At 70.7% G+C, this 57,671-nt stretch carries 35 protein-coding genes and 2 pseudogenes (1 of these 37 running past the window's edge); 14 read left to right on the forward strand and 23 right to left on the reverse strand.

Annotated features, from left to right (window positions below):
* Positions 1-104, forward strand: a pseudogene (locus ACWEEU_RS20820) (IS5/IS1182 family transposase); the annotation flags it as partial.
* Between the two features lie 334 nt (positions 105-438).
* Here ACWEEU_RS20820 and ACWEEU_RS20825 read toward each other — a convergent pair.
* Together ACWEEU_RS20825 and ACWEEU_RS20830 are read right to left on the reverse strand one after the other, a co-directional pair.
* Entirely contained in the window at positions 439-1,422 is a 984-nt protein-coding gene (locus ACWEEU_RS20825; protein WP_451734115.1) for an IS481 family transposase, read from the reverse strand.
* A 102-nt stretch (positions 1,423-1,524) separates the two neighbouring features.
* A complete protein-coding gene (locus ACWEEU_RS20830) occupies positions 1,525-3,306 on the reverse strand; it encodes a hypothetical protein (protein WP_451734117.1) in 1,782 nt (593 codons plus the stop codon).
* A 298-nt stretch (positions 3,307-3,604) separates the two neighbouring features.
* Between ACWEEU_RS20830 and ACWEEU_RS20835 the strand changes: the two genes are divergently transcribed.
* The 3 genes from ACWEEU_RS20835 to ACWEEU_RS20845 all read left to right on the forward strand — a co-directional run bounded on the left by ACWEEU_RS20835 (position 3,605) and on the right by ACWEEU_RS20845 (position 5,921).
* The gene (locus ACWEEU_RS20835; RefSeq protein ID WP_451734119.1) at positions 3,605-3,913 is read left to right on the forward strand and encodes a hypothetical protein; all 309 of its coding nucleotides are present in this window, start codon (positions 3,605-3,607) and stop codon (positions 3,911-3,913) included.
* A gap of 154 nt (positions 3,914-4,067) precedes the next feature.
* Positions 4,068-4,361 (forward strand): hypothetical protein, encoded by a 294-nt coding sequence (locus ACWEEU_RS20840; protein ID WP_451734121.1) that lies wholly within the window; start codon positions 4,068-4,070, stop codon positions 4,359-4,361.
* A gap of 120 nt (positions 4,362-4,481) precedes the next feature.
* On the forward strand, positions 4,482-5,921 hold the full coding sequence (locus ACWEEU_RS20845; RefSeq protein WP_451734123.1) for a hypothetical protein: 1,440 nt from the start codon (positions 4,482-4,484) through the stop codon (positions 5,919-5,921).
* Between the two features lie 85 nt (positions 5,922-6,006).
* Here the strand turns inward: ACWEEU_RS20845 and ACWEEU_RS20850 are convergent.
* A protein-coding gene (locus ACWEEU_RS20850) for an IS5 family transposase (protein ID WP_451734125.1) occupies positions 6,007-6,821 on the reverse strand; the annotation gives its coding sequence in 2 pieces (ribosomal slippage) (positions 6,007-6,492 and positions 6,495-6,821; 813 coding nt in all).
* A gap of 49 nt (positions 6,822-6,870) precedes the next feature.
* On the reverse strand, positions 6,871-7,431 hold the full coding sequence (locus ACWEEU_RS20855) for an SLOG family protein (protein WP_451734127.1): 561 nt from the start codon (positions 7,429-7,431) through the stop codon (positions 6,871-6,873).
* Between the two features lie 65 nt (positions 7,432-7,496).
* Between ACWEEU_RS20855 and ACWEEU_RS20860 the strand changes: the two genes are divergently transcribed.
* Both ACWEEU_RS20860 and ACWEEU_RS20865 read left to right on the forward strand, forming a co-directional pair.
* Positions 7,497-8,279: a hypothetical protein gene (locus tag ACWEEU_RS20860; protein WP_451734128.1), complete on the forward strand. Its 783-nt coding sequence runs from the start codon at positions 7,497-7,499 to the stop codon at positions 8,277-8,279.
* 119 nt (positions 8,280-8,398) lie between these two features.
* Positions 8,399-8,692 carry a hypothetical protein gene (locus ACWEEU_RS20865; RefSeq protein WP_451734295.1) on the forward strand — a complete coding sequence of 98 codons (294 nt, stop codon included), beginning with the start codon at positions 8,399-8,401 and terminating at the stop codon, positions 8,690-8,692.
* Here the strand turns inward: ACWEEU_RS20865 and ACWEEU_RS20870 are convergent.
* From ACWEEU_RS20870 to ACWEEU_RS20895, 6 genes and pseudogenes are all read right to left on the reverse strand, one after another.
* A pseudogene (locus ACWEEU_RS20870) lies at positions 8,599-9,264 on the reverse strand (nitrilase-related carbon-nitrogen hydrolase); the annotation flags it as partial. The gene ACWEEU_RS20865 and the pseudogene ACWEEU_RS20870 overlap by 94 nt on opposite strands.
* Positions 9,265-9,270: 6 nt before the next feature.
* On the reverse strand, positions 9,271-9,828 hold the full coding sequence (locus tag ACWEEU_RS20875; protein ID WP_451734130.1) for a hypothetical protein: 558 nt from the start codon (positions 9,826-9,828) through the stop codon (positions 9,271-9,273).
* 64 nt (positions 9,829-9,892) lie between these two features.
* Complete coding sequence (locus tag ACWEEU_RS20880; protein WP_451734132.1) at positions 9,893-10,735, reverse strand: helix-turn-helix domain-containing protein; 843 nt, start codon at positions 10,733-10,735, stop codon at positions 9,893-9,895.
* A 79-nt stretch (positions 10,736-10,814) separates the two neighbouring features.
* Entirely contained in the window at positions 10,815-11,066 is a 252-nt protein-coding gene (locus ACWEEU_RS20885) for a hypothetical protein (protein WP_451734134.1), read from the reverse strand.
* A 959-nt stretch (positions 11,067-12,025) separates the two neighbouring features.
* Positions 12,026-12,388, reverse strand: coding sequence for a DoxX family protein (locus ACWEEU_RS20890; RefSeq protein WP_451734136.1), 363 nt, complete (start codon positions 12,386-12,388; stop codon positions 12,026-12,028).
* 41 nt (positions 12,389-12,429) lie between these two features.
* Positions 12,430-12,924, reverse strand: a complete 495-nt coding sequence (locus ACWEEU_RS20895; protein ID WP_451734138.1) for a cupin domain-containing protein — start codon at positions 12,922-12,924, stop codon at positions 12,430-12,432.
* Positions 12,925-13,004: 80 nt separating this feature from the next.
* On the opposite strand from ACWEEU_RS20895, the gene ACWEEU_RS20900 reads away from it, so the two are divergent.
* From ACWEEU_RS20900 to ACWEEU_RS20910, 3 genes are all read left to right on the forward strand, one after another.
* Positions 13,005-13,856 (forward strand): LysR family transcriptional regulator, encoded by an 852-nt coding sequence (locus ACWEEU_RS20900; RefSeq protein ID WP_451734140.1) that lies wholly within the window; start codon positions 13,005-13,007, stop codon positions 13,854-13,856.
* Between the two features lie 186 nt (positions 13,857-14,042).
* The gene (locus ACWEEU_RS20905; protein ID WP_451734142.1) at positions 14,043-14,588 is read left to right on the forward strand and encodes a hypothetical protein; all 546 of its coding nucleotides are present in this window, start codon (positions 14,043-14,045) and stop codon (positions 14,586-14,588) included.
* An 81-nt stretch (positions 14,589-14,669) separates the two neighbouring features.
* Positions 14,670-14,840: a hypothetical protein gene (locus tag ACWEEU_RS20910; protein ID WP_385743925.1), complete on the forward strand. Its 171-nt coding sequence runs from the start codon at positions 14,670-14,672 to the stop codon at positions 14,838-14,840.
* A 341-nt stretch (positions 14,841-15,181) separates the two neighbouring features.
* Here the strand turns inward: ACWEEU_RS20910 and ACWEEU_RS20915 are convergent, their stop codons facing one another.
* From ACWEEU_RS20915 to ACWEEU_RS20965, 11 genes are all read right to left on the reverse strand, one after another.
* Positions 15,182-17,548: an FdhF/YdeP family oxidoreductase gene (locus ACWEEU_RS20915; protein ID WP_451734144.1), complete on the reverse strand. Its 2,367-nt coding sequence runs from the start codon at positions 17,546-17,548 to the stop codon at positions 15,182-15,184.
* Positions 17,549-17,584: 36 nt separating this feature from the next.
* Positions 17,585-18,205: an SRPBCC family protein gene (locus ACWEEU_RS20920; RefSeq protein WP_451734146.1), complete on the reverse strand. Its 621-nt coding sequence runs from the start codon at positions 18,203-18,205 to the stop codon at positions 17,585-17,587.
* A gap of 307 nt (positions 18,206-18,512) precedes the next feature.
* Positions 18,513-19,886 carry a cation:proton antiporter gene (locus ACWEEU_RS20925; protein WP_451734148.1) on the reverse strand — a complete coding sequence of 458 codons (1,374 nt, stop codon included), beginning with the start codon at positions 19,884-19,886 and terminating at the stop codon, positions 18,513-18,515.
* Between the two features lie 97 nt (positions 19,887-19,983).
* Positions 19,984-21,282 (reverse strand): MFS transporter, encoded by a 1,299-nt coding sequence (locus ACWEEU_RS20930; protein ID WP_451734150.1) that lies wholly within the window; start codon positions 21,280-21,282, stop codon positions 19,984-19,986.
* 163 nt (positions 21,283-21,445) lie between these two features.
* The gene (locus ACWEEU_RS20935) at positions 21,446-22,714 is read right to left on the reverse strand and encodes an MFS transporter (RefSeq protein WP_385743915.1); all 1,269 of its coding nucleotides are present in this window, start codon (positions 22,712-22,714) and stop codon (positions 21,446-21,448) included.
* A complete protein-coding gene (locus ACWEEU_RS20940; protein ID WP_451734153.1) occupies positions 22,711-23,973 on the reverse strand; it encodes an ATP-grasp domain-containing protein in 1,263 nt (420 codons plus the stop codon). Before ACWEEU_RS20940 ends, ACWEEU_RS20935 begins: the two co-directional genes overlap by 4 nt.
* Positions 23,974-23,997: 24 nt before the next feature.
* Complete coding sequence (locus ACWEEU_RS20945) at positions 23,998-25,155, reverse strand: serine hydroxymethyltransferase (RefSeq protein WP_451734155.1); 1,158 nt, start codon at positions 25,153-25,155, stop codon at positions 23,998-24,000.
* Positions 25,156-25,310: 155 nt separating this feature from the next.
* Positions 25,311-26,642 carry a hypothetical protein gene (locus tag ACWEEU_RS20950; protein WP_451734157.1) on the reverse strand — a complete coding sequence of 444 codons (1,332 nt, stop codon included), beginning with the start codon at positions 26,640-26,642 and terminating at the stop codon, positions 25,311-25,313.
* The gene (locus ACWEEU_RS20955; protein WP_451734159.1) at positions 26,639-37,894 is read right to left on the reverse strand and encodes an amino acid adenylation domain-containing protein; all 11,256 of its coding nucleotides are present in this window, start codon (positions 37,892-37,894) and stop codon (positions 26,639-26,641) included. The genes ACWEEU_RS20950 and ACWEEU_RS20955 overlap by 4 nt, the downstream gene beginning before the upstream one ends.
* 379 nt (positions 37,895-38,273) lie before the next feature.
* A complete protein-coding gene (locus ACWEEU_RS20960) occupies positions 38,274-38,852 on the reverse strand; it encodes a dienelactone hydrolase family protein (protein ID WP_385743905.1) in 579 nt (192 codons plus the stop codon).
* A 115-nt stretch (positions 38,853-38,967) separates the two neighbouring features.
* Positions 38,968-39,675 (reverse strand): B3/B4 domain-containing protein, encoded by a 708-nt coding sequence (locus ACWEEU_RS20965; protein ID WP_451734161.1) that lies wholly within the window; start codon positions 39,673-39,675, stop codon positions 38,968-38,970.
* Between the two features lie 187 nt (positions 39,676-39,862).
* Between ACWEEU_RS20965 and ACWEEU_RS20970 the strand changes: the two genes are divergently transcribed.
* Complete coding sequence (locus tag ACWEEU_RS20970; protein ID WP_451734163.1) at positions 39,863-40,540, forward strand: VOC family protein; 678 nt, start codon at positions 39,863-39,865, stop codon at positions 40,538-40,540.
* Between the two features lie 310 nt (positions 40,541-40,850).
* Positions 40,851-41,837: a fatty acid desaturase family protein gene (locus ACWEEU_RS20975; RefSeq protein WP_451734165.1), complete on the forward strand. Its 987-nt coding sequence runs from the start codon at positions 40,851-40,853 to the stop codon at positions 41,835-41,837.
* On the opposite strand, the gene ACWEEU_RS20980 is transcribed toward ACWEEU_RS20975, so the two are convergent.
* Together ACWEEU_RS20980 and ACWEEU_RS20985 are read right to left on the reverse strand one after the other, a co-directional pair.
* Positions 41,821-50,862, reverse strand: coding sequence for an amino acid adenylation domain-containing protein (locus ACWEEU_RS20980; RefSeq protein WP_451734167.1), 9,042 nt, complete (start codon positions 50,860-50,862; stop codon positions 41,821-41,823). The genes ACWEEU_RS20975 and ACWEEU_RS20980 overlap by 17 nt on opposite strands.
* A complete protein-coding gene (locus tag ACWEEU_RS20985; RefSeq protein WP_451734169.1) occupies positions 50,862-52,781 on the reverse strand; it encodes an AMP-binding protein in 1,920 nt (639 codons plus the stop codon). The genes ACWEEU_RS20980 and ACWEEU_RS20985 overlap by 1 nt, the downstream gene beginning before the upstream one ends.
* A 407-nt stretch (positions 52,782-53,188) precedes the next feature.
* Between ACWEEU_RS20985 and ACWEEU_RS20990 the strand changes: the two genes are divergently transcribed.
* The 3 genes in view from ACWEEU_RS20990 to ACWEEU_RS21000 are tightly spaced (at most 44 nt apart) and all read left to right on the forward strand, a layout consistent with a single transcriptional unit that may run on beyond the window.
* Positions 53,189-54,565, forward strand: a complete 1,377-nt coding sequence (locus ACWEEU_RS20990; RefSeq protein ID WP_385743893.1) for an MFS transporter — start codon at positions 53,189-53,191, stop codon at positions 54,563-54,565.
* A 32-nt stretch (positions 54,566-54,597) separates the two neighbouring features.
* Positions 54,598-56,934, forward strand: coding sequence for a lantibiotic dehydratase (locus tag ACWEEU_RS20995; protein WP_451734171.1), 2,337 nt, complete (start codon positions 54,598-54,600; stop codon positions 56,932-56,934).
* A gap of 44 nt (positions 56,935-56,978) precedes the next feature.
* Positions 56,979-57,671 carry the 5' portion of a M20/M25/M40 family metallo-hydrolase gene (locus tag ACWEEU_RS21000; protein WP_451734173.1) on the forward strand. 1,605 nt of this gene lie beyond the right edge of the window, so 693 of the gene's 2,298 nt are visible here — the first part of the coding sequence; the start codon lies at positions 56,979-56,981; its stop codon lies off the right edge, out of view.

A 57,671-nucleotide genomic window follows, 5' to 3' on the forward strand; every position in this document is an offset into this window, starting at 1 on the left:
TGAAGAGCTGGAAGATCCTGCGCGACTGCCGCCTCAAGGGCGACGGCATCCACTACGCCATGCTCGGCATTGCTCGCCTGCACAACCTCAACCTCGCTGAATGACAGGTGAGTTCATGCAGCGGTCGCCCATGTCAAAACCGACCTCAATATCAGTTACGGGACAACCTTTAGGGGCTTGTTCTGCTTGGTCATTGCTCCACCTTCCAGGCATGACCGCTGGGTGCGGCCCTGGGCCGACGCCCAGGAGGAGGGAGCAAGGACCAGCACTGGATGCGATCCTAGACAAGTACGTGGCATCGGGGCGCTGTTGCCGGGGTTTCGCCCGACCTGACGGGACTCGATCTTTGGGCTCGCCCGTCAAGCGGGATGGCGGGGCCAAGGGGGTACTTGTGTGCCGTACAGGTTGAGAACTGTGAGGGTCGGTCGGCGGTGGGACCTAGTTGTATTGACCCGCAGCGTTGTTCACGCGGCTGATCGGTGGGTGGCCGCCGAGTGCGGTGTGGCAGCGGTGGTGGTTGTAGGTGTGGAGGAAGTCTGCCAGGGCGGCGGTGCGTTCGGTGTTCGAGGTGTAGGGCCGCAGGTAGGCCCATTCGTCGAGCAGGGTGCGGTTGAAGCGCTCGACCTTGCCGTTGGTCTGCGGCCGGTAGGGCCGGATCTTCTTGTGGGTGATGCCCGCGGTGGCCAGCGTCTGGGTGAACAGTTTGGACTTGTAGCAGGAGCCGTTGTCGGTCAGGACCCGTTCGACGGTGATGCCGTGGGCGGCGAAGAAGGCGTTCGCCCGCTGCCAGAAGCCGGCGGCGGTCGCCTTGCGCTCGTCGGTGAGGACTTCGCTGTAGGCCAGGCGGGAGTAGTCGTCGACGGCGGAGTGGATGAACGAGTAGCCGATCACCGGCTTGCAGCTGCGGCGTCGGTCGGTGGTGGCGAGTTTGTTGTCCATCGCCTGGCGGCGGTCCATGACCTTGTGACCGCCGCCGTCGGGGATGTTGCCGAGCTTTTTGATGTCGACGTGGACGAGTTCGCCCGGCCGGGCGCGTTCGTAACGGCGGACGATCGTGCCGGTGGGCCGGTCCAGCCAGGCCAGGCGGTTGAGGCCGTGGCGGGTCAGGATGCGGTGCACGGTCGAGGAGGGCAGGCCCAGAACCGGTCCGATGCGGGCCGGGCCGAGCTTGCGGTCGGTCCGCAGTCGGCAGACTTGGGCCTCGACCGCGGGCGGGGTGCGGTGGGGTGTGGTCCGGGGCTTGCTGGAACGGTCGTGCAGGCCGGCCTCGCCCTCGGCCCGCCAGCGGCGGATCCACTTGTGCGCGGTGGGCCGCGATATGCCCATCTCGGCCGCTACATGCGCGACGGGACGGCCGGACAGGACGCGTTCGACCAGGATCCGTCTGCCGTGAACGGTCAGCCGGGCATTACGGTGGGACACGAAGACCTCCGTGCGGTGCAGTCCTAGACAGCTCCACCACACCGGAGGTCTTCGCCATGATCAAGACCCCAGCCCTGTCAACAACGCTCGTGCTCAATACACCTAGGGCCACAGGCGCCGCGCGAGATCGGCGGCGGCCTTCATCATGCGGGGGTGCGCTGAAGGGTCCGTCTCCGGATCCAGGACGGTCGGAGGGTGTGTGCTGTGCTTCTTGCCGCGGACGATCAGGCCGTGATCCGGGAATCGCCCGAGAACTGGGGTGCCGTAGCGGGCGAGCTGCTCCTCCACCGCGTGATCGAACTCGTCGAGAGCCTCGTCTTGGTCTGCCGGGGGCAGGAGGAGCAGGCCGGTCACGGGGAGGCGCGCTGTCTCGTATGACCAATTTTTCTGGCGCCAGGCGATGGCGGACTCGGCCGGTGTGAGTGCCACGGCGCGGGGTGCGTCGCCGGAAGCGGGAGGAAGGGGGAGATGCCGTTGGTAGGGGGTGGCTCCCCGGACCAGGAGACGGATATCGGCGAGCGGGGTGTACGCGGCTTCGTCCAGGACGTAGTCCGAGTCGTGGGAGACCAGCAGAACCCGGTCGGCACGGTGACGTGCTTCTGCCACGGCGGAGGCGACCAGTGCAGTCGATCGTTCAGGTTCCCACAGCCACAGTTGCCCGGGAGGGGCAACAACGCGCAGACGTCGGCTCCCTCCCGTCTGTGCCCTGGGGCTCGACGCGGTAGCCCAGTTGGGTCGTCCGGGATCTCCGAAGGAGAACCCTTCGTCGGCCCGAGGTGCGACCACGGCAGTAGCCAGACCCTCAGCCGCCCAGGCGGCTGCGATCCGTTCAGCCGCCCACACCAGGCGGTCCCGGCCGTCGCCCATCAACTGCACGACCGCGCCGGAGCGGTCGTGCTCGACTGGCCCGGAATGCGGTACAGGGGTGCGACTGGCCCGGCGGCCATCACCCAGCACCGTGAGCGGCAGACCAGGGCGCGGCTGCCTTGTGACAAGGGGCGCGCGGCGGCTGCGTACGGTGAGCACTCCCCGGTTCCAGCGGGCCGGGTGGACCGCTCGGATCGTGCACTCCTCGATGCTGCACACGTGATCCAAGACCGCGAAGCCGTAGCCGGCAACCGGGTCGGTGAGCACGGCCAGAAGGCGCTCGTCGTCGAAGTGCGGCCCTGCGACCTGGCGTTCGAGGATCCAGTCGAGCCCGTAGTCGGTCAGACGAGTGCTCAGGTGCACCCCGGCGTAGCCGGCCAGCCGATCCCACAAGCGCGGACGCCGGAGCAGGCGGCTCCCCATGGAGGAGGACGCGCTGAGCTGCCGCACCAGGCTCCGTCCGACTGGTTCCTGCCGCGTGGGCCGGGGTTCGGTGGCTCGCGGGTTCCAGCGCACGGTGTGTCCTGCCGCCTCGGCCTGTTCCCGATGGGCGGCCAGCAGAGCCCCCAGATCCGCTCCGTGCGGCCCGGCCACTCGTACCTCAGGTGCCGGGCTACGGCCGTACCCTTCCGGGTTGTACGCCCATTCGCGGAGCCCGAACCGCAGTCGCGAGCGCACCGGCTGAGCGGTCAGTTCGCGCACACCCTGCCACGGCCCCCTCTTCGTGCGCAGCGGCAGAAGACCGAGCAGAGCTTGCACGTCTTCTGCCCGCTCAACACGCAGGTCCAGGCCGTGATCAGCGATTTTGGCTTCGCGGATGCCGAACGGGCGGTCGCCGCCGGTCGTCGCTCCGAGGGCGGACAGCAGCGTGGACTCCAGCAGTGCGTGGCCCGACCAGTCGGCGTCCGGGATCAGATGGTCGTATCGGCTGCGCTTGCCCAGCCGCCGACGCGCATCCTCCAGGGATTCTCCGGTGAGCTCCGCGGCCGCGTTGCTGAGCTGATCGATGTCGAACATGATGCGGTCCTCCGAGCCGCCCCCGACCTTGGCAGCGAAGCCGCATGACAACACAGAAACAGAACGCGACGAACGGGATTTGATCGACGGACGTGGGTTCTCTGCCGATGCTTGAAGGTCGGGTCAGCATCCAGAACTGGCCGCGTCAGAGGCCAGGCACGACGCAGTGTAGCTCACGTACGCCCGGCTGCGGCTGCCATAAGCGCGCATCACCCGCTTGAGTGACCGACCCTCCCTCCCCGGGCGCACCCGTTTCGCCGGCCGGGTCCTGACTACCCACAGGCAGGCCCACGACCTGTTGGCCAACACCGAGCTGCAGATCTATCCCGGCAGGGCGATGACCTGCGTCTTCGATGCCGCGAAGGCCCCCTGCCAGCTTCGCCGCAGTCGGGACGACACCACCCGGACCCCCGACCAGGACGACTGCCGTCCCAACTGTCAGAACATCGCCTACACCGACCGCGACATCGCCGACCTCGAAGCCCAGGCTGCCGAACTCCAAGACGTCGTTGACGACCCGCTCGCCCCGTCGATCCGCAAACGGCGCGACCGGCACGAACTCGCCCGTATCCGCAAGATCATCAACGACCACACTCGCGCGAAATGACACGTCACATGGGCACTGCGACCGATACCTGGCCCTGCGGGAGCCCGATCGGCAACGGCGGGCGATCCTCGCCGCAGCCGACCGGCTCCTGGCAGGCGCACCGCGCAAGTCCAGCGGCAACCTGTCCACCGTCCAACTCGCGGTCGAGGCCGGGGTGAAGTACTGGATCGTCGCGCAGAAGCACACCGATCTGCGCGATCACTTCCAGCAGCTGGCCCGCAAGGCCAAGAACACCCCCGCTGCCGTCCGCAAGACCCAGGATGCCCGCGAGAAACTCAAACAGGACCACGCGGAACTACGACGCCACTGCGCCGACCTCGAAGAACTTGTCCAGACCTATGCCCACGCGATCAACGAGCTCGCCCGCGAGAACCAGCAGCTCAAAGACGGACTCAGGGGCTCAACCGACAACGTCCGCCCACTGACGCGGAGCCGACGCCGCCCCTGAACGACGTCCGGCGCTTCCCGAGCCGGGGCGAAGGCCGTCGCCCACCTGGCTCAGGGCCCTTCCAGTCACCATCTGAATATGGTTCTTCCGTGTTGGGCCGACTGTTCTAACCTCATGGTCGTGAGTGGACAACTGGAACCCCGCGCGACCGTTGAGGTTGCGACCGAGGCAGAGACGGCCCTCCAAGGACTGCAGTCGTTCGAGGCGCTGGTCCTTGGCATCCTCGCGAAGTCGGGGCTCCCGACAGACGGCATTCTGGTCGGCCTCGACGAACGGCATGTCTTGATGGAGAGCACCGGCTTCGCGCTCGCCAAGCTGCCCGTCCACAAGCGGGGCCAGGCCAGCTACATCTCCAAGATGATCATCGCGGGGAGTGTCGGCCTTTTCGACGCGGCACTGAACTACCTCTGGGACGAGACCGTCCTCGAACTCCGCAAGCGTGTCGTGAACTTCGACCTCCAGTACTTCTACGAAGTTGCGGAGAAGTCCGACAAAAGGCGCCAGGACCTCAAGGACGAGAACGACCTTCCCAAGCTCGACGATCAGAAGCTACTCAACGGCTGCCGAGAGATCGGCCTGATCAGCGACATCGGCTTCCAGGAACTCGACCTCATTCGCTATATGCGGAACTGGGCGAGCGCGGCCCACCCCAACCAAGTCCAGCTGGACGGCCTTCAACTGGCCCACTGGCTGGGCGCCTGCATCAAGCACGCGATTACGCTGCCCTACGACCAGATCACCGCCCAGGTCCAGAAGCTCCTCGTGAAGGTCAAGGAGAAGCGGCTCGACGACGGCGCGGTCAAGGAGATCAGCTCCTTCTTCGTGAACCTCCCGCCGGTCCAGGCCGACCCTCTCGCCTCCGGATTCTTCGGCCGCTACACCGACCTCACCACCGGGCCGGAGACCCTGGACAACGTCCGCCGCCTCTGGCCCGACCTCTGGAAGCAGGTCTCCGACGAGGCCCGCTACAACTTCGGCATCCGCCTCGGTCGGTTCCGGGCCAACGGCGACCAGGAACAGGCAGACCTCGCGCGGCAACTCATCGACCTCGTCAATGGCGCGACCTATCTGCCCTCCGAGGAGCGGGCCTGGGAGATCGACACCGCCCTGGACGAGCTGATCGACGCACACAACAACTGGAACAATTTCTACACCGAGCCGCCGATCGCACGCCGACTCCAGGAACTCGTCGGTCAGCAGGGCGACGTCCCAGATGGGCTCAGTCGGAAGTATGTGCTCGCCGTCATTGAGGTCTTCCTGACCAACGGCAACGGCGTCGCCATCAACGCCGACCCGATCTATCAGGACCTGATCACCAGGTTCAATCCGAACCAGGCATCCCTCGCGCTGAGGTCCTTCACGGACACCGTGATCGCCAGCAAGCTGCAGTGGAAGCTGCCGCAGGCGAAGTGGGCCGAGCTTCTCCGACTGATCGGCAGTAAACTGACCGGCCGCAGCGATCGCGAGCTGTTCGACGCCGTTCAAGCCTTCGCCGGCCAGCCGCATGTCCTGTCGAAGGACCCCGGAATCAAGGTCCAGGTCCAGCGCTTCGAAGGCTGAGGGGAACGCAGATTGACCGGTCTTGTGTCACGGCGACGGCCGTGACACAAGACCGGTCAGAACCCTGTCGGCTCACTAAGAACTCCTATCGCAATGACTTCAGCCGTCGCCAGCAGATGAGTGCGCATCCGAGGGTGAGGAACGCTTCGTGGATGTCGTCGCGTATCTCCCAGCGGATTCGCAGCCGGCGAAACCAGTGCAGATGGGCGAACGCGCGCTCCACGACCCAGCGTTGGGTGCCCAGGCCGGAGCCGTGCTCGGTGCCGCGGCGGGCGATCAGCGGCTTCACGCCCAGGTCCCAGACCAGGCGGCGGTACTTGTCGTGGTCGTAACCGCGGTCGCCCAGTACCACGTCCGGGCGGCGGCGGGGCCGGCCGCGCTTGCCCCGCACGGGCGGCACGGCCTGGAGAAGCGGTATCAGCTGGGTGACGTCGTTGCGGTTGCCGCCGGTCAGGGTGGCGGCGAGCGGGATACCGGTGGCGTCGGTGATCAGGTGGTGCTTGCTGCCCGTCCTGCCTCGGTCTACGGGGCTTCGTCCGGTCTTGGATCCCCCTTTAACGCGCGGATATGGGAGCCATCGACCGCCGCACGGGAGAAGTCCAGGGCGTTCGCGCCGCGGAGTTTGGCCAGGAGGACCTCGTGCAGCCGGGGCCACACCCCGGCCTCGGTCCACTCGGCCAGGCGACGCCAGCAGGTCATGCCCGAGCCGAAGCCGAGTTCCTGCGGGAGGTGTTCCCAGGCAATCCCTGTGCGCAGGACGAACAGGATGCCCTGGAACACCAGCCGGTCTGGATGCCGCTTGCGTCCCGGATGCCGGGTCCGGCGCTCGACCCTGGGCAACAGCGGCTCGACCACCGTCCACAACGCGTCATCGACTTCCCACGGCTTCGGCCGAGCCACCCCGCACCCCCAGATCACCGGTCCCGGAGTGATTCAACCACCTCGAAGATCATTTCGTTAGGAGTTCTAAGTCTCGAACAGCCCCGGAGTGTTCGAACTGATCCCCAGCTCGCGCCGGACCCTGTCCGCCCGCCTTTCCGGAAAGGCGTTCAAACGCAACCAGGATCCTGTTCCGGGGTCCTCTCGGCGGACAAGCCACACGGGCACGTCCTTCAGTAGGCCCCGCAGACACATGTCGGACGTTCCGCCCGAGCCCGGATCGAACTGATCGTGGAAGGCGACGATGAGCTGAGGGTGTTTCCTCCAGCAGCATCCGGGTGTTGCGTTCAGGCCCGGCCGCACTCCAGTTTTTCGGGCGAGCCCGGCGCTCGGCCTGCCAGTCCACAGGGAAACAGCGGTGACGCTCGGCTCCCAGGCCACGGGCATTGCACCAGTCATGAGCTGCACGGTCAGCGCCTGAAGCAGCGCCCTCGATGACGACGAGACGATCACCATAACGAGTAGTCAGCCGATCAAGGGCGGACTCCACCGTCGCTGGCCAACGCCAGCGTCGGCTTCCGCAGACCAGTACGCGGGGTTCGCTCAGCTCGGCCTTCACGCGCACCATCATCGCCGACGGCCCGTCCTCGATTGGGCTCGCCCCGGTTTGTCAGACCCCGGTGTTAACGTCCCCGCATGGGTTCCAACGGCTGTGTGTTCTGCGGTGTGACCAGCGACTTCGTGAAGATCACAAACGAGCACCTCTTCCCGGACTGGGTCAACACGGTCCTGACACCCCAGGTCATTGGCCCGAGCGTGTCCAACACCCGGACCTGGGCCGGCAAGAACCAAGCGCCGCAGTCGAAGACGTGGCCCGTGAACGCGCCCGCCACGACCAAGGTCCGGATTGTCTGCGAACCCTGCAACAACGGCTGGATGAGCGACCTGGAAGGGTCCATGAAGCCGCTCCTGAAAGATCCCATCCTCGGGAGAGGAAGGGCTCGCTTCACACCGCAGCAACAGCTGGACCTGGCTGCGTGGGCCTGCATGAAGACGATGGTCTTCGAGTATTTCTGGCAGGACGACGACCCGGTCTTCACCTCGGCGGACCGAGTAATCGTCCGCACTCATGGCCGCCCGCCGGCGACTACACGCGTCGACATAGCTGCGGTCGAATCGCAAGGTCAACCGCTCCAAGCGTTCCGCGTCGCCTACTCATCGCCAGGCACTGGCTCGGATGGGGCGCAAGTCGATGGTCTTTCCCTCTGCATGACGATGGCCATTGGTTGCTTCGTCGTCCAGGTCCGCGGCGGTTCAGGAGCAGGGGAACATGGATTCGTCGACTACGGACGAGTGCGCGCAGACTCCGTCAGCATCTTCCCCCCAGCCCTTCCGCACGCCGATTGGCCACCTGCGAGCCCCCTGAACGACCAGACCATCCGAGCCTTCGCTCATCCCCGCACCCCCATCGACGACTGAGCTGGACAACAACAGGACCGCCATTCTCCCCAAACCAGTCAAGGGCTTAAAGTCCCAGGTCCCAGCCCTTCGGTCTGGGTTTCCATCAACCGTCCTAGGCCAGCGAGAGACCGGCCGGTATCGACGCAGCCGCCCACCAGGCCACGCTCACCGCGGGCGGCCGGACCTTCGCCGTCATGGGCACCGGCATCGCCGCCCCCGTCTACCCGGCCGGGAACAGGCTCCTGGCTGGCGCGATCATCGACGCGGGCGGCGCGCTCCGCTGGCGGCGCAGGGTGGCGAGGTCGATGGTGGCGGTGACGAAGGTGGCGACATCGCCGTGGTCGAAATGGCCGATGGTCCGGCCGGTGCAGTCGATGATGGTGGCGTGGCCGCCGAAGAAGTCGATGCGCTGTTTGTCGGCGCGGGTGTAGGCGGCGGGGTTCGGCGCGAGGACGTACATGGTGTTGTCGAGGGCCCGTGCCCGGTTCTGGATGTCGAAGGCGTCGGTGGTGACGCTGGGCAGTGGGTAGCTGGTGCGGTACGCGATCTCGCAGCCGACGAGGGCGAGGCCACGGGCGTTCTCCGGGTAGCTGGCCTCGTTGGCCATCATGACGCCGAGGCGGCCGATGGGGGTGTCTGCGATCGGCCAGAAGGCGTCCGGGCCGTACTCGCGCGCCCACCGCCCGATTTCTTCCGTCTTGGCTCCGGGCAGGCTGATGGCGCAGGTGCGGACGTAGGTGACGTGAAGACGGCGGTGTGGGTGAGCGCGTACAAGTGGTCGAGGTTGGTGGTGATGTCGTTGCGCTGCTGGATCTCGGTGATCTCCGGGATCAGGCCGACGGCTGAGTAGGTGGTCATGCAGCGGTGCCTCCTTTGGTCGACCGCCATCCTGGAGTGTCGGTCGGACAGCATCCGTGAGTTGGGTGGGCCGGAGGGCCGAGGGGCACTGAGTTCGGCTGCAGCAAGCGGGTGGGCGGCACCTTGGTTTGGCGTGCCGCCCGATTTCGAGTTAGACGTTAGGTTTTGCAGATGAAGGGCGAGTTAAGGCCCATGAGGCCCAGGTGTTAGTACCTTTCGGTGTGATGATAATTGCGCGCACGTTGGGTTCGTTGGTGATGAGCGTCAGTGCAGTTCCGCCGCAGGGGATGTCCGCGCGGGTCTTTTTCGTGCCGTCCGTAAGGATCTTGCTGACGCCGAGTGATTCGGTGCCGTAACAACGTAACGCCAGGACATCTTGCGGGTAGTCGATACGTTCTGGGATTCCGGGAGGAACGACTCCGGAGCGAATTGCACGGCTTGCGTGCGGAAGGTCGGCAAGGAACATCTTCTGAAGCTCCTTGTGAACGGCCGCCGTTACGTCTTTGTCGTTCGAGTGGGTCACGGTTTGGATGTCCGCCGCCTCGGTGAGACCGAACACGCTTACGCAGGCGGCGACGAGGGCTACGGCCACCCAGGCGGCCGAGCGGGGGCGTTGATGGTCGCGCCGGTCATCCAAGCCTGAGGGGCTGTAGGTGCGGGTTTCCGGGTAGTGCCATCGAGTGGGGCTATGGCGACGCGATTCTCTCACGGGAGGTCTCCGTTTCGATGAGGTGCGGCTGCTGCCGCCGACCTCTCGTCGGAGACAGGAGCGGTCAGCCGTAGGCGGTGATGGCTTTCGCCAGGAGGGGAACTGTCGATCCGTGTGCTGCGGCGAGTTCGCTTAGATGCTGGAAGTCGTCCAGGTATCGCTTCACCTCGTGCTGTTGCTTGAGGGTGAGGAAGGCAGAGACGATTTCCACCTGGACCGTTTTGTCGTCGAAGATCCAGAAGTCGTGAGCTTTGTGGGCGGCTCCTCTGTCGGCGTCGCGGGGGATGATGCCGAGGCTGACGCTGGAGTAATCGGCTACCTGGATGAGGCGAGTGAGCTGATTGAGCATCACGGAGCGTTCGGCGTATCTGGTGTAGAGAACGTCTTCCTCAAGGACGATCCGAAACTGGCCGCTGCGTAGGTACTTCTGCTTTGCTGCTCGAATTGCTACAGCGGTGTCGAAATCTTCGTCGCTGAGCCCGCGGCGTGTGCGGATACCGCTCAACACAGCGCGGGTGTAGTCCTCCGTTTGAAATGGGCCGGGGATATAGCTGAGGGCATACGCCTTGTATCGCTTCGTGTCTTCCCACAAGGGGATTACGTGTTCTTGGGCTTTGGCCAGGCCGTTCTTCTCCAGTTCGCGCCATTCCACATGCATGGTGGCGATGGTTTCGGCGGCGAGGATCAGCTCGGGGGCTTCTTCTGGCTGGCCGCAGGCTGCGGTCCAAGTCTTGATGTCGTCCGCACTGGCGGACATTTGTCCGTTTTCAATGCGGCTGACTTTGGAGGGGTGCCAGTCGCAGAACGCAGCCAGGGCCTTGCCGGTGAAGCCCCGGCTCGTTCGCAGGGCACGGAGCTTGTTGCCGAGGTCGCGGCGCGCACGCTGGACGCTTTCGGGTTGAGGCATGACGCACAGTGTGCCGTCAGGCTTCCGCTACGAACCAACCGGCGAGATCAGTAGGTTTGACGACGTATCAGTTGGCTTTCTAGTGTTCGTCCACCTGATTCGGTGCGCCGGCTTGCGGGGTGCTCTCGGCGGGCTGGAACAGCCGGAAGAGCCGCGGCGGGAACTCGACGATCGTCTCGTGGTCCGGGATCGTGATGCCTGCCAACCTGACGGCGGCGTTCGTCACGCGCCACCCCTGGAGCAGGTAACTGTGCGTCTCGTCGTCGTAATACAAGGTGGGCGACCCGTTGTTCGGGCTCTCCGGGTCCTTGCAGAGCAGATGCAGGGCCACTAGTCCTCCGTTGACCTCGTGGGGGAGTTGACACCACGAGCGTGATCGACAGCGGAGCGTGAGCGAAAGAGAATTGCGCAAGATTGCTTCATGATCAACTTTGAGAGGGGGAATTGTGTGCAATATTGCAGAGTGTGATGTTCGTCGCATCTCGGGGATATCTGTCCCAGCCGCAGGACGACGTCTGAGTGTGCGCCCGCATGTGTCTGCTTCGAGATCGAGGCGGTGTCCGTAGCGGTAGCTACACTGATCGACCGCGCGGGGGGCGCGCTCTGGAGGAGATGTATGGTCCGGCCCCTGCCACCTCGTCGTCCTGTTTGGCTTTCGCTGTGATGGACGGCCGATCTACCCCATTTTCGGTGCCTCGTCGGAGGGCGAGACGAACGACCGGCTCGGCAAGTCACCTTCACCCAGGACCGGTTGGGCAAGATGCTCACCCGCGAAAAGGCGCAGGGTGAGCGGGCCGCGATCAAGCGCCTGCTGAGCCAGCTCGGCTTGGTCGCCCAGGGACCGGCGCCAACTGCTCGGTGTAGGCGGCCCTTACTGGATCTTTGCTGCGTCCGCGTCGGCGGGCGAAGGCTGCTTCGTCCTGAGCGGATGGATTTTGCGCCGTGACGCTCATTTGACGCTCGTGGCGCCTCCATGGAGGGAGATAAGTCGAAAAAGTGTCTCTGACCTGGGGCTTTCCCTGGCCTGTTCAGGCCGACATCTTTCCTATGACGCATCATGTGGAATGCGTCGCGATCCTTGAGCCCGCCGAAAAGGGTCGCTGACCTGCGGCTTCAGCGGATGGTCGCCATGTGCGTTACGGGCGATGCCTTGACGCTGAAGTGACGCTCGCGGAGGTGTTTCGACGCTCCTTCTGATGGGGCGTCACGCCCTCAGCGGTGTTGCTCAGCGGGCTCGCGGATTCAGCGCTCGGACCGCAGCCGCGTCCACCGGGCGAGAGCGGTGCTCAATCACCACCAGGTGGGGGCCAGCCAGACGGTCACGCCCGCAGCGACGACGAGCCCGATGTTGAGGGTGATCTGGCGATCTTCGCCGGTCAGGTGGACGGCGCCTGCGCCCACCTGCAGGAGTACGAACCCGATGGCCGCGGCCAGTGCCAGCGGAGGTGCGATGCCGGTCAGTGGCGGCAGGATCAGACCGGCTGCGCCCAGTATTTCGACCGCGCCCAGCGCCCTGACGGCGGGCAGGGGTATGCGGTCGACCCAGCCCATCATCGGGCGGAGCTGATCGCGGCTGCGGATCACTTTCATTGCGCCTGCGTAGAGGTAGAAGAGGGCGAGCAGGCCGGCGATGATCCAGTAGGCGATGTTCATGATTCCTTGACGACGGTCAGGCGGGTGTCATCCCGCCGGCTTCAGGTGAGGTCGGTGGCGGGCTCGGTCGCGTAGCGGCTCATGATGTGGATGGCGGCCTGTGGCGTCAGCGGCCGGCCGTCGGCGATCAGGTTCTGGAGGTCTCGGAAGTACTGCACGTACAGGGCCGGGGTGAATGTGCTGAGCATGACCGCGGGCTCGTCGGTCGGATTGGCGAAGGTGTGCGGGACGTGGGGCGGAACCATCACGAGCGTGCCCGTGGTGGCGTCGTAGGTCTTGTCCCCGACGGAGAACCGCACCGTGCCGGAGACGATGTAGAAGCCCTCGTCGTGCTGGGCGTGGCGGTGCTGCGGCGGTCCGGGGGTGTGCGGGGCGAGGACGGACTCGGCGATTCCCAGGCGGTGCCCGGTATGACTGCCGTCTTCGAGGACGCGCATGTGCGTGGCGCCCAGGACGATCGTCTCGCCGTCTTCGGGACCGACCACCGATACGGCGGGGTCGGCGGGTGGTTCGCTGGTCTTCGCTTCGTCGATCACGCTACGAGTGGACCGCCGGAGACCTGCCGGTGTCCAGGACCCGTTCCGCAACGCCGATACCTGATGGGTATCGTTGCAGAGTGGAGCTGCATACCCTGCGCTACTTCGTAGCAGTCGCCGAGGAACTCCACTTCAGCCGGGCCGCCGCCCGGCTGCACATGAGCCAGCCCCCGCTGAGCCGGGCGATCAAGCAGCTGGAAACCGAGGTCGGTGCCCTGCTGTTCATCCGCTCGCCTGCCGGCGTCACGCTCACCCCGGTGGGCGCGGTGCTGCTCGACGAGGCACGGGCCCTGCTCGACCAGGCCGACCGCGTCCGCGTCCGCGTGAGCGCGGCGGCCGGTGTCGCGACCATGACCGTCGGCATCCTGGGTGACAGCACCGACCCGGGAACGACCAGGCTGGCCGCCGCTTACCGTCGAAGCCACCCCGGCGTCGACATCCGCGTCCGTGACACCGATCTGACCGACCCGACGTGCGGGCTGCGCGCCGGACTGGTGGACGTCGCCCTGACTCGCGCGCCGTTCAACGAGACCGCCCTGACGGTGCGTGAGCTGCGTACCGATCCGGTGGGCGTGGTCCTGCGCGCCGACGATCCGCTGGCCGGCCGTGGCCGGCTGCGGCTGGCGGACCTGGGCGACCGCCGCTGGTTCCAGTTCCCGCAAGGAACCGACCCGGTCTGGCAGTCGTACTGGAACGGCGGCGAGCCGCGTGAGGGTCCCGTGGTGCGCGTCGTCCAGGAATGTCTGCAGGCCGTGCTGTGGAACGGCACGGTCGGTGTGGCCCCGCTCGGACACGACCTGCCCGCAGAGCTGGTCGCGGTGCCGCTGACCGACATGCCGCCGAGCCGAGTGGTGGCGGTGTGGAAGGAGGGTGACACCAACCCTCTGATCCGATCGTTCATCGAGATCGCCACAGCCGCGTACCGCCAGTGAGCAGCCGGCAATCGGTGCCCGGGCCCACCGGCGGGCCGGAAAGTGGTCGCGTCGGCGGGTTCCGGCCGGTTCTCCGGCGAGTCGGACATCTTTCGAGAATTCGCACTGATGGGTCGTGTGGGCTGCGTGGGGCGGGTACCCGAGTTTCGGCCAATCCAAGGGGCTCGGCCCGACGAGGAGGCTGCGGTGAGTGCGAGTGACGTCCCGAGTGCCGGCGCGACCGGCACGCGGCAGGCCGGCCGGCTCCGGCTGGACCTGCTCGGCATCTATCTCAACGACCATCTGGCGGGCGCCACCGTCGGCACCAACCGGGCCCGTTACCTGGCCCATGCGACTCGTGGCACCCCGATAGGCGAGGCACTGGCACCGATCGCGCGTGAGATCGCCCATGACCGGCGGAGCCTGCTGGACATCATGGCCCGGCTGGGTGTCCCGGCGCGCCAGTACAAGGTCTGGGCGGGCCGGGCGGCCGAGTTGGCCGGGCGGCTCAAGAGCAACGGCAGCCTGGTCCGCCGGTCCCCGCTCACCACGGTCGTCGAGCTCGAGTTGCTGCGGCTCGGCGTCGAGGGCAAAGCGGCCGGCTGGCGCACGCTGCGTCCGCTCGCCGAGACGGACGGGCGCCTCGACCCGAGTCAGCTCGACCACCTGCTCGAACGGGCCGATCGGCAGCTGCGCACGCTCGAGGAGATCCGCTTCCGGCGGTCGCAGGAGGTGTTCCGGGACCTTGGGTGACCGACCTGTTCCTCGGCGGGGCCGAACACCCGCCGTTCCGCAGAAGACGCTAGGTGTAAGGCGCAACAGAGGAGTGCCGTGATGACTGTTCCCGAGGAGAACCGACCGAAGACGCACACCACCGACGAGGTGGTCATGGAACCGGCGCAGGACCAGGACACGGAGGGGCGTACCGGCGGAGCGAAGAGCCGCGACCTGCGTGAGGCGATGGACGAGGCGGGGATCGAACCGGACGACTTCGAGGACCGGTAGACACCGCCACCCGCCGCGCTGTCGAGCCCGGACGAGCACGGGGCCGGCCCCCTTGGACCGCTGCCTCCTCCGTCGGTGATTCCGGGCGGGTGATCGCCCGGATCACCCCGCGCGAGGTCGTCGGCCGGAGCCGAGGCAGGTCCCGGCAGAGCCTCGCCGAGGGGCGGCGGTGACCGGCCCGTTCCCGGCCTCGTCGGGCCGGCCGTCACCCGCCTTCGCCGCACCGCCGTGGCCGCGCTCGCCGCCGTCCCGGGGCGAGGCATGCCTGCGGTCGCGCACCGCCGAGGACGACCCCGTCCGGTACGACCCCGTCCGACCCCGTCCGGGCCACCACCCCGGCTCTACCGGCGGTCGGTGCGGGCCGACGGAGCGACAGTCGGCGACACGTGGTGACCGTCCTCGCGGATGCGCCGACCGGGATCGGGCGTGGGTTCGAGGCGGACGACGATGCCCTTCGACGTGGGCTGGTTGCTCATGTCGGCGACGCTGTCGAGCGGCACCAGGACGTTCGTCTCCGGGTAGTAGGCGGCGGCCGAACCCTTGGCCGCGGGGTAGGACACGACCTGGAAGTTCTCGGCCCGGCGCTCGGTGCCGTCCTCCCAGACGCTCACCAAGTCCACGCGATCGCCCTGGGCGAGACCGAGTTCGGACAGGTCGGCCGGGTTGACGAGGATCACGTGGCGGCTGCCGTGGATGCCGCGGTAGCGGTCGTTGTCGGTGTACGGGACGGTGTTCCACTGGTCGTGCGAGCGCAGGGTCTGCAGCAGCAGGTGACCCTCGGGCGCCCGGGGGACCACCCGCTCGTTGCGGGTGAACCGGGCCTTGCCGGTCTCGGTCCTGAACACGCCCTCGTTGACCGGGTTGGGCAGCTGGAAGCCTCCCGGACGGGTCACCCGGGCATTGAAGTCGTGGAAGCCCGGCACGATCCGGGAAATGCTGTCGCGGATGGTGCCGTAGTCGCCCTCGAACGTCGCCCAGGGGATGTCCTTCGCGGGGTCGACGCTCAGCCGGGCGAGCCGGCACAGGATGGCGACCTCGCTCAGCAGCACAGGTGAGGCCGGTTCGAGTCGTCCCCGGGAGGTGTGCACCTCGCTCATGGAGTTCTCGACGGTGACGAACTGCTCGCCGTCGGCCTGGACATCACGCTCGGTGCGCCCCAGCGTCGGCAGGATCAGGGCGGTGTCGCCGCAGACGGTGTGCGAGCGGTTGAGCTTGGTGGAGATGTGGGCGGTCAGCCGGCACGAACGCATCGCCTTCTCGGTGACCTCGCTGTCGGGCGCCGCGCGCACGAAGTTCCCGGCCAGGGCGAGGAAGACCTTGACGCGGCCCTCCAGCATCGCCTTGATCGAGTTCACCGAGTCCAGACCGTGCGGGCGCGGCGGATCGAAGCCGAACTCCTTCTGCAGGGCGTCCAGGAAGGTGTCCGGCATCTGCTCCCAGATGCCCATGGTGCGGTCGCCCTGGACGTTGCTGTGGCCGCGCACCGGGCAGGCGCCCGTGCCGGCGCGTCCCAGATTGCCGCGCAGCATCAGGAAGTTGACGATCTCCCGGATGGTCGGCACACCGTGCTTGTGCTGGGTGATGCCCATCGCCCAGCAGACGACGACGCGTTCGCTCCGCAGGACCTCGTCGCGGACCTTCTCGATCTCCTCGCGGGTCAGTCCCGTCGCCGCGCGCACGTCGTCCCAGTCGACCGTGCGGGCGTGCCGGGCGAACTCCTCGAAACCGGAGGTGTGGGCGTCGATGAAGTCGTGGTCCAGGACGGTGCCGGGACGCGCGTCCTCCGCCTCCAGCAGCAGCAGGTTCAGTGCCTGGAACAGGGCGAGGTCCCCGCCCGGCTTGATGTGCAGGAAGCGGTCGGCGATCTGGGTGCCCCGTCCCACCACCCCACGCGGTTTCTGCGGGTTCTTGAAACGCCGCAGACCCGCCTCCGGCAACGGGTTCACCGCCACGATGCGGCCACCGTTGCGCTTGGCCTCCTCCAGGGCCGAAAGCTGGCGCGGATGGTTGCTTCCCGGGTTCTGTCCCACCAGGAAGATCAGGTCCGCGTGGTGGAGGTCGTCGAGACTCACGGTGCCCTTGCCGACGCCCAGCGTCTCGTTCAGGGCGAAGCCGCTGGACTCGTGGCACATGTTGCTGCAGTCGGGCAGGTTGTTGGTGCCCAGGGCGCGGGCGAAGAGCTGGAAGACGAACGCGGCCTCGTTGCTCGCCCGGCCGGAGGTGTAGAAGACCGCCTCGTCGGGCGAGTCCAGCCCCTTCAGTTCCCGCGCCAGGACGCCCAGGGCGTCGTTCCAGCCGATCGGCTCGTAGTGGTCCGACCCGGGCCGTTTGATCATGGGCTCGGTGAGCCGGCCCTGCTGGTTGAGCCACATGTCGGAGCGTGCGGCCAGATCGGACACGCTGTGCTCGCGGAAGAAGCCGGCGGTGACGCGGCGCGTCGTGGCCTCGTCGTTGATGTGCTTGGCGCCGTTCTCGCAGTACTCGTTGCGATGACGCCGGCCCGGAGCGGGGTCCGCCCAGGCGCAGCCGGGGCAGTCGGTCCCGCCCACCTGGTTCATGGTGAGCAGGTCGACCCCGGTCCTGCGCGGGGAGGTCTGCTCCAGGGAGTACTCCAGCGCGTGCACGACGGCGGGCACCCCGGCCGCCCACTTCTTCGGTGGTGTCACGGAGAGGGAGGTCTCCGGCTCCTCACCGGGCGGGTTCTGCATCGCTTGGCCTTTCTCTTGCCGGGTGCGGTACGCGGGTCAGCCGACGGGCCACTGAGCGACACGGCTCCTGGGCGGTTCCGGGGAGTCGTGCTGGACCCGGCCGTTGCGGATGGTGCCGCGCCAGGCGCCGCCCTCCTGTCCGAGTCTTTCGATGAAGTGCTTGAAGCTCGCCAGTTCCCGGCGCACCAGCCGCGCGGTCAGCCCCACGGCCCGGGACGAGCGGGTGAGGACCTTCGCGGCCCCCTGCGGCTGGAGGAGCATCCGGACCGTGATCGCGGTGCCACCGGACTCGGTCGGCCGGAACTCGACCTCGCCCTCGTGGCCGGGGTGCTGCTCCAGGCCACGCCAGGCCAGGTAGGCGTCCGGGTCCTGTTCCACGATCTCGATCGCGAAACGGTGACGCAGGGGGCCGTAGCCGATGGTCCACGCGCTGACGGTGGGCCTGATCTGCTCGACGTCGCGCACCACGGTCGAGAAGCGCGGGAACGTCTTGAACTGCGTCCACTGGTTGTAGGCCGTGCGAACCGGCACCGCGACCTCGACCGTCTCCTCGACGTGCCGCTCGCGCAGCGGGCGGCGGCGCGTGACGCCGTCGCCGTCGGAGCGCAGGCCCGGGGTGTTCGGCACGGCCTGCCCGCCGTCGTCCTCGTGCGCCATCGTGCTCCTTCTTCCGCTGAGGGAGCCGGGCGTCGGCAGACCCGGGCCCTCCCTTTGTGGGGCAGGGCATCTCTTCCGCTTCCCCGATCCCGGGTATCGAGTCATCCGACCGCGCGGGCATTCCGGGCGGCCCCGAGCGCAGGACGGGCCGGGCCCGGCCCGTGGGAGGGCACCGAGCCGCTTACGTCGAGGGACCGCGCCGACGTGACCTGCTTGTCTCGTGGCAGGACGCCCGGGAGCTCGGCGGTGAGTCCGAGGCGACGGGTTCCGCTTCGGCCACGGCGAACTCGAGCGTCTCGAAGCCGCGTTATGCGGAGCCCCGCCGAGAAGGGGCGCCGACATGCGCGTCCGGGGTCTGGTCGGCCGGTTTCCAGTCGAGCACCGAGCGGTCGTGCAGTCGGAGCTTCTCCTCGGGGGTGTGCTCGATGTGGCGCATACTCCAGCGCAGGATGGGCGGGGCCATCAACGAGGTGATGACGGCGACGAGGACGATGAGCGTGTAGGACGTGGCGTTCAGCACGCCGATGCGCAGTCCCGCCGCCGCGACGACGAGCTGGATGACGCCGCGGGCGTTGAGCGCGCCGCCCAGGGCGACGGATTCCCAGGTCTCGACGCCGACCGCCTTGGCGCCGACGAAGACGCCGACCACCTTGCCGATGACGGCGACCAGCAGCAGGGCGGCGCCGGCCGCGAGGGTCGCGGGAGAGGTGAGCGCGCTCAGATCCAGGCGCAGGCCGGCGGTGGCGAAGAAGAGCGGCGCGAACACCGCGAGGACGACCGTGCGCAGGGGTGCGAGCCGCGCGCGCAGGCTCCGGGGGCCCGAGCTGATGAGCATCCCCGCCAGGAAGGCGCCGAACATGGCTTCCAGGCCCAGTGCGTGCGTGGCGGCGGCGCACAGGAGGACGAAGGCGGTCGCGGTGCCCACCACGACCGCCGTGTCGGAGGTGTGCTCGGCCGCCTTCATGACCCGGTCGGCCAGGGGCCTCAGTACGCAGAAGGCGACGGTCAGCACCAGGGCCGTGGCCAACAGCGGCACGACGAGATGGTGGCCCTGCGTTCCGCCGACGGCCATGGCCGACACCACGGACAGCAGGATCCATCCGACGACGTCGTCCACCATGCCCGCCGCCAGGGTGAGTTGGCCGACGTCGCGGTGGATGAGACGCATGTCGGTGAGGATCTTGGCGATGACCGGCAGTGCGCTGACGGACAGTGCGACGGCGATGAAGAGTGCGAAGACGGGGCGGTCGGAGCCGTCGGGCAGCAGGCTCGCGGGAGCCGCCCAGCCCGCGGCGTAGCCGAGACCGAAGGGCAGCAGCAGGCCCCCCGCGCCGACACCGAGAGCGGTGACGCCGCGGCGTCGTACCAAGGCGACGTCCATCTCGACGCCCGTGATGCCGACCAGCAGCAGGACTCCGGTCTGGCCGACCGCGTCGAGGAGGTGGAACTGCCCGGCGTCCCGGGGCAGCAGCCAGTTCGCGGCGGCGGGGGAGACGTTGCCCAGGACGGTGGGCCCGAGGAGGATGCCGACGCACAGTTCGCCGGCGACGGCCGGCATCCCGAGCCGGGTGGCGAGGCGCCCGCACAGCACGGCGAGGAGGACGAGGAGTCCGGCTTGCAGCAGGAACACCAGCAGTTGGTGGGACGGCAGCGGCGGGATCGGCGAGACGGCGAGGCGCACGGGTGCGATCTCCTGACGGAATGCCCTGGGCGCGGTGGGCGGTGCCGCACACGGAGCCGTGGACGAGAGCGAGGGCGTGCGGTCCGGCGGGGGTGGGTCAGTCCGCCGGAGTGGTGCCGGTTCCGGGGAGCTGTGCGCCGGGCGGGCGGTGCTGAGGTGCCCCGGCGGTCTCGGGCTTCCCCGGGTGTGCGTCGGCTTCGGGCTTCCCCGGGCGTTCTTGGACGAGGAGCCCGGCGCAGGCCGCCACGGCGAGGACCATGACGGCGATGCTGTACACGGTGGTCGTGGTGTCGAGCCCGAACTTCTGGACGGCGAGGCCCGCGACGACCGCGGGCACGCTGAAGCCGAGATAGCCCACGACGTAGATGCTGGCCACGACCCCGGCCCGCTCGTCGGGAGCGGCCAGCGGCGCGATGGTCTGGAAGGCACCGAGGAAGCCGGTGCCGAAGCCGTAACCGGCGATGACGATGCCGACGAAGAAGAGCGCGGGGGAGGGGACGGCGAGGGCGCCGAGGGTGGTGCCGATGCCGACGAGGAAGGCCACGAAGCCAAGGGTCATGGTGCGGCGCGGCGGCCGGTCGCGGCGCAGCAGCGAACCGACGGCTCCGGCCCCGGTCAGGGCGAAGATGACCAGGCCGCCGATGAGATGGCCGCTCATGTGCAGCGTGCGGACCGCGATGGACGGGCCGAGCGACATGTACAGGCCGCCGACCGCCCACACGGCGAACAGGCACGGCGCCACGGTCAGGAACAGGGGCCGCACCTGGCGTGGCACCCCCAGGCGCGGCACCAGCGAGGCGGCCGCGCCCGGCCTGCGCGGCGAGGTCTCCGGCAGCAGCGGGACGACGAGCGCCGCCGGCACGAACACGATCAGGAGCAGCGCGTAGACGAGGGTCTTCGGCGCGGGCGCGTACTCGACGAGGAACCCCGAGCCGAGCGCGCCGAGGGCCAGGCCGACCAGCGGTACGAGACTGTTGACCAGCGCGCCGAGGCGGGGCCGGGGCTGCAGATCGAGCAGGGCGGAGCTGGCCGCCCCGGTCGCGGCGCCGGTGGCCAGTCCCTGGACGACGCGGGCGGCGAGGAGCTGCCCGACGCCGTCGGCGGTGATGAACAGCACCATGCTCACCACTTCGACGGCCAGGGACGCGCCGAGGACGGTGCGGCGGCCGACGTGGTCGGAGACGCCGCCCACCACGAGCAGCGCCGCGAGGAGCGCGAGCGCGTACACCGCGAAGACCGCGGTCAGCATGGTGGCGGAGAAGCCCCAGTCGGCCTGGTACACCGGATACAGCGGAGAGGGCGCGCTTGAGGCGAAGAGCAGCAGCATCTGCACCGTGGCGATCAGCCAGAAGGCGAACGTCCGGGTGAGGAACGGACGTTGGCGTGCGGGACTCATGCGGACCCCCGTCGGCGATCGGCCCGCCCGCGGGGGCGGTCGGGCACGGCACCGACGGGTCCGTCGAGTGCCGGGGAGCCAGCGGGCATGTGGTGCCCCTTCCGTGCGTACCGCGAGTTCCGTGTGTGCCGCGAGGCACCCGAGAGCCTCGCCGTCGCCGTGGTCACTCCGTCGCCCCTCGCGCGACGCGTGCTCCGTCCGGCGTGCCGGGGTCGGCCGTTGCCGTGGCCGAGTGTGACAGGCGGGCCCGGACGAGGAAGTAGATTCCGGCCACGATGCCGACCCCGGCCACGCCGGCGAACCACCAGGGCAGGTCGGCGTGGACGCCGTAGAGGAAGACGCCCAGCGCCGGTCCCACCGACATGCCCGTCGTCTGGCAGAAGCCGAGGAAGGACTGGTATCTCCCGACAGCCCCCGGGGGAGCCGCCTTCGCCGAGATGTCGGAGGCGGTGGGCGCCACCAGCATCTCGCCGGTCGTCCAGAGGACGACGGAGACGATGACGACCGTCCAGTCCGGGCCGAGGGCCAGGACCGCCATGCCGCTGACCACGCAGGCCGCCCCCAGCGCCGCCACGACATGGGAGGGAATCCGCCTCATCACCAGTGACACCGGGACTTCGCAGCACATCACGATGACGGCGTTGGCGGTGAGCATGACGCCGTACGTGCGCGCGCCGTAACCGGCGTCGGTGATCGCCAGCGGCAGCGGGCCCAGGTGCATGGAGTAGACGACCGCCGTGATTCCGGACAGGACACAGAACGCCATGAAGAGCGGATCGCCGGACAGGACCCTCTTCTCCCGGTGCCCGGCCGCCCCGCTCCCCGATCCCGCCGCCCGCTCCTGGAGCGTCGAGGGGAGCGCCAGCAGCATCAGCGTGGAGGCGAACGCCGCGATCGCGTTGCCGAGCAGCAACGTGTCCATGTGGGAGTCGGCCCAGAACCCTCCGAGCAGTCCGCCGAGGGCCGCTCCCACATTGAAGGTCGTCCGGAACCCGGCGAACATGGTGAGCCGCCGGTCCGCGGGGGCCGTGACGCTGATGACCGCCTGCGCGACCGGGGTGAAGCCCTGGACCGCCATGGACAGCAGCGCGGCGAGGATCACCGAGGCGGTGAACCCCGTCAATGCCGTGAGCGCCAGGGACAGCACCGCCGTCGACAGGGTGCAGAGCGCCAGGGTGCGGCGCGGGCCCAGGCGATCGGCGGTCCAGCCCGACAGGCCCGCGCCCGCCATGCCGGTCCCGGCGACCACGGCCAGGGCCGTCGTGATCTGGCCGGGGCCGAAGCCCCGGGACGCGAGGATCAGCGCCAGGAAGATGGTGAAGAAGCCGCCGACCCGGTTGAGGAAGGCGCTGGCCGCGACGATCAGGATCGGGGTGGGCACCCCCTTGACGGTGCGGTACGACGTCTCGCCGGTCGCCGGTGTTCCAGTCATTCGCTTTCCAGTGGATCGAAATCGAGCCGTACCGTGCGTTCTGCCCTGTCCAGCAGTTCCGCGCACTCCTCCTCGGTCTCGCCCTCGACGATGATGTAGGCGTAGCGCGCCACATAGTCGTGCGGAGGGCGGCGCAGGACGGATCCCGGAGCAGCCGCGGTCCCTGCCTCCACGACGCCGGGCAGGGCGACGGTGTCGGAGAGATCCACCGACCGGAGCACGAGATCCCTCTCCGGCCGCAGGAACCGGATGCTCACCGTCCTGGACCGGGTACGGGAGATCAGCGGTTCGCGGCCCGTGACGGCGTCGACGCAGACCGCTCCCACGTCGATGCCGGTGGCCATCTCGCCGAGGCGCGGTACGAGGTCACCGCCCGGACGTCCGTTGATCTCCACGATCACCGGCCCCCGCGGGGTGAGTTTGACCTCGGTGTGGGTCGCCCCGTGGGTGATGCCGAGCGCCCGGTGCGCCTCCTGCAGCATCTCGACGAGAGCGCCGTCCTCCATGAGCGGGTCGTCGCCGAAGACCGTGTGCCCGACCTCGACGAAGTACGGCGCGTCCGCCACCTTCTTGTGCGCCACGAACATCGCCCGGTACCGGCCGTCGTAGACGACGCCGTCGATACTGATCTCCTCACCGGTGAGGAACTCCTCGACGAGGTAGTCGTCCGGCACCTCGACGCCCGGGTAGCCGGCCCGGGTGGACACGGAGAACGCCTCGGCCATCTCCTCGGGGCGGTGGACCCCGACGACACCATAACTCGCCCCCAGCGTCCGCGGTTTGACGACGACCGGGAACCCCAGCCGCTCCGCCGCCGCACGCGCTTCCCCGGCGGAGCGGACCGTGGTGAACCCCGGCTGGGCCACCCCCGCCTCCGTCAGGAGCCGACGCGAGGTCTTCTTGTCACGGCAGTTGGCGGCCGTGGCGGCCGAGAGTCCCGGAAGGCCGAGGAAGTCCACGATCGCCGCGTAGTGCCGCAGCACCGCTTCGTCGGGGCAGAGCACTCCGACGACGTCGTACCGCGCGGCCAGGCTCTTCGCCGCCTGGACCATCTCGTCGGTGTCGAAGAGGTTCAGCACGGTGGATCCGGTGGCGTAGTCGCTCTGCCAGGTGGGCTCTTCGTTCTCGAACAGCCAGACCGCATGACGGTCTGCCGCCGCCCGGAGCAGATACTCCCGGTACGGCCTGTCGTCGCGGCCCTTGTGGCTTCCGATCCCCACGACGAGGAAGACTTGGTCGCGCGTGTGCCGACTGGTCAACTGCTGTGTCCTCTCGGGGAATGGTCAGGCGAAGTCGTTCTGGACGGTCGCGTACCGGCCGGTGAGGGCGGCGACCTCCTTGCCTATGACCTCCGGATCGCCTCCGCCCAGCGCTCGGGCGGTCAGGTCGGCCACCTCGGTCATCGCGGCCTGGTCCATTCCCATACGGGTGATCTCCTGGGTCCCCAGGCGCAACCCGGACGTTCCCTGCGCGGGCAGATGGACGACGGAGGCGCGGATACCGCAACTCTGCAGCTGGGCGCCCCAGTCGACGGGGTCCTGGGTGTCGTCGGGCGGGAGGACCCAGATCTGGTGGGTCTCGGTGAATCCGAAGTGCTCACCCACCACGCGCAAGCCGCGTTCGCTCAGCAGCTCCGCCAGCCTCCGCGCATTGCCGATCACGGCGCGGGCGTAGGCCTGACGACTGTCCATCAGCTCGCTGAAGGTGACCGCGAGCGCCCCGACACTGTTGGTGTGCGCGCTCGACACCCGGAACTTGAGGTGCTCGGACATGTCCGCGACGACCTTTTCGTCGTTCGACAGCATGACCGCCTTCTGCGGACCGGGGAAGGTCTTGTGCGTGCTGGCCGTGCACAGGCTGATGTGGCGCCACAGCGCGGGCAGGTCGTAGAGCACGGGCAGCAGGCCCAGGATGTGTGAGGCGTCGAAAGCGATGAGCGCGTCGCTTCCCACCGCGTTCCTCATCTGCTCCATGTCCGGGACCCGGAGCGCCGTGGAGAGGTCCACGTAGTAGAAGCGGGACGGGGAGGCGCGGTGCAGCTCCGCCAGCCGGTCCATGTCCAGTCGCAGGTCCACGCCGTCGAACGGCAGCAGACCGGTGTCGTGCCCGAAGTCCCGGCAGATCTGCTCGGTGGCGTAGTGACCGCCGGCGTCCGGGCCCAGGGACACGATGCGCTCGCCCGGCTCGCTCAGCGTGGAGATCATGCTCTGCATCGCGTGCAGACCGGAGAGGAAGTGCACCAGGGCGTGGTCGACCTGGAAGTACTCACAGGCCAGGGTGGCGCACTCCTCGTACAGGTCGGCCACGTTCGAGGGATCCCCGTACAGGTAGCCGGGACCGCTCATCCTCGGGTAGCGCGACACCAGGTCCGAACCCAGCAGTGAGCGCGCCCCGTCGCTCAGGCGATTCTCGATCGGATAGAGATTGAGGGTGGGACTCACGTGGCCGAATCGGTGAATGATCTCTTCAGGGGTCACAGCAGACCTCTCGCTGATCGTGGAATCCGGGGGGGCGTCCGGGAAGGGCGACAACCCTTCCCGGACGGCTGGGACACGCTTGTGTGGCCGGGCTCGTCCCGGACCTTCCGGCTGCCGGGCTACTCGCTCAGTGCCGTGAGACACTGCCTGGCCCGTTCCGGCAGGACGTACTCCCCCTCCTTCTCGATGCGCTCGTACAGGGCCTCGACCCGCTCGTAGTGGTCGTCCAGGTTCTGGTCCAGGAGGTGGTACTCGGACTTGTTGTAGATGCCGAACTGGAGGTCGGTCATCAGGCCGAACGGATCGATGTCCGCCGCGCGCCGGGCGCCGCCGAACACCAGGCGCAGGAACTCGTCGACGCTCTCGTAGCCGAGCGTGGCGAGGAGGAACTCGATCGACGCCCACTTGCGCCTGACCTGGTAGGCGCGCTCGTCGGGATCGACGATGAAGTCCAGACCGCTGGTCATGCCCTTCGGGTAGAGCACCTTGTTGAAGCAGCGCAGGTCGATGGTGAGCCGGTCCTTGGTGGTGCGGGGCAGCGTGCTGTCGGCGTGGGCCCGGTAGTTGTCGAAGACCAGCGCGTCCCCCACCCGGCTGTCGCAGTAGTAGCCGGGGGACGGCGTGTCGGCGTACGTCTTCGCCCAGTACATGGCCATCAGGTAGTCCCGCACCGAAGGCAGGTCGATCTCCGACAACCGCCCTTCCTGGAACAGGAACAGCGCCTTGTCGACGGCCGCCTTCTCCTCGCCCGCCAGACCGTGCTCCAGCATCTTCTCGTAGACGTAGGGGAGGTTCGGGGCCTCCAGCTCGGCCTCCTCGAAGATCACGAAGGGCTGCCGGCTCAGCGGGGTCGGGGTCAGCGCGGTGTGGAAGCTGCGGTACTCGGTGGGGAAACCGAGCTGCTTCCTCACCAGCGACGGGATCTGCAGGGCGATCGAGCTGGCCGCGTGGGTGCCGTACGGGCGCTTCTCGGCCGGCACGATGAAGGCGTTGACCACGGCGGTCTCGACCTCGGGGAAGTGCTCCTGGACGATGTCCTGGTTCAGGTCGTAGAACCGCTTCGCGGACGGCACGAACAGGACGCAGTTCTCGAACATGGTGGAGACCGGGAAGTAGCTGCCGATCGAGGCGGCGGCGAAACTCTCCTGGATCACCGCCTGGCAGCGCAGCTGACGCGCCAGGTTGTCCGCCAGGTCGTCGTCCAGGTTCATGCGGACGACATGGGTGGGGTGCGACTCGGGGAGGAAGCGGCTCGTGTTCAGCTTCCGCCGGGGCGGCAGCGTCGACTCCACCTCCGCCGTGTCCACCTGGTACTTGTCCAGCACCGGGGACAGCTGCTCGGCGTGTGCCGCCGCCGAGGAGTGCAGGAAGGTGCCGGTCTTCTGGTAGGTGCCGGTGACAGTGGCGTCGTCGTCCACCGCCGCGGCCGGTGCCTGGTTCGCCTCGCTCATGACGTGGTGTCCTCCGCTCGGTCCGAAGTGTTGATGCGCTGCACATAGGTGCGGACGAATGTCTCGTCGAGGGGCGGGGACGGGTAGTCCTCCGCGCCGAAGACGTCGCCCCCCACGGGGAGCGCGGCGAACATGTCCACCATGCCCTGCGCCGTCAGGCCGTCCAGCAGGGCGGCGATCCGGGCCAGGGGGCTCGCCCGGTGCGCCGCGGCGAACTCCAGGGCCCGCTCCCGCCATGCGTCGAAGGGCAGGATCTCCGCTCCGCCGCCGGCCGCGCCGACCATCTCGAAGAAGCTGTCGAAGTCCGGGGCGCCGGAGTTGACGAAGTCGTAGTCCCTCCCGATGCGCGCCAGGTCGCTGGTGACCGCGGCGGCGACCGTCCGGCACAGGTAGTCCACCGGCAGTACCGCCGTGAGATCGGCGGCCAGCGACGGGAAGCTCCCCATCGCGAGGCACCCGGAGACCAGGTTGTGCAGGAAGTCCCCGCGGTCGAGCCGGAACCGCCCGGTGCTGGTCGAGGCACCCACGTACGGCAGCCGATACGTCGACGCCTTCGCACCGCGCCGACGGGCGGCGGACACCATCAGCTCCGCCTGCCACTTGGAGGTCTGGTAGCCGTACTCCGGAGCCTCCTCGGCGACGTGGTAACCCAGATGCCTGGGCAGCGTCGCGAACGTGGAGATGAAGTGGAACGCCTTGCCGCGCCCGCGCGAGGCCAGCCGCAGCGCCTCGTGCGTCCCGACCATGTTGGGGCCGACGTACTCCGACATCGGCCGCATCCAGTCCAGCAGGGCGGCGGAGTGGCAGATGGCGTCGACCTGGTCGGCCAGTTCGTCGAAGCGCCTCTCGTCCAGGCCGAACAGCGGTCGGCTGACGTCGCCCACCACCGGCTTCAGGAGCGGCGCGAACTCCTCCCTCCACAGGCCGTAGGCGTCGAGCGCGCCGATCAGGCGCCGGGTCGCCCGGTCGTCGTCGTCCGCCCGCACCAGGCAGTGGGCGACCACGTCGGAGGCGAGCAGCTCGTGCAGCAGGTGGGCGCCGACGAACCCGGTGGCGCCGGTGACGAAGACCGCCTCCGGGCGTACGGGCGACGCGACGGCGTTGTCGAAGCGGAGATCGGGGTGCAGGCAGCCCTGCCGGGCCGCGGTCAGGTCGGGACCCGCGGCGTCGGCCGCCTCGGTGGCCACCACGCGGGTACGGGCGCCGGTGCTGGTGGGGACGGCGGGCCCGGACGCCGCGTCGAGGCCCGATTCGAGGAGCTTCTCCAGGAGGAACTCGCTCAGCGCGACGAGGTTGGGATGGTCGAAGGCGATCCTCGCGGGCAGGGTGAGCCCGGTGATGTTCGTCAGCTGGTTGCGCATCAGGACCGCGCTCAGCGAGTCGAAGCCGATGTCCCGCAGCGGCAGATCGACCCCCACCGCCTCCGGCGAGGCGAAGCCCAGGGTCTTGGCCACCTCCGCGCGGACCGTGCGCAGCACGACGTCCGCGTACTCCTCCGGCGATGCCTCGCCCAGCAGCTTGCGCAGATCCGCTCCGCCGGCCGCCGGGGAACGTCCGCCGGCGTCGCCGTCGAGCAGTGCGCGGAACAGGGCCGGTACGCCGCCGCGGTCCTCGAAGTAGTGCCGGACGCGGTCCAGGTCCAGCGCCGCCGCCACCGTCAGCGGGAGGCCGCTCCCGGAGGCGAGTTCGAGCAGCTCCAGGCCCTCGTCCGGTGCCAGCCGGTCGAGGCCGAGCTGGGCGAAGCGGGCCCGGTCGGACGCGCCGAGCCCCGCGGCCATGCCCTCGCCCTCCCAGGGGCCGAAGGCCACCGAGGCGGCCGGCAGACCTTCGGCACGCCGCAGCTGGGCGAGGACGTCCATGAAGGCGTTGGCCGCGGCGTAGTTGCCCTGACCCGGTGTCCCCATGACGCCGGAGATGGAGGAGAACATCACGAAGCAGTCCAGCTCCATGCCCCCGGTCAGCTCGTGGAGGTGCCACAGGCCGTCCACCTTGGGCCGGAAGACCGAGTCGAGCCGCTCCGGCGTCAGATCGGTCAGGAGACCATCGTCCAGCACACCTGCCGCGTGGACCACGCCGCGCAGCGGGCGCTTCTCGTCGAACAGCGCCAGTACCGCGGCGACGTCGTCCCGGTCCGCCACGTCACAGGCCACCACGGTGGCCGTGGCGCCCAGCTCGGACAACTCGTCCACCAGCTCCTGCGCACCGGGCGCCGCCGGGCCGCGGCGGGAGGTCAGCACCAGGTCGCGCACGCCGTGGGTGCCGGCCAGCCTGCGGGCCACGCGCCGGCCGAGGTCGCCGGCGCCGCCCGTGACGAGCACCGCGCCGTCCGGCCGCACGAACCCCTCCTGGGAGTCCGACGCCCCCTCGCCCGCCCGCACCAGCCGCGGCACCAGCACCTCGCCGTCGCGGACGGCGCACTCCGGTTCGGCCTCCAGCATCAACGCGGCGGCGAGCGCCGTGCGGTCCGCCTCCTGGCCGCCGAGGTCGATCAGGCGCAGGTTCAGTTCGGGGTGCTCGTTGAGGGCGGTCCGCATCAGGCCCCACAGCGGGCCGGCGCCCGGCCCGGAGACGTGGTCGTCGGTGCCGGTGCCGACCGCGCCGCGTGTGACCCAGACCAGCGGGGCGCGGAAGTCCGAGTCGACCGCCTCCCGCAGCTGTTCCAGCGCCCTGGCGGCGAACGCGCGGGCCTGGTCCGGCACGGGCGCATCGGAGTCCCACAGGCACACCAGACCGTCCAGGTCCTCGGCGTCCTCCAGGTCCCCCACCTTGATCAGCTGGATTCCGGCCCGGGCCATGGCGGTCTTCGCCTCCCGCGCCCACGGCACGTCCCCGGCGGGGGTCATCATGCCCCAGGCGCCGCCCAGCTCGACGTCCCCGGTGTCGACGTGGCGCCAGTCGACGTCGAACCGGAAGCGGTCCACTCCCGCCGCGGACAGGCGGCGCAGCACCGCCCTGTCGATCCGCCGTGCGTGGAGGCGGTGCAGGTGGCCCACGGGGGCGCCCTCGCCGTCGAAGAGGTCGAGCGAGCCCCAGAACTCGCCGTCGCCCAGCTCGAACTCGGCGACCCGGACCCAGACCTCCGCCAGGCCCTTGACCCGCACCGAAAGGCGTGCGGCCTCGTAGGGCACGAAGGCGTCCTCGCTGCCCGGGTTCCGCAGTCGCTGGGTCATCAGGAACGACTGCATGGCGGAGTCCAGCAGCGCCGGATGCAAGGTGTAGCCGGCGGCGGACCGCCGCTCGTCGTCCGACAGCGCGACCCTGGCCCACACCGTGCCGTCCGTCTGCCAGGCCTCCTTGACGCCCTGGAAGTTCGGCCCGAAGCCGTATCCGGCGGATGCCAGCTCCCGGTACAGGCCCGCGACGTCGAGGGGTTCGGCGTCCTGTGGCGGCAGCGCCCCGGCGGTGACGGCCGTGGCACCGGCCACCGAAGCGGGCGTGAGAGAGCCCTCGACGTGCAGCTGCCATGCGCCGTCCCCGCCGTCGGGCGAGCTGTGGATCCTGACGGGACGGGAGTCGCCGTCCGCGGCGCCCACGGTGACCTGAAGGCGCACGGGCTCGCCGGGGGTGATGGCGAGGGGCCAGGCGAACACCACGTCCGACACGTCCCAGTCGCCGTCGAGGGCCGCTTCCCCGGCCGCGCGCATCACCTCGAAGAACGCCGTCCCCGGGAAGAGGACGGTGTCCATCACCTGGTGCTCCCGCACCCATGCGGGCCGGTCCGTCGCCACCACGTGGGTGAACAGGGACAGCTCGGTCCCGGCGATCTCCACACCGCCGCCCAGGAGCGGGTGCCCGGTGGGATTCAGCCCGGCGCCCACCTCGCGGTCGAGCGGCGGCTCGAACCAGAACCGCTCCCGCTGGAAGGCGTACGTGGGCAGTGCCACCCGGCCGCCGCCGAAGGGCGCGAAGTAGCCGTCCCAGTCGACCGGGACACCCCGCACGTGCAGTTCGGCCAGGCTTCGCCGGACGACCGAGGCGCCGTCTCCGGCCGCGGTGCAGGACGGCACCCAGAGCAGCGGGCCCTCGTCGGCCAGGCAGAACGCGCCCAGCCCCGACAGGACGGGCTGCGGGCCGAGCTCCAGGAAGGTGTTCACACCCTCGCGGCGCAGGGCGGACATGCCGTCGGCGCAGCGGACCGTGTGGCGCACCTGGCGGACCCAGTAGTCGGCGTGCTCCAGTTCGCCCGGCGCGGCCGGCTCGCCGGTGAGGCTGCTGACGAGGGCGATCCTGGCGGGGTGGAAGCGGACGGATCGCGCCACGGCCCGGAACTCGGCGAGCATCCCGTCCATGTGATGCGAGTGGAAGGCGTGGGACACCGTCAGCCGCGTGGCCCTGCGGCCCCGCTCGGTGAAGTGCGCGGCGATCGCCTCGACGGCGTCGGTGTCACCGGACACCACCGTCTGCGTGGGGGTGTTGAGCCCGGCGATGTCCAGCGTGCCGCGCAGCCCGAGGGTGTCGATGGCGGTCTCCACCTCCTCGCCGCCGGCTTCCAGCGAGGTCATGGCGCCGCGGACGGGCAGGGCCTGCATCAGACGGCCACGGGCCGCGACCAGCCGGCAGGCGTCGTCCAGGTCGAGGATCCCGGCGACGTGTGCGGCGGCGAGTTCGCCGATGCTGTGACCGAGGAGCACGTCCGGGCGCACCCCCCAGCTCTCCCACAGCCGCCACAGGGCGACCTCCAGGGCGAACAGGGCGGGCTGGGTGAAGTCGGTGCGGTGCAGCAGAGCCGCGTCGGCGCTGTCCGGCTCGGCCCACATCACCCGCAGCAGCGGCTTGTCGAGTCCGGTGAAGCGGGCGGCGACCTCGTCGAGCGCCTCACGGAAGACCGGAAAGGTGTCGTAGACGTCCTTGCCCATGCCGGGAAGCTGGCTGCCCTGGCCCGTGAACAGCAGGGCGAGCCGGGGTTCCTCGGCGTGGGCGACGGTGCGCACCGCCTCGGCGGGCAGTTCGCCGGTGCGTGCGAAGGCGGCCAGCCCGTCGAGGAGTTCGGCCTTCTCGCCGACCTGGAGCACCAGCCGGCGTCGGTGGTGGCTGCGGGTGGTCGCCAGGGACCGGGCCACGTCGGCGAGGTCGTCCTCCGGGTGCCTGCTCAGGTGCAGGTGCAGGTTCTCCACCTGCCGCCGCAGGGCGTCATCGGTGTGGCCGGACACCAGGACCGGCACCGTGGACGGCAGCGGAGCGGACGCGCGCGCCTGCACGGGTTCCGCGGCCGGCCGCGGCGGCTCCTCCACGACGACGTGGGCGTTGGTGCCGCCGATCCCGAACGAGCTGACACCGGCGCGCCGCGGCACATCCCCGGCGGGCCACGGCCGCTGCTCCTGGACCAGCGCCATACCGGCGCCCTTCCAGTCCACGGCAGGGGTGGGTTCGGCGACGTGCAGGGTGCGGGGAAGGGTGTCGTGACCCATGGCCAGGACGACCTTCATCATGCCGGCCAGACCGGCTGCCGCCTGGGTGTGACCGAGGTTGGACTTGGCCGAACCGACCCACAGCGGGGCGTCGGCGGAGTGGCTGCCGCCGAAGACCTCCGCGAGGGCGGTGCCCTCGATCGGGTCGCCCAGCCTGGTGCCGGTGCCGTGCGCCTCCACGTAGTCGATGTCGTCCGGGCGGAGGCCGGAGGCGGCCAGCGCGGCGCGGATGACCCGCTGCTGGGCGGGGCCGCTCGGCGTGGTCAGGCTGGCGCTCTGGCCGTCGTGGTTGACGGCGGTGCCGCGCAGCACGGCAAGGACCTGGTCACCGTCGCGCCGGGCGTCGGACAGCCGCTTGAGGACGACCGTGGCAGCCCCCTCGCTCCAGCCCGTCCCGTCGGTGTCGGAGGAGAACGACCGGCAGCGGCCGTCCCTGGACATGCCGCGCAGGCGGCTGAACTCGACGTGGAGCTCGGGGGTGAGCATCAGGCTCACCCCGGAGGACACCGCGAGGTCGCACTCGCCGTTGCGCAGCGCGTTGCAGGCCAGATGGGTGGTGACCAGGGAGGAGGAGCACGCCGTGTCCACGGTGAGGGCGGGGCCCTGGAGACCGAAGACGTACGACACCCGGCCGGACATGGTGCCGCCCATGGAACCCGAGCCCACGTAGCCGTCGAGGTCGCTCAGTCCGCCGGCCGTCGTGAGTCCGTACTCGCGCCAGGCCGAGCTCTTGCCGATGCCGACGAACGTGCCGGTCTGACTGCCGCGCAGCCGGTCCAGGGTGTACCCGGCGCGTTCGAACGCCTCCCAGGCGGTCTCCAGGACCAGTCGCTGCATGGGGTCGAGCGCGCGGGCCTCGCGCGGCGCCATGCCGAAGAACGAGGCGTCGAAGAGGTCGATGTCACGGACGAACCCGCCCTGGGAGCAGTACGAGGTGCCCGCCGTCTCCGGGTCAGGGTCGTACAGCGCCTCGGCGTCCCAGCGGTCCTTCGGGACGTCGACGATCCCGTCTCCGCCGCGCTCCAGCAACTCCCAGTACTGCTCGGGGGTGTTGACTCCGCCGGGGAGGCGGCAGGCCATGCCGATGACGGCGATGGGCTCGTCGTCGCCGGCGCGGCTGCGGGCGGGCACGCTCTCCTGCCGTGGCCGCGTGCCGTCGGCCAGGTAGGCGGCCAGACTCCTGACGGTGAAGTGCTCGAAGAGCTTGGCCCCGAGGACGGGCCGGCCGAGGAGTTCCTCCAGCCGTGTCTGGACCCGGACGACCCGCAGCGAATTGCCGCCGATCTCGAAGAAGTTCTGGTCGACGCCGATCCGGTCGTGACCGAGCACGTCCGACCAGATGGAGATGATGTCCCGCTCCAGTTCGGTGGCGGGCTTGGCGGTGGCGTCGGCCTGAGGCACGGGGTCCGGCAGGGCGTTCTCGTCGATCTTGCCGTTCGGGGTCAGCGGAAGCTCGTCCAGCTCGACGAAGAAGGCCGGGACCATGTACGCCGGCAGCCGCTCCGTCAGCCAGGGACGCAGCACGCGGTGCAGCGGGGGAGCGGACGGCGTGCCGGCCGCGGGCGTGTTGGCGTACTGGCGGAGATCCTCGCGGGTCACCGCCGCGACGGGCCGGGGGCCGAGATCGGGGGTCAGGCCCGGTCGCCAGAACACCGCGTCGCACCGCCAGGCGTCCCCGGACCGGCTGGGCAGCAGGGCGAGTTCGAGACCCGCCTCGGCGGCGGCGCCGTAGAGGTCGACCGGGTCGGTCCAGGAGGCGGGCGCCGCCGGGACGCTCGTGCCCCGGGCGGCCAGGACCGCGGCGACCCGGCCGCACACCTCGGCCATACGGCCGTTGGGGATGCCGTTCAGGCGGAGCGGGTGCTCGGCGACCGAGGCCAGCTCGGCGCGGAGCGCGGTCAGATCGAGACCCTCGGCCTGCCAGTCCTTCTCCACCGCCGGGGAGACGGGCGGGGCGTCCTCGCCGATGTGCAGGGTGACGTCGTAGCGGTAGCGCGTCATCTCGTTGACGTGGCGGCCGTCGCGCAAGGTGACGTCGACACGGCCGATCTGCGGGAACAGCTGCCGCAGACCGGCGAAGTAGGACTGGTCGAGAACCAGTTCGCGCTCTGTGCGCACGCCCACCTCGGTGCGGCGCGCCAGCTCCTCGGCGGAGGTCCCGCCCGCCTCGCCCTCCGCGCGGAAGTGCGCCACGTCGGCGTGGAAGACGTCGAGGAGCGACAGGTCGCGTACGTCGCCGAGGAACACCCGTCCCTGGGTGACCGCCTTCGTCGCCCATTCCAGGACGGAGGTCAGATAGTCCACGCCGGGGAAGTACTGGGCGACCGAGTTGACGACCACGGTGTCGAAGGCACCCTCGGCCACCTCGGGAAGGTCGTGGGCGGCGCGTTGCTCACACGTCACGTGCGGCAGGGAGGCCAGGTGCCGCCGGGTCGTCTCGACGGCCGCGGCGGAGGCGTCGACGGCGTGGTAGCTGCGGCAGTGCGGCGCCAGGCCGAACAGCATGAGGCCGCTGCCGGAACCGATCTCGAAGACGTCCTGCGGCGCGTGGGAGAGGATGCGCTGGACGGAGCTTCGCTGCCAGTCGCGCATCTCCTCGTCCGTGAAGGGGAGACCGTCGTAGCTGTTGCGCCAGCCCGCCAGGTTGAACGAGGCGTCGGCCGGCCCCGAAGAGCCGTCGGCGGTGTCCGGACCGGCTTCGTAGGCGCGGTCCCAGGCCGCGGCCCACTCCGCCAGTGCGGTGCTCTGGTCCGCCGCGGCGGCGGCCTCGCCGGCCTGCGCCACGTCGCGGACGACGTAGGCGGCCAGCTGGTCGCCGCGGCCGACCACCACGGCGCGGCGCACCGCCTCGTGACGGACGAGGGCCGCCTCGACGTCGCCCAGCTCGATGCGGTGCCCGCGCAGCTTGATCTGGCGGTCGTTGCGGCCGAGGAGCGTCAGCCTGCCGGGTCCGGCGAAGCGCGCCAGGTCGCCGGTGCGGTAGAGGGTGCCCGGCTGGAAGGGGTTGTCCGGGAAGCGGAGCCGCGTCTGCCCGGGGTCGCCGCGGTAGCCGCGCGCCACCCCGGCGCCGCCGACGCACAGTTCTCCGGGGAAGCCGAGCGGTACCGGCGCGAGGTTCTCGTCGAGGACGTAGACCTGGGTGCGGTCGATGGGCTCTCCGATGAGGACCCCGGCCTCCTCGTCCCGGGCCGTCACCTCCCACGCCGTCGACCACACGGTGGTCTCGGTGGGGCCGTACATGTTCCACACCGAGCCACCGGCCGCGGCCGCGAGGAGTCGGTCGGCCAGGTCCCGGGACAGCGCCTCACCGCCGCAGAGGATCCTCTTCAGCGTGGGCGCGCCCCGCCAGCCCGCGTCCAGCAACAACTGCCAGGTGGAGGGGGTGCCCTGCATCATGGTGATCGCGTGCCGCTCCATCAGCCCGGAGAGGGCCTCGGCGTCCGCGGTCTCCTCGGCCCGGGCGACGACCGTGGTCGCGCCGCACAGCAGCGGCAGGAACAGCTCCAGCACGGAGATGTCGAACGACACGGTGGTGATCGCCAGCAGCCGGTCCCCCGGGGTGCACCCCGGGCGCCGGCGCATGGCGGTCAGGAAGTTGCCCACCGCCCCATGGGTGATCTCGACCCCCTTGGGGCGGCCGGTCGAGCCCGACGTGTACAGGACGTAGGCCAGGTCCCCGGCACCCACCTCGACCGCGAGGTCGTCGTCGGCGCTCAGACCGGCGCCCAGGTGAACGCTCACGCAACGGGTGCCCCGGGCGGCGAGGACGGCGGGCACGTCGTCGGGCGTGACGACGAGGACGGGGTCGGCGTCCTCCAGCATCTGGTGGACGCGTTCCGCCGGGAACCTGGGGTCGACGGGCACGTAGGCCGCGCCCGTCTTCAGCACGGCCAGCAGGGCCACGACGAGGTCGGCCGAGCGGTTCAGGGCCACGCCGACCAGGTCGCCACGGCCGACGCCCCGGTCGGTCAGCGCGTGGGCGAGCCGGTTGGCGCGGACGTTGAGCTCGGTGTAGGTCAGGCTGGTGTCGGCGCAGACCAGCGCGGTGTCCTCCGCGTGGTCGCGCGCCGCCTCTTCGAAGAGCCGGTGCAGTCCCCGCTCGGGGAGGTCCGCGGTGCCCCCCGCCGTGTCGTTGAACTCCTCGACGAGGCAGGCGCGTTCGTCCGCGGTGAGAAGGTCGGCGTCGGCCGCGGGCCGCTCCAGGGCGGCGGGGAGCCGGCCGCACCACGCGCCGAACTGGCCGGCCAGCCGGGCGACGTCCTCACCGGGCAGCCGCGCGGGGTCGTGGTGGAAGGTGACGAGCGCGCCCTCCTCGGCGCCGTCCACCTGGACATGGAGTTCCAGCGCGGGACGGTCGCCGTCGTGCCGTGGGGTGTCGCGGGCGCCCCAGGAGATCAGTACGTCCGGTGTCGACGCGCCGCCGGCCCAGTGTTCCCGGAGCTCCTCGTCACGGCCGATGAAGTCGCGACGTATCCACCCCCGTTCCTGGCCGCGGGCGAACTCCTCCCGCACCGACCGCAGGTTGCCGGCGACCGTCGCGTCGGCGTCGATGCGACACGGCAGGGGCAGCCAGGCGGTGAACAGGTCCCGGTGCGCGGCGTCGACGCCCTCGCGGGGGGCCGCCATGGCGAGGCCGACCTCCCGCAGGCCGCTTGCCCGTCCCAGGAAGAGACCCAGGGCACCGGCCACATGCGCGGCGGCCGCGGCAGGCGCGTCCAGGTCGGGGCCGCCCTCCGGAAGCGGGACGCGGCAGTGCACCGGGACGGGGTCCGCCTCGGCGCCCGCCAGGGTGTCCGTATACGGCTGCGGATACGGGAGGCGGTAGGGGTTCTCGCCGCCTTGGATCAGGCGCTCGCGCCAGTGGCGGGCGGCCTTGGAGGCCCGCGTGCCCGCCTCCGTCAGGCGTGCGCTCGCGTCCTCTCCGGGGCTGGTCAGGACCGTGCCGGGCCGGACCCCGTGGGCCGCCGCGACGGCGCCGGCGGGCCGTTCCTCGCCCTCCAGGGTGCACAGTCGCGCCAGGGTGACGGTTCCGGCGCCGGTGGCCACCCGCAGGCCCGACGCGTCGCAGCCGAGGACGGTACCGGGCGCGACGGCGTCGTCCGCGGCGCCCGGCTCCCAGTGGGCTGTCCGTACGGCGTAGAAGTGCCCGTCGACCTCGATCTTGGGCCACACCAGGGGGCTCGCGAACGGGCCGTGGTCGGTGGCCCGGACCATGGCGGCGATGCGCTCGGCGGAACGGTTCCAGTCGATCAGCCCCTCGCCGGGGAACTGGGTGTGGCGCGAGAAGTAGCGGCGCGTCGAGGTGTCCTGGGGCGTCGGCGTCTCGCGGCCCGCCGCGATGTCGTCGACCAGGTCGGCCACGCCGGCGACGGCCGCTTCGTCGCACTTCAGACCCAGCGAGAGCGCGGTGTCCTCGGGCCCGATCGCCACCGGTTGGCGCTTGAGCACCGCGCCGCCGTCGACCACCTGGTCCATGCGGTGCCAGGTGATGCCGTACTCCGTCGCCCCTTCCGCGACGGCCCAGGACGGGGTGTGCAGACCCGAGTACGCGGGGAGCGGCCCGTAGTGGTAGTTCACCGCGGCCCGCCTCGCACAGGCCAGCAGCGCGTCGGGCACCACCGCGTAGTTGCCGACGCTCAGCAGGAGGTCGCAGGACAGGTCCGGCGCGAGGGCCACGGCTTCGGCGAGTTCGTGATGGGGGATGCCCGCCTTCACCGCCCAGGACCGGGCGGTGGCGTCGTCGGTCACCACGGCCGTGACGCGGTGACCCTTCGCCACGAGCGCGGCGCCGCAGCGAACGAGTACGCTCCCGCCACCGATCAGGACAGAACTCAAAAAGGTCATTCCCGTGCCTCCCCCTGACGAACCATGCGGTCGTTGCGGTGAATGTGCGGCTGAATCCAGGTGTGGCGAGAACCGCCCAGCGGCTGACGTCCTGCTTTCCTGCTGCCTCGGAGACGGAACAGTCCTGTTGTGTGGACCCGAAAATACCGGCGGCAGGTCGAGGTGGCGCTGTCACATGAATCGACGACATGCGGGCGGGGAGCCCGTGAAGGAGGGTGGCGGAGGATCGGCTTCGGAGTGTTCGCCGAAAGAGCCGCGGGCGAAGTGGAATTGCCCGGAGGCATTACCGCCTCCGAGTCGGAGGCACCTCACGGGCACGCCCTCACCGACCGGCGCCGCTTGGGTGCGGACGCTCGGCCGGGAGGGCGCCGACGGAGAACTAACCGACGCGGTCGAGGAAGTCGAGCACCCGCTTCGTGACCTGAGCCGCGGCGTGCTCGTCGTGCGTGGGCAGGCTGCTGTCGGTGAACAGATGCCGGTCACCGGGGTAGGTGAACAGCTCGGCGTCCGCAGCCGATTCGACGAGTTCGCGGGCCGCGTCCACGTCGCCTTCCTCCGCGAAGAAGGGATCCGCGTCCATGCCGTGGATCTGGACGGGGAGGCTCTCGGGCCACGTGTCGCCGTACTCCGACACCGGGAGACATGCCTCGAGCAACACCACGCCCCTCGCGCCGGGACGGGTCTGGGCCAGCTTCTGCGCCGGCAGGACGCCGAGGGAGAACCCGACGTAGACGAGGTCGGCCGGCAACTCCCGGGCGGCGGCGGTACCGCGCTCGGTCACGGTGTCGATGCCCACGTCCTCGGCGTACTCCATGCCCTCTTCCAGAGTGGCGAACTCCCTCCCCTCGAACAGGTCCGGGACGTGGACCGTGTGTCCGGCCTTCCGCAGCGTCTCGGTGAAGTCGCGGACGCCGGCGGTCAGTCCGTGTCCGTGGTGGAAAACCAGTATCTCGGCCATGTCACTCTCTCCTCCGTGCTCCGGCGCCCGGGTTGCGGCGAAGCACAAGTATGAGCCCAACTGCTGGGACACCAGGGGCTCGACGGGACACGTCCACCCGGTGTGCACGGACGTTCTATACGTCGATCCGGGGCGCGGCCGGGGAGAGGTGGTGCACGGCGGTGTGATCCGCGTGCGGGGCGAGGAGATCCCGCAGTTCCTCTGCCGCCGTCCGGAGAATGTGCCCGTGTACGGGCTCCTGGACGGTTTCGAGGATGAAGACGACGTTGGCGGAGTCCTCGGTGACGCGGGTGCGGTGGGCGTCGCGGTGGTTCCAGCAGCGGGTCAGGACACCGGCGTTGTCGGCGTAGACGACCTCGCCGGGCTTGGGGTTCTCCACGGTGTCCGGCTCGCCGAGCGGGGTGAACTCCTCGTCGCTGTCGGCGTACCGGATGTCGACGTCGCCCTTGACCTGCTCCAGGTCGAAGGCGCCCGCGGGCAGCCCGTGACGGACGGAGACGCTGTTGTAGGTGTCCACGGCCGGGTTGATCCGCGGCAGGGTGCCCTTCTTCGCCATGCGGCGGCCGAGCGCGTCGACGCTCGGGCGGAGGCGACGGGGGTTGGTGCCGAAGGAACGGTACGCGGTGTGCCATGCCTCGATACGCGGATCGCTCTCGTCGGCCGGACTCCAGGTGCCGTCGGCGAGCCGGCGTTCCAGGTCTTCCAGCGCGTCGGCCGTGCCGGGCCAGGGCTCGCGGCCGCGCAGGCCCGTGGCGGTGATCAGAGCGATGAGGGTGCCGGGGAAGGCGTCGGCGACGGCGGGGGCGATACGGAAGACGGTCATGAAAGTGCGTTCCTCGTGCTGGTTTGCGGAGCGGTTGCGTCGGTTGCCCTGCTGACGTGCGGCCGGCTCGGTGCGGGCCCGGCCACGCGCGGTGGGAGGGATCGTAGTGCGGTACGCGACCGGCATGGGGCGCGGACGGCGATTCCCGGCCGGTCCCGCTCCACAATGGGCTGGCATCATGACAGGCGTGACTGCACTGGGAGTTCAGGACGTCCTCACGGCCATCGACACCGGGCTGCCCGACTGGCGGAAACTCGCCCAGCCGCTCGCGGCGCGCTTCGCCGGCGCCGACGCCGTGCGCGGCGCGGAGTTCGTGGCAGCCGTGATCCGCGATGCGGCCGCAGCCGGTTACCCCATCCCCGACGTCCGGCTGGAGCCCGGGTACGTGAACGTGACGCTCTACACCGTGCACCCCGACAGCGGGCGGCGGCAGGTGACGGACCGGGAGCTGGAGCGGGCGCGTGCCATCAGCGCGCTCGCGGTGGAGCACGGTCTGCGGGCGGTTCCCGACGAGGTCACCCAGATCGAGTTGGTCCTCGACGCGCCCTCGGTGGCGGTGTCGGGGCCGTTCTGGGCCGCGCTGCTCACCGGGGACCCCGACAACACGCCCGTGCACGACACGGTCTTCGACCCGACGAACCGGGTCCCCAGCACCTGGTTCCAGCACACCGAGGCGCATCCGGCGCCCCGTCAGCGCTGGCACATCGACCTCTGGCTGGCGCCGGAAGCGGCGCAGGGCCGCATCTCCGCCGCACTCGCCCACGGGGGCACGGTCTTCGACGACAGTCACGCCCCGTCGTACACGGTCCTGGCCGACCCCGACGGCAACCGGGTCTGTGTCTGCACGGCCCTCGGCCGCGTCTGAAAACCGTTTCCCCTTCACCCTTGTCCGACGGACTCCCTCTTGTCTCCGACGGACCCGAACCAGGTGACGGCAGAGGGGTCCCCGGTAAAGGGGACAGGAAGTGGATGGCCCGAGTCAATAGCATCGCTTGCGATAAGGAAGCGCTGCGGGGTATTCGTGGCCATTGTCGTCGCGACTGCGCAAGGGACCGGCTGAGTCGATAAGTTGGCTGCTCCGCATTCACGGCAGGTATACCGAGGACATTGCGACGCACCCGTGCGCTCCCCCAGCAATAGACGGACTTTGTTCCATTGTTGCCGGGGGAAAACCGATGACGTCGCACCTGACACGCCCCGCCGCCCGACCGGAGGAAGAGAAGCCGTACCGGAAGGGATATCGACTGCCCGCGGCGCTGCGCGCCGAGATCGCCGCAGCGCATCGGACCCGCCCTGTGCTCACCGCCTGTTGTGCGGCCCTCGACGCGCTGATCGCGGTCCTGGTGGCCGTGGCGGGCGGATGGGCCCTGGTCTCGGTGAGCCTGTGGGCCGCTCTGCCCCTCGCCCTGGCCGGCTGCCTCGTCGTCGCCCGGCAGCTCCGGGCGCTGGAGAACCTCACACACGAGGCGTCGCACTACAACTGGGCCCGCCACCATCGCCGTTGGAACGACGTCCTGGGGTTCCTGCTCGTCGGCCTGCCGACCGGCGGACGGCTGGCCGCCTACCGTGAGAGCCACCTGCGCCACCACGGCAGGTTCGGCACCAGCGACGACCCCGACCGCCGGCGTTACGCCGAACTCGACCTCGAGGGGCTGCGGCGCTCGTCGGCCACGGCGTTCACCGTCTCCGTGCTCGCCCGCGCCGTGCGGTACCAGCTCGGCTGGGTGCGCGAGGTCGGCTCCGACCTGTCGGTGACGGCCGCCATGCTGGTGTGGAGCGCGGTCTTCGTCGCCCTGCCCGCGTGGCTGGGCGCGGGTCTCACCGGCGCCGTCGCGGCCGAAGGGCTCTGGCTCGTCTCGGTCTTCGTCGTGCTTCCGGTGCTGAGGCTCGTCGCCGAGGCCGACGAGCACGTCTACTCCGACTCCGACACCGTCTTCGACGCCACCATCTCCAACGTCGGGCTGGTGCAGCGGGTGCTCGTCCACCCGCACGCCGACGGCTACCACACCGTCCACCACCTGTGGCCCGGCATCCCCCACCACAGCCTGCGCCGTACCCACGCGATGCTGATGGAGCGGGACCCCGAGTACGCCCGGCGGATACGGATCCGCCGGGGCGTACTCGAGACCCCTCGGGCCGCGGAGGCTACTCCAGCTCGCTGAGGAGTGCCTCCAGGGCGGCCGCGTCCGCCTGCTCCGCCTGGGAGCGGACGATCAGCTGGGCCAGGCTCTCCACCGTCGGCGACTCGAAGACCTCCCGCAGCGCCAGTTCGATCCGGAAGGTCTCCCTGATCCGGGAGACCAGCTGGGTCGCGAGCAGCGAGAAGCCGTTGAGCTCGAAGAAGGTGTTGTGGACACCCACACCCTCGATGCCGAGCAACTCCTCGAACACCTCGACCAGCTGGCGCTCCACCGGTGTGCGCGGCGCGACGTAGAGGTCGGCGGGGTCGTCCCCGGCGGGGTCGGGCAGGCTGAGCAGGTCGTAGTCGCCGTCGGGGGTGAGCGGCAGCTGGTCGAGCATCACCAGCTGCTGGGGCATCAGCACCTCCGGGACCCGGGTGGTGAGCTGCCGGCGCAGCTCCGAGACGCTGACCGCGCCCTCCTCGGCGGCGACGAAGGCGACGAGCTGCACCCGGCCGTCCGCTCCGACGAGTTCGGTCACCAGGGCGTCCCGGACGGCGGGCAGGTCCCGCAGCGCGGCGACCACCTCCACCAGGTCCCTCCGGCTGCCGGACGCGGCGGCGAACTCCGCCGTTCCGTCGGGGAGCCGGCGCCCCAGGTCGCCGGTGAGCCGGGTGTCGGAGCGGATCTCGCCGATCTCACCGGGTGCGACGGGATCTCCCGCGGCGCCCGACAGCTCGACACGAGAGCCGTCGACGCGCGCGCCGAGGGGAACGCGCAGGGGCGCCGTCTCCGGCGACCAGCCGTCCGGCACGTCGAAAGCGGCCAGCGGGCGGCCCGTGGCCTCCACCCGGTAGAGAGCGACGACCTTGCACGACGCCGACACGCGCCGCGCGAGCTCCACGTCGTGGGAGATCAGCCTGGCGTCGTTGTCGACGAACACGTAGCGCAGCGCGGGCAGCCGCGCCCCGTGCGCCGCCAGCGCACGCAGTTGCGGCGGGGTCAGGTACAGAACGCCGACCGCACTGTCCCGCAGCCACGCGGACAGGGCCACCGGGTCACCGGCGACCGCCTCGTCCGGCACCATCAGGGTGGCACCGGCGGCGCGGGACGCGTTGAACGCGGACATCATGGCGCCGGAACCGCCGGAGAGCACGGTGAACCGGTCCTGCGGGCCCAGGTCGTACCGTCCGAGCGTCCAGTCCTCCTCGACGGGCACCACCCCGTCCCCGGGCGCTTCGAGCAGGGCGCGCACGTCGACCGCCCCCTCCGGGGTGTCCTCGCCCGGAGCCGGGTCGAGGACCGTGGCGATGAACGGGTGGTTGGCCAGCCCCGCGTCGGCCGCCACCGCCGAGAAGGGGACGCCCGCCAGGGCGCAGCCGAGTGCCGCCACGGCGAAGCCCGCGGTACGCCGCCTGATCACGGCCACGTCCCCGTCCTCGCGCGCCGAGAGGCTCCGGGCGACCCGCTCGGCCGCCGCGTACAACTGCGCGTACGTCCAGGAACCGGTGCCGTCCGTCAGCGCGACCCCGTCGGGTGCGGGGCGCCGAGGACGAGGTGCCGCGGCCGGGGCCTGGGCGGTCGGGGTGTCCGCACCGGGCGCCTGGAGCGGGTAGTCGAGGATGCCGCGTGCCGGGTCGGCCGCGGCGCCGGTCAGGAGGGTCCGCACCTGTGCGAGCAGGGCGCGCATCAGCGCGGCGTCGTAGCGGTCCCGGTGGTGGACGAGTTCGAGCTTGACCGCGCTGTCGGACATGTGGGCGGTCAGGGTGAGGTCGAACTTGCTGGGCAGGGCGGGCGGCTCCACGTTCCGCACGGAGACGCCGGCCAGCTCCCAGTCCTCCGAGGTGCTCTCCACCATGTTGAGGACGACCTGGAACAGCGGGGTGTGGTGGGGGTCGCGCGGTATCTGGAGCTCGTTCACGAGCACGTCGAAGGGGGTGTCGTCGCTGTGCGCGTACCCGTCGAGGGCGACCTTCCGCACCCGGGCCAGGAGCGTGTCGAAGGCGGGGGCGCCGGAGAGGTCGACGCGCAGCGGAAGCGTGTTGACGAAGAAGCCGATGAGGTCCGTCGTCGCCGTGTCGTTGCGTGTGGTGACCGGCGCTCCGACGACCACGTCCTCCTGGCCGGACCAGCGGCGCAGCACCGTGGTCAGCAGGGTCAGGAGCAGCATGAACGGGGTGACGCCGTGGGAACGGCACAGCTCGTGCAGCGCGGCCGTCTCCTCGGCCGTCAGCTCCGCCCACACCCGGCCGCCCTCGGCACCCTGGGCGGGCGTGCGCCGCCGTGCGACCGGCAGGTCGAGAGCGGCGGGGGCGCCTTCGAGGTGCCGGCGCCAGTAACCGATCTGGGCCTCCAGCTTCTCCGGGGTCAGCCATTCCCGCTGCCACGCCGCGTAGTCCCGGTACTGGACGGGGAGCGGGGCGAGCCCGGCGGCGTCGACGTCGCCGCCCGCCTCGTACAGGCGTGACAGTTCCCCGAGGAACAGCCGGATGGACCAGGCGTCCGAGACGATGTGGTGGATGGTGATGCTCAGCAGGTGCTCGTCGTCGGCGAGCCTGACGAGCAGGCAGCGGAAGAGGGGACCGTTCGCCAGGTCGAAGGCGGTGGTGGCCTGTTCGTCCGCGAGCTTGAGCGCCGCGCTCTCGCGGTCGCCGGCGAAGCCGCTCAGGTCCTCGGTGGTCAGGCTCCAGCCGTCGTCGGGGTCCGCCACCGACTGGACGGTGCGCCCGTCCACCGTGGGGAAGGTCGTGCGCAGGGTCTCGTGCCGGGCGATGATGGCCCGGATGCTGCGTTCCAGGGCCGCCACGTCGAGGCTGCCGAGCAGCCGCTGCCGTCCGTGCACGTTGTAGGCGACGGAGGAACGCAGCTGGTCCTCCAGCCACAGCCGCCGCTGGTCGTAGGAGAGCACGGCCTCGGTGCCCGCCTCGCGCGGCTGGATGCCCGGACGGCTGGGCACCAGGGCGGCGGCGATGCGCTCGACCGTGCCGAGTTCGAAGATCTGCCGGACGGACACCTCGACGCCGAGGGTCTCGCGCAACCTGCCGACCACCTTCGAGGCTTGCAGCGACTGGCCGCCCAGGTCGAAGAAGTTGTCCTGCCGGCCGACCGCGGAGACCTCGAGGACCTCGCCCATGACGTCGGCGATGGCCTGTTCGGTGGGGGTACGGGGCGGGGCGGACGGCGCCGGTGCGTGCCAGTCGGGCGCGGGCAGCTCGGTGCGGCTGATCTTCGCGGTCCGGGTGTACGGCAGGCTCGCCATCGGGACGAGGACCCTGGGCACCATGTAGTGCGGCAGGATGGCGTACAACTGGGCTCGCAGGTCCGCCTGTTCGGCCGTCCCGGTGAAGTACCCGGCGAGCTGGAGCTGTCCGGCCGGGTCGGTGACCGGGACGACGGCGGCGTCGGTGACACCGGGCAGGGCCCGCAGCCGGGCTTCGACCTCGCCCGTCTCGACGCGGTGGCCCCACAGCTTGACCTGGCCGTCGCGGCGGCCGACGAGCTCCAGGGAGCCGTCGGGCAGCAGCCAGGCGAGGTCGCCGGTGTGGTAGCTGCGGCCCTCGGGGCCGTCGTGGAAGACGGCTGCCGTCTGCGCGGGGTCGAGGTAGCCCAGGGCCAGGGACGGTCCCGAGCAGATGATCTCGCCGAAGAGTTCGGCGGGGCGGCCGTCCGCGCCGCGCAGGTGGACGTCGACGCCGGGGATCGGGCGGCCGATGGAGACGGACGCGCGGGGGAGTGCCTCGCCGGGCTGGATGACGTGCATCAGGGCGACGCTGCACTCGGTGAGCCCGTACACGTTGACGATCGTGCAGCGGGGGAGCTTGCGCTGCACGAAGGTGACGTCGTCACGGGTGAGCTTCTCCCCGCCGTACGCGGCGGTGTGCAGGGTGTCGGGCCAGTCGGCGGCGCCGGGGGCGGTGGCGAGTTCGCGGAACGCGGTCGGGGTGGAGTGGTAGATGGTCGCCCCGGAGCGGGCCAGCGTCTCACGGACCGCCTCGGCCCCGTCCCGGCGCAGGTCCATGGGGCAGGCGGTGGCGCCGTGGACGAGCGCCGAGTAGAGGTCCTGACCGGCGCCGTCGGCGGTGTAGGAGCAGACCATGGTGAGCCGGTCGGTCTCCCGTACGCCGAGGACGTCGGCGTAGGCGTACACGTGCCGGGCCACGTTGTGGTGGCTCTGCACGACCGCCTTGGGCTGGCCGGTGGAGCCGGAGGTGAACAGGACGTACGCGACCGCGTCCGGGTCGAGCGGGGACCAGGAGTCCAGCGGAGCCGTGCTGGTGTCGTTCACGTCGAGCACGGGTCGGCCGGCCGCGATCTGCTCGGCGAGGGCCCGGTTGGCGTGATCGGTGACGATGGCGTCGGCGTCCGTGAGTTCGACGAGCTGCGCCAGACGGCCCTCGGGCGCGTTGGTGTCGAGCGGCATGTAGGCGTGGCCGGCCGCCATGATGCCGAGCATGGCCACGGGTACTTCGAGTCCCTGCCCGCAGAGGATGCCGACCCGTCCGTGGCCGGCCGCCACCCGTGCGCGCAGGGCACCGCCCAGCACCCGCGCGCGGTGGTCGAGTTCGGCGTAGCTGAGGGTGGCGTCCGGGGTCCACAGCGCCTCCCGGTCGGGGTGGAGCGCCACCCGCCGGAGGAATCCGCCGGCCACCGTGCCGCCCTCCGGGGCGACGGACGGCGTGAGGGGGATGCCGGAACCCTGGGTGAGGCGCAGCTCTCCCACCGGGGAGCGCGGGTCGGCCGCGACCTGGGTGAGCAGGGTGACGTACTGGCCGAGCATGGCCTCGGCGGTGTCGGCCTCGAACAGGTCCTGGCTGTAGTTCAGCAGCAGATCGACGGTGCCGTCGGGCAGGTCCTCGACGTACAGCTCCAGGTCGTACTTGGCGGGCAGCGACTCGGGCGGGAGCTGTTCGGCGGTCAGACCGGGCGCCGTGAACCCGGAGGCGGGCTGGTTGAGGTAGTTGAACATCACGTCGAACAACGGGGTGCGGCTCGGGCCCCGGGCGGGCAGGTCGAGTTCGTCCAGGATCGCCTCGAACGGGGCGTCCTGGTGATCGAGGGCGTCGAGCACCGTCCGGCGGACCTGCTGGAGCAGCCCGGTGAAGGAAGCGTCGTCGTCGACCTCGGCCCGCAGGACGACGGTGTGCAGGAAGAACCCGACGAGCCGTTCGAAGTCGCTGTGGCCGCGGCCCGCGACGGGTGAACCGACCGCGATGTCCGTCTGCTCGCTGTGCCGACGGAGCAGCACCAGGAAGGCCGCCAGCAGCACCATGTACGCACTGGCCGACTGCTCCGCCCCCTGCGCGTGCAACCGCCGAGCGACGTCGGCGGGGACCCGGCGGCGCACCAGGGCGCCGCGGTAGCTCGGGCGGGCCGCCCGCACCCGGTCGGTGCGCAGCTCCAGCGGGGCCACGCCGTCCAGCTGCCGGCCCCAGTACGCGATGTGGGCGTCGAGCGCGCCGCTGTCCCGCGCTTCCCGCTGCCAGGCGGCGTGGTCGGCGAACTGGAGTGCCAGCTCCGGCAGTTCGGGGTCACGGTCCTGCACCAGCGCCGTGTACGCCCGGCCGAGCTCCTCGCCCAGGACGGCGAGGGACCAGCCGTCGGCGACGAGGTGGTGGACGGTGAGCAGCAGGATGTGCTCGTCCGCGCTCAGCTCGGCCAGGTGGACGCGGAGCAACGGGCCCGCGCTCAGGTCGAGTCCCGACGCCGCCTCCTCGGCGAGGGCCGCCAGTTCCGACGGGCTGCTCAGTCGCGCCCGCTCGAGCCCCGCGAGCGGCTCGGGGTGGATGAGCTGCTCCAGCTCTTCGTCCTTCTCCCGGAACGTCGTGCGCAGCGCCTCGTGACGTCGGACCACGGTACGAAGCGCCTGGTCCAGGAGGTCCGGGCGGACCGGGCCGTCGACGCGCAGCGCCCCCTGCATCAGCCAGGCCCGGTGAGCGGCGGGGTCCATCCGGCACAGGCTCCACAGCCGCCGCTGTCCGTCGGTCACCGGGGCCCGCAGGGTGCCGTCGGGTCCGGGGCGGCGGGGTGCGGCGGCCGGCAGGGGCCGGGTGCCGGAGCCCCGCAGCGCGGCCGCCTGTTCGGACAGGACCGACCGCTCGAAGATCAGGCGTACGGACGCGTCCACCCCGGCACGCTCGCGCAGGCGGCTGAGCACCTGCCCGGCGAGCAGGGAGTGCCCGCCCAGATCGAAGAAGTCGTCGTCGCGGGCGACGGTCTCCACGCCGAGCACCTCGCGCCAGACATCGGCGACGAGTTCCTCGGCCGCGGTGCGGGGCGGCTCGCCCCCGCCGCCCGCCCGCACGGGGGCGGGCAGGGCGCGCCGGTCGACCTTGCCGTTGGGGGTGCGCGGAAAGGCGTCGAGCACGACGAAGGCGGACGGCGTCATCGCGTCGGTCAGGGTCCGGCGCAGGTGGGCGCGCAGCTCGCCGTGGTCGACGGCGTCGGGCGCGGCGGCGGTCACATAACCGACCAGCCGGTCGCCGTGCATCGCGACGACGGCGTCGTCCACCTCGGGGCGGCGGCGCAGGGCCGCCTCGATCTCACCCGGTTCGACGCGCTGCCCGCGCACCTTGACCTGGAAGTCCTCGCGCCCCAGGTAGACCAGTTCGCCGTCCGGACGGTAACGGACCAGGTCACCGGTGCGGTACATGCGCCGGCCGGGGACGAACGGGTCGGCGACGAACCGTGCGGCGGTCAGGGCCGGGCGGTTGAGATAGCCGCGCGCCAGGCCCGACCCGCTGAGGTACAGCTCGCCGACGGCGCCCACCGGCACCGGGCGGAGCTCGCCGTCGAGCACATGGGCCTGTTCGTGCGGGAGCGGCAGTCCGATCGCCGGGTACCGCTCTCCGCGGGCGACGCGGGAGTAGGTCGAATAGGTGCTGTCCTCGCTCGGGCCGTAGAGGTTGTACACCGCCTCGACGTGACCGGTGGCGTACAGGTCCTCCACGAGGGTGCCGGGCACCGCCTCGCCACCGAGGCCGATCACCTTGGGCGTGCCGCGCAGGCCGCCGCCGGCGACCAGTTCCCGTGCGGCGGAGGGCACCGTGCAGATCAGGGTCACGTCGGGGGCGTCCGGCGCGAGCAGGGCGAGCGGGTCGTCCACGACGACGACCGTCCCGCCCGCGCTGAGCGGGCCGAAGAACTCGAAGACCGACACGTCGAAACAGACCGACGTGGAGGCGAGCACCCGCGACAGCTGGTGGGCGGTGTACTCGCGCAGCCCCCAGCGCACCATCTCGACGGTGCTCGCGTGGGTGAGCATGACGGCCTTCGGCTCGCCGGTCGAACCCGAGGTGTACAGGACGTAGGCGAGCGAGTCGGGTCGCGCGCCCGGGCCGGCGACCGGTGTCACCGGCTGCCGGTCCAGGGCCTCGTGGTCGAGGGCGGTGAGGATCGTGCGGGCGCCGCTGTCCTGGCGCATGAACGTGATGCGCTCGGCCGGGTAGGCGGGGTCGAGCGGCAGATAGGCGGCGCCGGTCTTGAGGATGCCGAGCATCGCCACGGCGAGGTCGACGGTGCGCGGCAGCTGGATGCCGACGATGTCTCCCGCGCCGGTGCCGCCGGCCCGCAGGAGATGGGCGAGCTGGTTGGAGCGCTCGTCCAGCTGACGGTAGGTGAGCCGCCGCCGGGCGTCGGTGACGGCGGGTTCGTCCGGTACCCGGGCGACCTGCGCGGCGAACAGATCGGTGAGACCGGCCGGTTCGGTCTCGGGCCGGAGTCCGGCGCCCCACCGGGCGAGGAACGCGCGGTCCTCGGGGGTGTGCGAGTCCAGGTGCGCGGCCACCCGGTCCGGGGTCGCGAGCGCTTCGGCCAACAGCACGTGCAGCCGTTCGGCCATCCGGACCGCGCCGGGCGCGTCGAAGAGGTCGGCGTTGTAGTCCCACGTGCCCCACAGCTGTTCGCCGTCGCGCCAGAGGTGGAACTCGACGTCGTGCTGGACGGCCTGGCGCGGCAGCCGCACCGGCCGCAGCGGGGAGTCGCCGAGCCGGGCGGTGCCGAGCTCTCCGTGGAAGACGAAGTGGGTGCGGAACAGGGGCGAGCGGTCCGTGCCGCGGTCGGCGGCGAGCGCGGTGACGACGTCCTCGAACGGAGCGTCGCGGTGCGCGAGGGCGGCGAGGCTGGTGTCCCTGGCGCGGCGTACCAGCTCGCGGAAGGTGGGGCGGCCCGACAGGTCGGTGCGCAGCAGCAGCGGGTTGGCGAGCAGTCCGACGACGCCGTGCGTGCCGGGGCGGGCGCGGCCGCCCTCGGCCGTGCCCACGCCGAAGTCGCTCTGTCCGGTGTGGCGGCCGAGGAGCAGCTGGTAGGCGGCGAGGAGGACCACGAAGAGGGTGGTGCCCTCCTCCTTGGCGAGCCGTTCGGCCGAGGCCACCAGCTCGCTCGGCAGGTCCACCGGTACCGAGCCGGCCCGCAGGCCGGTGTCCGCCGTGCGCGGCCGGTCGGTGGGCAGGTCGAGGACGGGCAGCCCGGCCAGCTGCTCCTTCCAGTAGGAGAGGTGGCCGGGGTCGGCCACCGCGGTGGGGACGTCCGGCGGCGGGAGCGGGAGCGTGCCGCCGGCGTAGAGGTGTTCGAGCTCGCCGAAGAGGACACCGAGCGAGCCGCCGTCGCACACCAGGTGGTGCGTGACGAAGACCAGGAGGTGCTCGTCGTCGGCGACCCGGATGCCGTGCACGCGCACGAGCGGGGCCCGGGCCAGGTCGAAGGGGGCGGCGGCGGTCTCCGCGGCGAGCCGCTCCGCGGCACCGGGGTCGTCGCGCAGGTCGGTCCAGACCGTGACCGGTCCGGCCGGCTCCGCGTGCACGGTGCGGACCGGGCCCTGCGGCCCCGCGTGGAAGGAACTGCGCAACGCGGGGTGACGGACCGTCAGGGCGGTGACCGCCTCCTCCAGACGGCCGTGGTCGAGCGGTCCCGTGTGCCGGGCCGCGAAGACGAGGTTGAAGACGGGGGTGTGCGGGTGCAGCTCCTCGAACAGCCAGATGCCCTGCTGGCCGCGGCTGAGCGTGGCGGGTCCGCTCGCGTTCCGGGCCTCGCGCCAGCGGGCCACCAGATTTCGTCCAGTCGTCAGGTCCATCACGCCGCCGCCTCGCCCTTGATCACCGAATGGACGCGGTCGAGCACCGCGTCCTCCGCCCGCCCTTCGGCGAGCCATTCCTTCACCAGCTCGTTCGCCACGTCCTGCGGTGTCGCCGCCGAGAGCACCGTCCCCAGGGGAACCGGCAGTTGCAGCGCGTCCTCCAGAACCGCCGCGGACTCGGCGGCAAGCACCGAGTCGAGGCCGAGATCGACCAGGCCGTCCGTCGGCCGGCACTGCGGAAGATCACGGACCGCCGCGACGATCCCGCAGATCAACGTGGTCAGCTCGGCCGCCGCGGCCGACGTCGGCCGGCCGGCGGTCAGGGTGGCCAACATGCCCGGATCGTCGACGACCGCGTCGCCGAACGCCCCCGACAGGAACTCCACCCGGCACTGCGACCGCCGGACCTTCCCGCTCGACGTGCGGGGCACGGTGCGCGGCGGCACCAGGACCACCATGCCGAGGGGCAGCCCCGTTCCCGCGAGCACGGCAGCGCGCACGCGCGAGGCGATCTCCGCGGTCCGCTCACCGCGCACCTCCATGACCAGGACCGGGCACGGCGTGTCCCCGTCGACCAGGAACGCCGCCGCCGTGCCGGCGCTGCGGCCGAGCAGCTCCAGGGCGGGCGCCTCGACGTCCGACGCGTGGTGGTTGGCGCCCCGGAAGACGATCACGTCCTTGGCCCGTCCGGTGACGGTCAGCTCGCCCGCCCGCAGCCGGCCGAGGTCACCGGTGCGCAGGAACGTCTCGCCGTCCAGCTCGCCGAAGAGGCCGGAGGAGTCGGCGCCGAGGTAGCCGGAGGTGACGTGCGGACCGGCGATCCAGATCTCGCCCTCCTCGCCCTCCTGGCGCGGCGTTGCCGTGTCCGGGTCCACGACGACGACGTGCTGGCCGGTCACGGGGGAGCCGCAGCTGACGGTGGCGTCCTCCGCGGGTCCCGACCAGTGGCCGGCACTGACGATCAGCGTCGCCTCCGCCAGCCCGTAGCAGGGCACGAACGCCGCCGGGTCGAAGCCGACCGGCGCGAAACGCTTGGCGAACGCGTCCATCGTCTGCTGCTTGACCGTCTCGCCGCCGCTGAAGGCCACGCTCCAGCCCGACAGGTCCAGCCCCTCCAGAGCGGCGTCGTTGTGCGCGCGCCGCACACACAGCTGGTACGCGAAGTCCGGTCCGCCGCTGACCGTGACGCCGTGCTCGGTGATCTGCCGCAGCCAGGACAGCGGCGCCTTCAGGAAGTCCTCGGGGGGCATGACCCGGACCGGAATGCCCGCGGACATCGGCGCGAGCAGCCCGCCGATGAGCCCCATGTCGTGGTACGGCGGCAGCCATGTCATGCCCCGTGAGGCGGCGTCGAGGCCGAACGCCTCCGCGATGGCCGCCGTGTTCGCCGCGACGCTGTCGTGGCGGACCAGGACACCGCGAGGGCGTCCGGTGCTGCCCGAGGTGTACTGGACGATGGCGACCTGCTGGTGCTCGGCGCCCGCCGGACGGAACCAGGACGTGCCGTCGGCCTCCGGACCTGGGACGGTCAGGAAGGTCGCCGCCGGGATGCCGGGGTGGTGCTCGGGGGCGAGGACGACCGAGGGGCGGGCGTCCTCGACGATGCCCGACAGCCGCTTGCGGTCCGGGAGCGAGGACTGGTTCGGCGGGTAGGCGGGAATCACCGGCCGGCCGGCCATCATCGCGGCGAAGACGGCGACCACGTACTCCAGACCGGCGGGGTAGAGCAGCAGCACCGGACCGTCACCGCAGCGGGCCAGCCGCCCGGCCAGGGCAGCGGCCCGGCCGGCCAGCGCACCGTGGCTCAGCACCGTGGTCCGCCCGTCCCGGCCGACGAGTTCATAGGCGATGGCGTCCGGGTCCCGGTCGGCCCGGGAGTGGAGTATGTCGACCAGAAGGTTCGTGCGGTCGATCATCAGGTGGCCCTCCCGAGCATGTGATTCCGACGGCTTGACCGGGGGATTCGGGCAGACCGGACACGGCTCCCCGTAGGCGGCGGACACACGGCTCGCACAGCGGTCTTCGCCGGGCGCCCAAGAGCAAGTGGTCCGTGGCCCGCGCCGGGGCCGGCGCGCTCTCCCGCCCGTGGTCCGGCGAGGCTCGACATGGGCGGCAGCCCACACCGTGCCAGGAAGGTAATCGCCGCTGAGAGGGGGCGGGCGTCCCATAAAGGGGGGATGCGCTCGGCGCGGCCCGATCCGTGAACATGGCTGTCAGCACGGTCCATTGGGCGCCGTAACGCCTTTGAAATGGAAGGCATCGCGCCTTGAGCGGCGTGATTCCATTCCCGACTCAACATAAACCGTGGATGGGGCAGTCGCGCATGCGCAAGTTCACCGTAATCTGGGCGAGCAGCCTGGTGACGATGGTCGGTACCGCACTGACCGGGTTCTCCCTCGGGGTGTGGGTCTATCTCGAAACCGGCTCGACGACCCAGCTCGCCCTCACCTTCGTGCTGGCCTTCCTGCCCGGCATCCTGTTCTCACCGCTGGCCGGCGCACTCGTGGACCGCTGGGACCGACGGCGCATCCTGCTCGTCTCCGACGCGGTGGGCATCGGCACCACCCTGACCCTGGGCCTGCTCTACACCGCCGGTCATCTCCAGCCGTGGCACATCTTCGTCACCACCGTGATCCGGTCGTCACTGCGGGCCATGCAGGTTCCGGCGCTCAACTCGATCGTCGTGCTGCTGGCGCCCAAGGAGCAGATCGGCCGGGCCAACGGCCTGATGGGGGTCGCCAACGCCGTCAGCCAGACCGTGGCACCCGCGGTCGGCGGCGCGCTCATGCTGGGCATCGGTCTCAACGGCGTGCTGTTCATCGACTGCGCGACGTTCTTCCTCAACGTCGTGGTCCTCTTCGTCACGCAGATCCCCGCCCCGCCGCCCTCGCAGGCCGGCACCGAGGGCAAGGGGTCGCTGCGCAGCGAGATCGGTCAGGGCTGGCGGGTCCTGACGGGCAACCGCGCGCTGATCACCCTCGCCCTCTTCTACGCGGCGCTCGACCTCAGCGTCGGCTTCGTCGACATCCTCATCACCCCCATAGTGATCGGCTTCGCGTCGGTCTCCGCCCTCGGCGTGGTCCTCACGATCGGAGGTATCGGGCTGGTCCTCGGCAGCGTCACCATGGCGTCCTGGGGCGGCCCCCGGCGCCGCATCCACGGGACCGCGGGCTTCGCGATCCCGCTCGGGCTGTTCCTCTGCCTCGGATCGCTGCGCCCCAGCGTCACCCTCGTGGCGATCGCGGCGTTCGGCTTCATGTTCTGCTCGATGATCATTGACGGCACGTCGCGGAGCATCATCGGCACCGAGGTGGAACCCGACCTGCAGGGCCGGGCGTTCGCCACGTTCAACATGGTGACCAACACCGTCCTGTGCAGCAGTTACCTCCTCGCGGGGCCGATCTCCGACCACGTCTTCGAACCCCTGCTCGCGAAGGACGGCGCGCTCGCCGGGAGCGTCGGCGACCTCCTGGGGACCGGGGAGGGACGCGGCATGGCCTTTCTGCTCGGGCTGCTCGGGCTGCTGGTCCTGGCGACGGCCGCCGCGGGCTATCTGACCCCGGGCCTGCGGGGGCTGTCGGACAAGGTGACGAAGCCCGCAGCGGAGGACTCCGCCGGGCAGGCGGAAGCGAGCCCGGGCGGCACCCCGGACCAGGAAGCGGCGGCCGGCCCGGCACCCCAGCCGGTCTCCGACCGGTGACCGGCGGCGAGAGGGAACGAGGGGCATCACAGATGCGCGTCACGAACCGCACGGACCCCGCCGGCGACGGACACCCGCTGCGGATACCGCTCGGTGCCACGGGCTGGGACCTGTGGGGTGACGCCGCGCTGCGCAGCGCGGGGTTCCCCGCCGACCGGATCGCCGAGCTGTGCGACACCGAACTCGCCGCGGCCGCCGACCAGTTCGACGATCGGGAGGAGGGGTCCAGCGAGCGCTACGCGAAGGTGTTCCAGGCCGCCGCCGAACGGCTCAGCGCGGCGGTCCGCAGGGCAGCCGCCGATCCGTTCTTCCGCGAGGCCGTCACCTGGCAGAACCCGGCGCTCGTCCACAACTGCCTGGACAAGGCGGCCGCCGGTGAACCCCGCAACGTGCGCGGCCGCTACCACGAGCAGACGATCGTCACCTACCTCCAGCGCTACTGCCTGAAGAACGACACGGTCGGCTTCTTCGGCCCGGTCGGCTGGGCCGAGATCAGCCCGGAGGCGACCGGTCTGTCGGCCACACCCGGCCCCGCGCTCGTGAGCCGTCGCACCACCTACTTCGAGGGCTGGGCCGTCGAGGCCGTGGCCCGCGCCGTCGGTGCCCGCCGCGAGGTGCTGCCCTGGCTGACCCCGCGGGTCGTCCCCTCCGCCTCACTCACCGGCTGGACGGTCCAGCTGCCCTTCCGCACACCGGTCACCCTGACCGCGCAGGAAGTGCGGGTGCTCGGCCAGTGCGACGGCCGGCACACCGTGGGCGACATCGCGGGTACCCCGTTCGACCTCGACACCGTGACCGCTCTGCTGCGGCTGCGCGATCTCGGCGTCATTCGGATCGATCTCGTGGGCGGACTCGTCGCCGAGCCCGAGCGGGACCTCGCCGACCGCATCGCCCGGCTCGGCGACCCGGCCGTGCGAGAGCGCGCCGAGCGGCCGCTCGACGAACTCGTCGCCGCCCGCGCCGAGGTGGCCGCCTCGGCCGGGGACCCGGACCGCCTGCTGCGGGCCACCCGGCACCTCGCGGCCGAGTTCGAACGCCTCACCACGTCCTCGTCCACTCGCCGTGCCGGCGGCACCTACGCCGGACGGACGCTGGTCTACGAGGACACGGTCCGCGACCTGGACCTCCGTGTCGGCCGCGACGTGACCGACCGGCTGGCCGCGCCCCTCGGGCTGCTGCTCGACAGCGCCCTCTGGCTGGCCAACAGCATCGCGGAACGGTACCTCGCACGGGGCCGCCGCGTGCTGGAGCGGAGCGGCGCCGAGGCGATGCCTCTGCTCCAGATGCTCACGGCGCTCCTCCCGGAGGTCGCCCAGCTCTCCACGGACAACCTCCGCTCGGAGCTGGTCGACGAGGTGGTCGCGGAGTTCCGTGAGCGCTGGCGCCGCGTCGTCGACCTGCCCCTGGAGTCCTTCGCCGACACGCGCCGGCACACGGTCGGCGCCGCGGAGATCGCCGACCGGGTGGCCCGGGAGTTCTCGACCGGGGCGCCGTTGTGGAGCTGCGCCCGCTGGAACTCGCCCGACGTCATGTTCCTGACGGAGAGTCCGGAAGCGGCCGAACGCGGGGACGTGGACTTCGTCCTCGGCGAGATGCACTGCTCCATCAACACCCTGGAGAGCCAGCTCTTCGTCTCCCAGCACCCCGACTCCGCGCGCCTGCGGGACAGTGCGGCCGCCTCGGGCATGGACGGCCGGGTGGTCATCATCCCCCGCATGGACGCCGCCCTGACCACGTCGCGGATGGCCCGGGCGACCGAGCTGAGACTGCCGCAGTACACCTATCTGTCGATCGGCTCCGACTCCTTCGATGCGCCCCCGGGAGCGACCACCCTGTCGGTCGCGGACCTGATGGTGGAACGAAAGGGCGACGGCGGACTGCTCGTGCGCCACCGGACCGACGGCCGGGAGTACCCGTTCCTGGAACTGATCGGCGAACCGCTGTCGCTCCTCGTCGCGAACGCGTTCAGCCCGTTCGGCGGGGCGGGTCACCGTCCCAGGATCAGCATCGACCGGCTCGTCGTGGAGCGCGAGGCGTGGACCTTTCCCGCGGCGGACTGCGACTGGGCGTTCCTCAAGGACGAGCGGCGGAGGTACGCGGCCGCACGCGCCTGGCGGGCCCGGCACGGTCTGCCCGAGCGCGGCTTCTACCGGGTGCCGGTCGAACGCAAGCCGATGGCCGTCGACTTCCGCAGCCTCGCGCTGGTGAACCTGCTGGCGAAATCCGTCCGCAGGACCGCCGAGGCGGGCGGCGGGTTCACGCTCTCCGAGATGCTCCCCGACACGGACCGGCTCTGGCTGCGTGACCACGCCGGTCAGCGGTACACCGCCGAAATGCGGATCGTCGCCGTCGATGCCGCCCGCCGGTGACCCGATCCCTCTCACCCCCGTCGCGAGGTACCTCCGTGCAGGCCATGATCGCTCTTCGGAGTCGGATACCGGCCCTGGCCGCGTTCCTGCTCCTGCTCCTCGTCTCCGTCGCGGCCACGCTGCCGCTTCTCACCCCCGACGCCCGGCCGGCCTCCACCGCCGAGGCGAACTTCTCGGCGACCCGCGCGATCGGCAGACTCGACCACATCGCGAAGGTCCCCCACCCCACCGGTTCAGCCGCGCAGAACGACGTACGTACCTACCTTCTCGGTGAGCTGCGGGCGCAGGGGCTCACCCCCCGGGAGCTGACCCGGGTCGCCGCCCGGGACGCCCACGACGCGCCCGCCAACGCCGCCACGGTCACCGACATCCACGCCACGATCCCCGGCAAGCGGTCCACCGGCCGCATCCTGCTCGTCGCCCACTACGACTCGGTGCCGACGGGCCCCGGCGCCGCCGACGACGGCGCCAACGTCGCGGCGATCCTCGAGATCGCCGGCGCGCTCGAGGCCGGACCGCGGCTCCGCAACGACGTCGAAGTCCTCTTCACGGAAGGCGAGGAGGACGGCCTGCTCGGCGCGCAGGCGTTCGTGGACGCGGAGGCCGGGACCCGGCAGGCAGCCGCCCCGGAGCGGACCGTCGTGATCAACATGGAGGCCCGGGGCGTCTCCGGGCCCGCCGTGATGTTCCAGATGGCGGGCGGGGGCCTCACCTCCGCTGTGCGGGCGTCGGGCGCG

Source organism: Streptomyces sp. NPDC005004, from assembly GCF_053600675.1.

Excerpts from the sequence above, each read along its gene's own strand:
- ACWEEU_RS20880 (WP_451734132.1), bottom strand. The coding sequence starts at position 10,735 with ATGCCTCAACCCGAAAGCGTCCAGCGTGCGCGCCGCGACCTCGGCAAC.
- ACWEEU_RS20860 (WP_451734128.1), top strand. The coding sequence starts at position 7,497 with ATGGGTTCCAACGGCTGTGTGTTCTGCGGTGTGACCAGCGACTTCGTG.
- ACWEEU_RS20910 (WP_385743925.1), top strand. The coding sequence starts at position 14,670 with ATGACTGTTCCCGAGGAGAACCGACCGAAGACGCACACCACCGACGAG.
- ACWEEU_RS20915 (WP_451734144.1), bottom strand. The coding sequence starts at position 17,548 with ATGCAGAACCCGCCCGGTGAGGAGCCGGAGACCTCCCTCTCCGTGACA.
- ACWEEU_RS20830 (WP_451734117.1), bottom strand. The coding sequence starts at position 3,306 with ATGTTCGACATCGATCAGCTCAGCAACGCGGCCGCGGAGCTCACCGGA.
- ACWEEU_RS20955 (WP_451734159.1), bottom strand. The coding sequence starts at position 37,894 with ATGACCTTTTTGAGTTCTGTCCTGATCGGTGGCGGGAGCGTACTCGTT.
- ACWEEU_RS20975 (WP_451734165.1), top strand. The coding sequence starts at position 40,851 with ATGACGTCGCACCTGACACGCCCCGCCGCCCGACCGGAGGAAGAGAAG.
- ACWEEU_RS20980 (WP_451734167.1), bottom strand. The coding sequence starts at position 50,862 with ATGGACCTGACGACTGGACGAAATCTGGTGGCCCGCTGGCGCGAGGCC.
- ACWEEU_RS20965 (WP_451734161.1), bottom strand. The coding sequence starts at position 39,675 with ATGACCGTCTTCCGTATCGCCCCCGCCGTCGCCGACGCCTTCCCCGGC.
- ACWEEU_RS20930 (WP_451734150.1), bottom strand. The coding sequence starts at position 21,282 with ATGAGTCCCGCACGCCAACGTCCGTTCCTCACCCGGACGTTCGCCTTC.
- ACWEEU_RS20995 (WP_451734171.1), top strand. The coding sequence starts at position 54,598 with ATGCGCGTCACGAACCGCACGGACCCCGCCGGCGACGGACACCCGCTG.
- ACWEEU_RS20985 (WP_451734169.1), bottom strand. The coding sequence starts at position 52,781 with ATGATCGACCGCACGAACCTTCTGGTCGACATACTCCACTCCCGGGCC.
- ACWEEU_RS20935 (WP_385743915.1), bottom strand. The coding sequence starts at position 22,714 with ATGACTGGAACACCGGCGACCGGCGAGACGTCGTACCGCACCGTCAAG.
- ACWEEU_RS20855 (WP_451734127.1), bottom strand. The coding sequence starts at position 7,431 with ATGATGGTGCGCGTGAAGGCCGAGCTGAGCGAACCCCGCGTACTGGTC.
- ACWEEU_RS20990 (WP_385743893.1), top strand. The coding sequence starts at position 53,189 with ATGCGCAAGTTCACCGTAATCTGGGCGAGCAGCCTGGTGACGATGGTC.
- ACWEEU_RS20890 (WP_451734136.1), bottom strand. The coding sequence starts at position 12,388 with ATGAACATCGCCTACTGGATCATCGCCGGCCTGCTCGCCCTCTTCTAC.
- ACWEEU_RS20920 (WP_451734146.1), bottom strand. The coding sequence starts at position 18,205 with ATGGCGCACGAGGACGACGGCGGGCAGGCCGTGCCGAACACCCCGGGC.
- ACWEEU_RS20960 (WP_385743905.1), bottom strand. The coding sequence starts at position 38,852 with ATGGCCGAGATACTGGTTTTCCACCACGGACACGGACTGACCGCCGGC.
- ACWEEU_RS20950 (WP_451734157.1), bottom strand. The coding sequence starts at position 26,642 with ATGAGCGAGGCGAACCAGGCACCGGCCGCGGCGGTGGACGACGACGCC.